Annotated in this window: 63 protein-coding genes, 2 tRNA genes and 5 pseudogenes; 23 read left to right on the top strand and 47 right to left on the bottom strand. The window is 69.8% G+C overall.

Annotated features, from left to right (window positions below; translation table 11 throughout):
• Window positions 1–272 precede the first annotated feature (272 nt).
• A complete protein-coding gene (locus tag ACQKQD_RS19255) occupies window positions 273–584 on the top strand; it encodes a hypothetical protein (RefSeq protein WP_427509283.1) in 312 nt (103 codons plus the stop codon).
• A 154-nt stretch (window positions 585–738) separates the two neighbouring features.
• Here ACQKQD_RS19255 and ACQKQD_RS19250 read toward each other — a convergent pair whose 3' ends face one another.
• Both ACQKQD_RS19250 and ACQKQD_RS19245 read right to left on the bottom strand, forming a co-directional pair.
• Entirely contained in the window at window positions 739–1,341 is a 603-nt protein-coding gene (locus ACQKQD_RS19250) for a hypothetical protein (protein ID WP_427509282.1), read from the bottom strand.
• 88 nt (window positions 1,342–1,429) lie between these two features.
• Window positions 1,430–2,005: a hypothetical protein gene (locus ACQKQD_RS19245; RefSeq protein ID WP_427509281.1), complete on the bottom strand. Its 576-nt coding sequence runs from the start codon at window positions 2,003–2,005 to the stop codon at window positions 1,430–1,432.
• Window positions 2,006–2,317: 312 nt separating this feature from the next.
• Between ACQKQD_RS19245 and ACQKQD_RS19240 the strand changes: the two genes are divergently transcribed.
• The 10 genes from ACQKQD_RS19240 (at window position 2,318) to ACQKQD_RS19195 (ending at window position 7,441) form a co-directional block, all read left to right on the top strand.
• Window positions 2,318–2,455 carry a hypothetical protein gene (locus ACQKQD_RS19240; RefSeq protein ID WP_427509280.1) on the top strand — a complete coding sequence of 46 codons (138 nt, stop codon included), beginning with the start codon at window positions 2,318–2,320 and terminating at the stop codon, window positions 2,453–2,455.
• A gap of 58 nt (window positions 2,456–2,513) precedes the next feature.
• The gene (locus ACQKQD_RS19235) at window positions 2,514–3,296 is read left to right on the top strand and encodes an exonuclease domain-containing protein (protein ID WP_427509279.1); all 783 of its coding nucleotides are present in this window, start codon (window positions 2,514–2,516) and stop codon (window positions 3,294–3,296) included.
• On the top strand, window positions 3,293–3,691 hold the full coding sequence (locus ACQKQD_RS19230) for a hypothetical protein (protein WP_427509278.1): 399 nt from the start codon (window positions 3,293–3,295) through the stop codon (window positions 3,689–3,691). The genes ACQKQD_RS19235 and ACQKQD_RS19230 overlap by 4 nt, the downstream gene beginning before the upstream one ends.
• Window positions 3,688–4,044 (top strand): hypothetical protein, encoded by a 357-nt coding sequence (locus ACQKQD_RS19225; RefSeq protein ID WP_427509277.1) that lies wholly within the window; start codon window positions 3,688–3,690, stop codon window positions 4,042–4,044. The genes ACQKQD_RS19230 and ACQKQD_RS19225 overlap by 4 nt, the downstream gene beginning before the upstream one ends.
• Before the next feature lie 72 nt (window positions 4,045–4,116).
• Window positions 4,117–4,455, top strand: a complete 339-nt coding sequence (locus ACQKQD_RS19220) for a hypothetical protein (protein WP_427509276.1) — start codon at window positions 4,117–4,119, stop codon at window positions 4,453–4,455.
• A gap of 75 nt (window positions 4,456–4,530) precedes the next feature.
• Window positions 4,531–5,553 carry a hypothetical protein gene (locus ACQKQD_RS19215; protein WP_427509275.1) on the top strand — a complete coding sequence of 341 codons (1,023 nt, stop codon included), beginning with the start codon at window positions 4,531–4,533 and terminating at the stop codon, window positions 5,551–5,553.
• Complete coding sequence (locus tag ACQKQD_RS19210; RefSeq protein ID WP_427509274.1) at window positions 5,553–5,798, top strand: hypothetical protein; 246 nt, start codon at window positions 5,553–5,555, stop codon at window positions 5,796–5,798. Before ACQKQD_RS19215 ends, ACQKQD_RS19210 begins: the two co-directional genes overlap by 1 nt.
• Before the next feature lie 250 nt (window positions 5,799–6,048).
• A complete protein-coding gene (locus ACQKQD_RS19205; RefSeq protein WP_427509273.1) occupies window positions 6,049–6,408 on the top strand; it encodes a hypothetical protein in 360 nt (119 codons plus the stop codon).
• Window positions 6,408–6,899, top strand: coding sequence for a hypothetical protein (locus ACQKQD_RS19200; RefSeq protein ID WP_427509272.1), 492 nt, complete (start codon window positions 6,408–6,410; stop codon window positions 6,897–6,899). The genes ACQKQD_RS19205 and ACQKQD_RS19200 overlap by 1 nt, the downstream gene beginning before the upstream one ends.
• Before the next feature lie 77 nt (window positions 6,900–6,976).
• On the top strand, window positions 6,977–7,441 hold the full coding sequence (locus ACQKQD_RS19195; protein WP_427509271.1) for a hypothetical protein: 465 nt from the start codon (window positions 6,977–6,979) through the stop codon (window positions 7,439–7,441).
• Window positions 7,442–7,493: 52 nt separating this feature from the next.
• On the opposite strand, the gene ACQKQD_RS19190 is transcribed toward ACQKQD_RS19195, so the two are convergent.
• The gene (locus ACQKQD_RS19190) at window positions 7,494–8,063 is read right to left on the bottom strand and encodes a metallophosphoesterase (RefSeq protein ID WP_427509270.1); all 570 of its coding nucleotides are present in this window, start codon (window positions 8,061–8,063) and stop codon (window positions 7,494–7,496) included.
• 356 nt (window positions 8,064–8,419) lie between these two features.
• Between ACQKQD_RS19190 and ACQKQD_RS19185 the strand changes: the two genes are divergently transcribed.
• Window positions 8,420–8,620: a hypothetical protein gene (locus ACQKQD_RS19185; RefSeq protein ID WP_427509269.1), complete on the top strand. Its 201-nt coding sequence runs from the start codon at window positions 8,420–8,422 to the stop codon at window positions 8,618–8,620.
• Here the strand turns inward: ACQKQD_RS19185 and ACQKQD_RS19180 are convergent.
• Window positions 8,583–10,118, bottom strand: coding sequence for a tyrosine-type recombinase/integrase (locus tag ACQKQD_RS19180; protein ID WP_427509268.1), 1,536 nt, complete (start codon window positions 10,116–10,118; stop codon window positions 8,583–8,585). The two genes, ACQKQD_RS19185 and ACQKQD_RS19180, sit on opposite strands and share 38 nt — an antisense overlap.
• A 132-nt stretch (window positions 10,119–10,250) precedes the next feature.
• On the opposite strand from ACQKQD_RS19180, the gene ACQKQD_RS19175 reads away from it, so the two are divergent.
• A tRNA-Lys gene (locus ACQKQD_RS19175) sits at window positions 10,251–10,329 on the top strand.
• A 374-nt stretch (window positions 10,330–10,703) separates the two neighbouring features.
• Here ACQKQD_RS19175 and ACQKQD_RS19170 read toward each other — a convergent pair.
• The 4 genes from ACQKQD_RS19170 to ACQKQD_RS19155 all read right to left on the bottom strand — a co-directional run bounded on the left by ACQKQD_RS19170 (window position 10,704) and on the right by ACQKQD_RS19155 (window position 16,321).
• Window positions 10,704–13,187, bottom strand: a complete 2,484-nt coding sequence (locus tag ACQKQD_RS19170; protein WP_427509267.1) for a Hint domain-containing protein — start codon at window positions 13,185–13,187, stop codon at window positions 10,704–10,706.
• A 721-nt stretch (window positions 13,188–13,908) separates the two neighbouring features.
• The gene (locus ACQKQD_RS19165) at window positions 13,909–14,955 is read right to left on the bottom strand and encodes a glycosyltransferase family 2 protein (protein ID WP_091676698.1); all 1,047 of its coding nucleotides are present in this window, start codon (window positions 14,953–14,955) and stop codon (window positions 13,909–13,911) included.
• A 317-nt stretch (window positions 14,956–15,272) separates the two neighbouring features.
• The gene (locus ACQKQD_RS19160; RefSeq protein WP_139307671.1) at window positions 15,273–15,509 is read right to left on the bottom strand and encodes a hypothetical protein; all 237 of its coding nucleotides are present in this window, start codon (window positions 15,507–15,509) and stop codon (window positions 15,273–15,275) included.
• Between the two features lie 581 nt (window positions 15,510–16,090).
• Complete coding sequence (locus tag ACQKQD_RS19155; protein ID WP_427509266.1) at window positions 16,091–16,321, bottom strand: hypothetical protein; 231 nt, start codon at window positions 16,319–16,321, stop codon at window positions 16,091–16,093.
• A gap of 511 nt (window positions 16,322–16,832) precedes the next feature.
• On the opposite strand from ACQKQD_RS19155, the gene ACQKQD_RS19150 reads away from it, so the two are divergent.
• Window positions 16,833–17,105 carry a hypothetical protein gene (locus ACQKQD_RS19150; RefSeq protein ID WP_020092139.1) on the top strand — a complete coding sequence of 91 codons (273 nt, stop codon included), beginning with the start codon at window positions 16,833–16,835 and terminating at the stop codon, window positions 17,103–17,105.
• A 173-nt stretch (window positions 17,106–17,278) separates the two neighbouring features.
• Here the strand turns inward: ACQKQD_RS19150 and ACQKQD_RS19145 are convergent, their stop codons facing one another.
• On the bottom strand, window positions 17,279–17,572 hold the full coding sequence (locus ACQKQD_RS19145) for a hypothetical protein (RefSeq protein WP_056527929.1): 294 nt from the start codon (window positions 17,570–17,572) through the stop codon (window positions 17,279–17,281).
• 231 nt (window positions 17,573–17,803) lie between these two features.
• Entirely contained in the window at window positions 17,804–20,479 is a 2,676-nt protein-coding gene (locus ACQKQD_RS19140; protein WP_427509265.1) for an excinuclease ABC subunit A, read from the bottom strand.
• Between the two features lie 363 nt (window positions 20,480–20,842).
• Here ACQKQD_RS19140 and ACQKQD_RS19135 point away from each other — a divergent pair, with 363 nt between their 5' ends.
• Window positions 20,843–21,586 carry a dienelactone hydrolase family protein gene (locus ACQKQD_RS19135; protein ID WP_427509264.1) on the top strand — a complete coding sequence of 248 codons (744 nt, stop codon included), beginning with the start codon at window positions 20,843–20,845 and terminating at the stop codon, window positions 21,584–21,586.
• Between the two features lie 14 nt (window positions 21,587–21,600).
• On the opposite strand, the gene ACQKQD_RS19130 is transcribed toward ACQKQD_RS19135, so the two are convergent.
• The gene (locus ACQKQD_RS19130; protein WP_091677196.1) at window positions 21,601–22,113 is read right to left on the bottom strand and encodes a CYTH domain-containing protein; all 513 of its coding nucleotides are present in this window, start codon (window positions 22,111–22,113) and stop codon (window positions 21,601–21,603) included.
• Between the two features lie 590 nt (window positions 22,114–22,703).
• Between ACQKQD_RS19130 and ACQKQD_RS19125 the strand changes: the two are divergent.
• The 3 genes and pseudogenes from ACQKQD_RS19125 to ACQKQD_RS19115 form a co-directional block, all read left to right on the top strand.
• A pseudogene (locus ACQKQD_RS19125) lies at window positions 22,704–23,164 on the top strand (glycine cleavage T C-terminal barrel domain-containing protein); the annotation flags it as partial.
• On the top strand, window positions 23,157–23,615 hold the full coding sequence (locus ACQKQD_RS19120; RefSeq protein ID WP_427509263.1) for a sarcosine oxidase subunit gamma: 459 nt from the start codon (window positions 23,157–23,159) through the stop codon (window positions 23,613–23,615). The pseudogene ACQKQD_RS19125 and the gene ACQKQD_RS19120, both read left to right, overlap by 8 nt.
• Window positions 23,616–23,739: 124 nt before the next feature.
• Window positions 23,740–25,092, top strand: a complete 1,353-nt coding sequence (locus ACQKQD_RS19115) for an L-serine ammonia-lyase (protein ID WP_091976410.1) — start codon at window positions 23,740–23,742, stop codon at window positions 25,090–25,092.
• A gap of 35 nt (window positions 25,093–25,127) precedes the next feature.
• Here the strand turns inward: ACQKQD_RS19115 and ACQKQD_RS19110 are convergent, their stop codons facing one another.
• The 7 genes and pseudogenes from ACQKQD_RS19110 to ACQKQD_RS19080 form a co-directional block, all read right to left on the bottom strand.
• Window positions 25,128–25,640 carry a prolyl-tRNA synthetase associated domain-containing protein gene (locus ACQKQD_RS19110; RefSeq protein WP_427509262.1) on the bottom strand — a complete coding sequence of 171 codons (513 nt, stop codon included), beginning with the start codon at window positions 25,638–25,640 and terminating at the stop codon, window positions 25,128–25,130.
• 8 nt (window positions 25,641–25,648) lie between these two features.
• Window positions 25,649–26,430 (bottom strand): annotated as a pseudogene (locus ACQKQD_RS19105) (electron transfer flavoprotein subunit beta).
• Window positions 26,427–27,649: pseudogene (locus ACQKQD_RS19100) on the bottom strand (electron transfer flavoprotein subunit alpha/FixB family protein). Before ACQKQD_RS19100 ends, ACQKQD_RS19105 begins: the two co-directional pseudogenes overlap by 4 nt.
• Window positions 27,646–29,544 carry a DUF3483 domain-containing protein gene (locus ACQKQD_RS19095; protein ID WP_427509261.1) on the bottom strand — a complete coding sequence of 633 codons (1,899 nt, stop codon included), beginning with the start codon at window positions 29,542–29,544 and terminating at the stop codon, window positions 27,646–27,648. Before ACQKQD_RS19095 ends, ACQKQD_RS19100 begins: the two are co-directional and overlap by 4 nt.
• Before the next feature lie 8 nt (window positions 29,545–29,552).
• A pseudogene (locus ACQKQD_RS19090) lies at window positions 29,553–30,571 on the bottom strand (FAD-dependent oxidoreductase); the annotation flags it as partial.
• 102 nt (window positions 30,572–30,673) lie between these two features.
• Window positions 30,674–32,539 carry a glycoside hydrolase family 15 protein gene (locus ACQKQD_RS19085; RefSeq protein WP_427509260.1) on the bottom strand — a complete coding sequence of 622 codons (1,866 nt, stop codon included), beginning with the start codon at window positions 32,537–32,539 and terminating at the stop codon, window positions 30,674–30,676.
• A gap of 126 nt (window positions 32,540–32,665) precedes the next feature.
• A complete protein-coding gene (locus tag ACQKQD_RS19080; RefSeq protein ID WP_427509259.1) occupies window positions 32,666–33,910 on the bottom strand; it encodes an acyl-CoA dehydrogenase family protein in 1,245 nt (414 codons plus the stop codon).
• Between the two features lie 124 nt (window positions 33,911–34,034).
• Here ACQKQD_RS19080 and ACQKQD_RS19075 point away from each other — a divergent pair, with 124 nt between their 5' ends.
• Window positions 34,035–34,790, top strand: coding sequence for a response regulator (locus ACQKQD_RS19075; RefSeq protein ID WP_427509258.1), 756 nt, complete (start codon window positions 34,035–34,037; stop codon window positions 34,788–34,790).
• On the top strand, window positions 34,787–36,196 hold the full coding sequence (locus tag ACQKQD_RS19070; RefSeq protein WP_020092152.1) for an ATP-binding protein: 1,410 nt from the start codon (window positions 34,787–34,789) through the stop codon (window positions 36,194–36,196). The genes ACQKQD_RS19075 and ACQKQD_RS19070 overlap by 4 nt, the downstream gene beginning before the upstream one ends.
• Window positions 36,197–36,220: 24 nt before the next feature.
• On the opposite strand, the gene ACQKQD_RS19065 is transcribed toward ACQKQD_RS19070, so the two are convergent.
• Window positions 36,221–38,377, bottom strand: coding sequence for a methyl-accepting chemotaxis protein (locus ACQKQD_RS19065; protein WP_020092153.1), 2,157 nt, complete (start codon window positions 38,375–38,377; stop codon window positions 36,221–36,223).
• Window positions 38,378–38,792: 415 nt separating this feature from the next.
• On the opposite strand from ACQKQD_RS19065, the gene rocF reads away from it, so the two are divergent.
• The 3 genes from rocF (at window position 38,793) to ACQKQD_RS19050 (ending at window position 40,812) form a co-directional block, all read left to right on the top strand.
• Window positions 38,793–39,761 (top strand): arginase, encoded by a 969-nt coding sequence (gene rocF / locus ACQKQD_RS19060; RefSeq protein ID WP_056527896.1) that lies wholly within the window; start codon window positions 38,793–38,795, stop codon window positions 39,759–39,761.
• Window positions 39,761–40,621 (top strand): urease accessory protein UreD, encoded by an 861-nt coding sequence (locus tag ACQKQD_RS19055; RefSeq protein WP_427509257.1) that lies wholly within the window; start codon window positions 39,761–39,763, stop codon window positions 40,619–40,621. Before rocF ends, ACQKQD_RS19055 begins: the two co-directional genes overlap by 1 nt.
• Before the next feature lie 117 nt (window positions 40,622–40,738).
• A tRNA-Cys gene (locus ACQKQD_RS19050) sits at window positions 40,739–40,812 on the top strand.
• Between the two features lie 32 nt (window positions 40,813–40,844).
• Here the strand turns inward: ACQKQD_RS19050 and ACQKQD_RS19045 are convergent.
• From ACQKQD_RS19045 to ACQKQD_RS18910, 28 genes and pseudogenes are all read right to left on the bottom strand, one after another.
• Window positions 40,845–41,918 (bottom strand): tyrosine-type recombinase/integrase, encoded by a 1,074-nt coding sequence (locus tag ACQKQD_RS19045; RefSeq protein ID WP_427509256.1) that lies wholly within the window; start codon window positions 41,916–41,918, stop codon window positions 40,845–40,847.
• Window positions 41,915–42,199 (bottom strand): helix-turn-helix transcriptional regulator, encoded by a 285-nt coding sequence (locus ACQKQD_RS19040; RefSeq protein WP_427509255.1) that lies wholly within the window; start codon window positions 42,197–42,199, stop codon window positions 41,915–41,917. The genes ACQKQD_RS19045 and ACQKQD_RS19040 overlap by 4 nt, the downstream gene beginning before the upstream one ends.
• Window positions 42,186–42,374, bottom strand: a complete 189-nt coding sequence (locus ACQKQD_RS19035) for a hypothetical protein (RefSeq protein ID WP_427509254.1) — start codon at window positions 42,372–42,374, stop codon at window positions 42,186–42,188. Before ACQKQD_RS19035 ends, ACQKQD_RS19040 begins: the two co-directional genes overlap by 14 nt.
• Window positions 42,371–43,111: a hypothetical protein gene (locus tag ACQKQD_RS19030; RefSeq protein WP_427509253.1), complete on the bottom strand. Its 741-nt coding sequence runs from the start codon at window positions 43,109–43,111 to the stop codon at window positions 42,371–42,373. Before ACQKQD_RS19030 ends, ACQKQD_RS19035 begins: the two co-directional genes overlap by 4 nt.
• Window positions 43,108–43,356, bottom strand: coding sequence for a hypothetical protein (locus ACQKQD_RS19025; protein ID WP_427509252.1), 249 nt, complete (start codon window positions 43,354–43,356; stop codon window positions 43,108–43,110). The genes ACQKQD_RS19030 and ACQKQD_RS19025 overlap by 4 nt, the downstream gene beginning before the upstream one ends.
• Window positions 43,357–43,534: 178 nt before the next feature.
• Window positions 43,535–44,293: a hypothetical protein gene (locus ACQKQD_RS19020; protein WP_427509251.1), complete on the bottom strand. Its 759-nt coding sequence runs from the start codon at window positions 44,291–44,293 to the stop codon at window positions 43,535–43,537.
• Between the two features lie 3 nt (window positions 44,294–44,296).
• The gene (locus ACQKQD_RS19015; RefSeq protein WP_427509250.1) at window positions 44,297–44,689 is read right to left on the bottom strand and encodes a hypothetical protein; all 393 of its coding nucleotides are present in this window, start codon (window positions 44,687–44,689) and stop codon (window positions 44,297–44,299) included.
• Entirely contained in the window at window positions 44,686–45,018 is a 333-nt protein-coding gene (locus ACQKQD_RS19010; protein WP_427509249.1) for a hypothetical protein, read from the bottom strand. Before ACQKQD_RS19010 ends, ACQKQD_RS19015 begins: the two co-directional genes overlap by 4 nt.
• A 4-nt stretch (window positions 45,019–45,022) precedes the next feature.
• Window positions 45,023–45,259 (bottom strand): hypothetical protein, encoded by a 237-nt coding sequence (locus ACQKQD_RS19005; protein ID WP_427509248.1) that lies wholly within the window; start codon window positions 45,257–45,259, stop codon window positions 45,023–45,025.
• A gap of 155 nt (window positions 45,260–45,414) precedes the next feature.
• The gene (locus ACQKQD_RS19000; protein ID WP_427509247.1) at window positions 45,415–45,621 is read right to left on the bottom strand and encodes a hypothetical protein; all 207 of its coding nucleotides are present in this window, start codon (window positions 45,619–45,621) and stop codon (window positions 45,415–45,417) included.
• Complete coding sequence (locus ACQKQD_RS18995) at window positions 45,605–45,802, bottom strand: hypothetical protein (protein WP_427509246.1); 198 nt, start codon at window positions 45,800–45,802, stop codon at window positions 45,605–45,607. The genes ACQKQD_RS19000 and ACQKQD_RS18995 overlap by 17 nt, the downstream gene beginning before the upstream one ends.
• 57 nt (window positions 45,803–45,859) lie before the next feature.
• The gene (locus ACQKQD_RS18990; RefSeq protein ID WP_427509245.1) at window positions 45,860–46,336 is read right to left on the bottom strand and encodes a hypothetical protein; all 477 of its coding nucleotides are present in this window, start codon (window positions 46,334–46,336) and stop codon (window positions 45,860–45,862) included.
• A gap of 129 nt (window positions 46,337–46,465) precedes the next feature.
• Window positions 46,466–46,837, bottom strand: coding sequence for a DUF4031 domain-containing protein (locus tag ACQKQD_RS18985; RefSeq protein ID WP_427509244.1), 372 nt, complete (start codon window positions 46,835–46,837; stop codon window positions 46,466–46,468).
• A gap of 7 nt (window positions 46,838–46,844) precedes the next feature.
• Window positions 46,845–47,276: a hypothetical protein gene (locus ACQKQD_RS18980; RefSeq protein WP_427509243.1), complete on the bottom strand. Its 432-nt coding sequence runs from the start codon at window positions 47,274–47,276 to the stop codon at window positions 46,845–46,847.
• Window positions 47,273–47,746 carry a dCMP deaminase family protein gene (locus tag ACQKQD_RS18975; protein ID WP_427509242.1) on the bottom strand — a complete coding sequence of 158 codons (474 nt, stop codon included), beginning with the start codon at window positions 47,744–47,746 and terminating at the stop codon, window positions 47,273–47,275. The genes ACQKQD_RS18980 and ACQKQD_RS18975 overlap by 4 nt, the downstream gene beginning before the upstream one ends.
• Complete coding sequence (locus ACQKQD_RS18970) at window positions 47,736–47,885, bottom strand: hypothetical protein (protein WP_427509241.1); 150 nt, start codon at window positions 47,883–47,885, stop codon at window positions 47,736–47,738. The genes ACQKQD_RS18975 and ACQKQD_RS18970 overlap by 11 nt, the downstream gene beginning before the upstream one ends.
• Window positions 47,885–48,301: a recombination protein NinB gene (locus tag ACQKQD_RS18965; protein ID WP_427509240.1), complete on the bottom strand. Its 417-nt coding sequence runs from the start codon at window positions 48,299–48,301 to the stop codon at window positions 47,885–47,887. Before ACQKQD_RS18965 ends, ACQKQD_RS18970 begins: the two co-directional genes overlap by 1 nt.
• Entirely contained in the window at window positions 48,298–48,981 is a 684-nt protein-coding gene (locus ACQKQD_RS18960) for a trna delta -isopentenylpyrophosphate transferase (protein WP_427509239.1), read from the bottom strand. The genes ACQKQD_RS18965 and ACQKQD_RS18960 overlap by 4 nt, the downstream gene beginning before the upstream one ends.
• On the bottom strand, window positions 48,965–49,387 hold the full coding sequence (locus tag ACQKQD_RS18955) for an HNH endonuclease signature motif containing protein (RefSeq protein WP_427509238.1): 423 nt from the start codon (window positions 49,385–49,387) through the stop codon (window positions 48,965–48,967). The genes ACQKQD_RS18960 and ACQKQD_RS18955 overlap by 17 nt, the downstream gene beginning before the upstream one ends.
• The gene (locus tag ACQKQD_RS18950) at window positions 49,384–49,533 is read right to left on the bottom strand and encodes a hypothetical protein (protein ID WP_427509237.1); all 150 of its coding nucleotides are present in this window, start codon (window positions 49,531–49,533) and stop codon (window positions 49,384–49,386) included. Before ACQKQD_RS18950 ends, ACQKQD_RS18955 begins: the two co-directional genes overlap by 4 nt.
• 77 nt (window positions 49,534–49,610) lie before the next feature.
• Complete coding sequence (locus tag ACQKQD_RS18945; RefSeq protein WP_427509236.1) at window positions 49,611–49,817, bottom strand: hypothetical protein; 207 nt, start codon at window positions 49,815–49,817, stop codon at window positions 49,611–49,613.
• Window positions 49,817–50,098 carry a hypothetical protein gene (locus ACQKQD_RS18940; protein ID WP_427509235.1) on the bottom strand — a complete coding sequence of 94 codons (282 nt, stop codon included), beginning with the start codon at window positions 50,096–50,098 and terminating at the stop codon, window positions 49,817–49,819. The genes ACQKQD_RS18945 and ACQKQD_RS18940 overlap by 1 nt, the downstream gene beginning before the upstream one ends.
• 166 nt (window positions 50,099–50,264) lie before the next feature.
• Window positions 50,265–50,507 (bottom strand): hypothetical protein, encoded by a 243-nt coding sequence (locus tag ACQKQD_RS18935; protein ID WP_427509234.1) that lies wholly within the window; start codon window positions 50,505–50,507, stop codon window positions 50,265–50,267.
• Between the two features lies 1 nt (window position 50,508).
• Entirely contained in the window at window positions 50,509–50,661 is a 153-nt protein-coding gene (locus ACQKQD_RS18930) for a hypothetical protein (protein WP_427509233.1), read from the bottom strand.
• A 2-nt stretch (window positions 50,662–50,663) separates the two neighbouring features.
• Window positions 50,664–50,969, bottom strand: a complete 306-nt coding sequence (locus ACQKQD_RS18925) for a hypothetical protein (RefSeq protein ID WP_427509232.1) — start codon at window positions 50,967–50,969, stop codon at window positions 50,664–50,666.
• A 12-nt stretch (window positions 50,970–50,981) separates the two neighbouring features.
• Window positions 50,982–51,368 (bottom strand): HNH endonuclease, encoded by a 387-nt coding sequence (locus ACQKQD_RS18920; RefSeq protein ID WP_427509231.1) that lies wholly within the window; start codon window positions 51,366–51,368, stop codon window positions 50,982–50,984.
• Entirely contained in the window at window positions 51,368–51,586 is a 219-nt protein-coding gene (locus tag ACQKQD_RS18915; RefSeq protein WP_427509230.1) for a hypothetical protein, read from the bottom strand. The genes ACQKQD_RS18920 and ACQKQD_RS18915 overlap by 1 nt, the downstream gene beginning before the upstream one ends.
• Window positions 51,586–52,016 (bottom strand): annotated as a pseudogene (locus ACQKQD_RS18910) (DUF7666 domain-containing protein); the annotation flags it as partial. The gene ACQKQD_RS18915 and the pseudogene ACQKQD_RS18910, both read right to left, overlap by 1 nt.

Raw genomic sequence — 52,016 nt, 5'->3', positions numbered from 1 at the left:
GCGAAATCTACCCGTCGCATTGTCACAGCCTCACCAGGCCTACCGAGGAAACGTGCTTCCCCCACTTTCCGTTACAGGATCGCCCCGCCTGCGTTACAGACCACCCGAGTAACGGGGCGCTCGGACATCGCACGAACACCTCCCTGCAGGGGGTCTCGATAGTTGCAGGGTACGTGCTTCCGCCCAGGGAAACGTTCACCAAGGCACGAATCGAGGGATTGCCAGGATTCGACGAGTAGCGATCTCATGTGTCCGAGAGACCGGAGGCCGCCATGAACGCACACAGCATCGTACAGCCGCTCGACGCCGGCCTGCAGCGGCTGGCAAGCGTCGCGTTCGAGCTTCATCAGGATCGCGCGTACGCCCGGCAGGAGGCTGCCTTCGACCAGCGAGAGCGGAACCTGTCCGCCGTCGGCCGGGTCGCCGCCCGGGTTCGAGACGATGCGGCCACCATCGCCGCCCTGCAGGCCGAGGTCGCCCGGCTGCGCGGCGAGACCAACTCCTGGCGCGTGCGGGCCCTCGGCGCCGAGGGCAAGCTGGCCCGCATGGCCGCCGCGATCCGCTCGATGCGCTCGGCGGCATGAGGTCGGCACGTGTGCGCACGACAGTGTGCGCAGAGATGCTGACGATGTGTGCACGGGGCAAGGCACAATAGGCCGGAGCAGGATTTCCGAACAAAAAGAGAGGGCCGCCCCGAATGCCGGGGCGGCCCTCTCTCGTTCGACGTGGCTGGGGCGGTCAGGCGGCCCGTAGCGTCGTCGTCTCCGGCTGGTCGTCGATGAGATCCTCCAGGATCGCGAGCGTCCGTTCCTGGGGTGTCTCCTCGCGGGCCGGGGCCGGCCCGACGTCCGCCTTCATGATTTCGCCGATGAACTGGACGCGGCCACCGATCTTCGCGAAACCGGGCTCGATGCGCGGCTCCCTGCAGAGCGGCAGGTCAGCGATGGCCCTGACGCCCAGGGCGTGTTCGCCAACCCGGCGCGGTCCGTGCTGCGTCAGACGCCGGAGTTCGGCATCGGAGAGGCTGGCGGCCCAGCGGACGACATCCTCGGGGATCTCGGCCATCGAGGGAGCCGGGTGCCGGCCGCCGCTGACCTTCGCCAGCGCGAAATCGAACACGCGCTGGCCGACGTCGACCGTGACGAGCGGCAGGGGGGCGCCGCCGTCGGCCGGGGGCGTCGCCGCGACCCGCTCCATGGCCTCCTCCACCTCGTCGAGGGGCGGCATCGGTAGGCTCGGGATCACCGACTTCACTACCGCCTTGCCGGCCTCCCAGACCACTTTCGTGGCCGCCGCCATCGCCGCGATGACCGCGGCCAGCATCTTGGCGAACTTCCTCATGTGACTTGTCCTTCCCGTTCGTACGTGGTCCCGCTCTCGATTGTCTCCGCACGTACGCATCCCACCAGGGCGCACGTGCGCGATTTTTTCAGGGGCCCCAGATTCGCGCCGCGGCGGCCCGGGCCTCGGGCGTGTCGCTACGGGCGATGGGCAGGCCGGCGTCGGTCATCTCCGCGTGCGAGGGTGCCCGGGCCCAGACCTGCCTGGCGGTCGCCCGCTCGATGATCGCCCAAAAGCCCGCCCACTCCACGCACGTCCCGGCTTCGTAGCCGTGGCCCTCGCGCATTCGCATCCGAGTCGTTTCGAGGCTGAGCCCGGCGGCGAGGGCGAGCCGCCGGTGGAGGCGGGCCTCGGCGCCGGCGGGGTCCATCTCATCGGCGGCTTCTTTTTCGCGCACGCGCGCGAGGGAACCGTCAGCGCCCACACGGTGGACGGCGTGCGACCCGCCCCACGGCCCGGAGCCCCGCGAGGACATTCCCACCGGCGTCGTCACGAGGAGCGTGCCGGCTTCGATGTCGAGTTCGTGGACCGCGATCAGGCCGAGGCCCTGTCCCTCGTAGCGGGCGGCCCGGAGCGGGGCGCCGTTGCAGACATGGCCCGTCGCGCGGTCGCCGACCTCGGCGGTCCAAAGCCAGCGGCTGGCGGGGGTGCGGACGGTGATCATCGAACAACTGTAGACCTGCGCCCCGGGCAATCCAAGTAGATCGCCGCGGATTTAGGGCTACACCCGCTTTCGGTCCGCTCACATAAAGACACGGAAACCGCGCATGTGTAGCACTGGCACATGCAGAAACTGCGTATTACTGTTCTACTACTTGCGGACAGCTTCCGACGCGAGCATATTGCCCTCGTCACGACTACGCGGGGCGGTCTAGTGCAGCGGCGACGGGGAACACGGCCATTATCGAGCATGACGGTGCGGGAGCGCCTCGTGCACGCCTGTGCCGCTGTCGGCGGTCAGCGGGCGTGGGCGCGGATGCATTCCGTCTCGCCCTCGTACGTCTCGGCCGTCCTGGCCGGCGATGCCGAGCCCGGCCCCAAGATCCTGGAGGTCCTCGGGCTGCGTCGTGACGAGCCGACCTACCGACCCGTCGAGGAGCCCACCGATGAATAGTGTCGCCGCCGTCGCGCCGCCCGGCGCGGCTTTCCACCCCGCGGACGAGCTCGCCTACGTGCGCGCCGAGATGGATCGACTGACCGGCCGCGAGATCGCCCTTACCAGGGCCCTCGTCGCCGACCGGGAGTCCCGGGTCGGTTCGCTCCACCACGCCGTCGTCCAGCGCGTGTTCGGCCGGGACGCCGTCGATATCGAGCGCCTGCCCGACCTACGCGAAACCTTCAGCCTGCTCTCCGGGCCGGTGCTGTGCATCGATTGCGAGACGACCGGGCTGCATCCGCTGGACGGAGACCGGATGGTTTCGCTCGCGATCCTGTCCGCCCAACTCGAAGTGAAGATCGCCTGGGCTCAGGACTGGAACAGCGAGCACGTCGCCGTCCGGTTCCTGGACCGTCATGCTTGGGTTGGCGCATTCAATCCGGAAGGCCGCCCGTCGACCCCCGAGGCCCTCGCGGTCCACGGCCTGTCGGACGAGCGCCTTGCCGGGTGCGTGCCGTTCGCCGAGCGCGCCCACGAGCTCGCGGACATCCTGACGGAGGCGGACTTCGACGGCTTCCAGCCCGTCATCGTCGCGCACAACGCCCCCTTCGACGTGGGCTTCCTCGACTTGGAGTTCGAGCGCGCCGGCCGCTCCGTGTCGTGGGGTCCCATCGTGGACACCCGGCTCATCTCCAAGATTCTATGGCCCGGGGAGAAGGGCAGCCTGGATGCCCTGTGCGAGCGCCTCGGCGTCGACCGTGGCGACCGCGACGAGCGGCACGAGAGCCTAAAGGACGCGAGGCTGCTCGCCCTGTGCCTCCCGGGCCTGACCAGCGAGATCGCTCGGAGGCTCGCATGAGCACCCGCACCGCATTCGGCGACGGCCTCGTGACGCTTGACGCCCGCGAGACCCGCGCCCGCCTCGCCGAGGCCATGGCGGCGGTGAAGGGCCATGCCGGTTTCGCCGCGGGTCCCAAGAGCAAGCCCCTGCAGGACGCCCTCGGCGCGGTCGAGCGGTCTCTCCTCATGGCATCCCGCGAGGCGATCCACGTCCTGGCCGACGCCCTGGCAGAGGCCGACCGGCCGCCCACCGCCGCCACGACCGCCGAGGCCCACGCCGCCATCGTGGCGGACCTCGATCAGGACGCCCCGCCGGCGCCGTCGCGATCCGGTCCCGCGCTGCCGCCGCTCGGCCGGCCGCGCATCACGGTCCCCCCGCCGCGTCCCCGTCCCCAGCACCCGAGGCAGTCATGACCCGCTTGATCGTCGACTTCCCTGAAGCGCCCGTCCCCGCCACTCTCCCCGCCGGCCACGTTTGGGACCTCTCCGGCCAGGACCGCCGCGGCCCCACCATAACCGCCCTGGCGAGCGTCGAGGTCGCCGCCGGGTTCGTCATCCCGCACCGCCTCCGGGCCAACGCCGACGACCTTCCGATGATGGACCTTGGCGCGCTCCGCATCCGCGGGCGGGCCGTCATCGTCGGGGAATGGGAGCCGGTCCCGGACGGCGAGATCTGCATCGGCACGCTCCTGCGCCCGACGCTCCTCGGCGCCCCCCAGATCGTCGAGCTCACGGATTACCTCCCCCAGGTCCGCACCGCGGCCTGAGAGGTCCGTCGCGCGTCAGGCGGTCAGTGGCGCTCAAAACAAGAATCCGTTCCATCCAGTCCAGAGGCAGACATGCGCAAGAACGAATATCCGACCACGAAGAAGGTAAAGGCGTTCACAAGGCCGGACGGTAGCTTCCGCCCGACCTGGGAATACCGCGGGATCGAAATCGACGGCCTCGGCCGGAAGGGCTTCCGGATCGGCATCCGTGGCCTCCCGACATGCGTGACGCTGGGCGAGGCCCGCGACCGGATCGACGCCTACCACCGCCGCCGCGCCGGTCAGGCCCGCCGTCGGGTGCTGGCCCTCCTGGAGACGCCGGTGCGTCCCGGCGTGCTCGATGAGATCCAGTCGCCCGACTACGCCGACCTCATGGAGTGCATGGCGGAGGACTGCGCGACCGCGGCCTGACCGGCCCCCGTCGACGCGCCAGGCGGTCAGTGGCGCCCCGACCATCTCAAGCATCCCTCAGAACAGGAGAGCGCCGTGGAGCGCCGAGCAGAAGAAATCGTCATGAACGCCCTGGGGCACGCCTATTTCAGGGGCAAGGCCGGCCAGGGGATGTACGCATCGGCCCTGACCGAGCTCGCGCGTGCACTCGACAAGGACGGGTTCGAGATCGTGCGGAAGCACGGCATGGACTGGAGAGAAATCCTCCGCCGGCGGGAAGCCGAACGGCTGCGCGCTTGGGAGCTCGGGGTCACCCCACCCATGGGGGGTGCGTTCCGTGTCAGCGAGGCACGCCGGACAGGGGACTGGAGCGAGGTCACGGACGCGGACTGGACCGCCTGGGTGAACGCCCTGCGAGATCGGAACGCCTTCGAATCCTCGGTGCTCGCCGCCATCGAGCGGGATCGCCAGCCCGACAAGGACGCCCCCGGCTACCTCGCGGCCGTCCGCCTCCTGAGGGGGCGCCTGCCGTCCATCAAGGAGATCGACGAGGCCCTCGGCGGCGCGTCCCCGGACGGGTCCCAGGGTAACGTCTGGGCGCTCCGCCAGCGCATCGTCGACGGGCGGGCGGCGGTCGAGCGGTTCTGGGATGGGCCCGAGGCGGCTTCGTTCGAGCCGGCGGCCGAGCCCAAGGTGAAGGTCGGGCGCGTCGTCGTCCTCGACGAGGCTGCCGAGCGCAAGCTGCAGGACCTCCTCGCCGGCAAGAGCGTCCCCACCGGCCGGCTCGTCGAGGTGACCTACCGGATGCCGAACGGAACGACGAAGACCGTGCGGCATGCCGAGTTCGGGAAGCTCGATAAGGTGTCGTACGACCCGACGCCGGTCGCAGGGGCGGAGATCGCCGGGGCCCGGGTACTGAGCGCCAGGGAGACGGTGAAGGTGCCGCCCGGAGAGAAGGTCGTGGAGGTGCCCGGGCTGATGCTCCGGGACAACGGCATCCTCGCCGTATTCTACGATGACGGTATCATCTCGTTCGCTGGCGACGCTGCCGACATGGTCGCCTTCCGCGACATGGCCGCCCGGGTCGTGGGCGTGCCCGTTTCGAGGGACGCCAGCTGATGCGCGCCCTCCTCACCATCATCGCGGGCGGCCCCATGCGGGCCGCCACCACCGCCGGGGCCCTCGTGGTCATCGCCGCGGTCGCCTCCTGGTCCGGCTGGGATCTCCTCCGGGCGACGTGGGTCATGTCGCTCTCCGCCTGCGCGTTCGTCACGCTGTACGCGATCCTCGCCGTCGCCGCGGCCGCCACCGGCGCCTGCGACGAGACCCCCGCATCCGCGCCGAAGGAGGCCGACCGTGGGTAGCCTCGTCCGTTCCGTGTCACGGGCCCAGGCGCGGGCGCGGGCATCTAAGACCGCCTCTACCCCGACCATGGTAATCGGCAAGCCCTACGAGCCGCCGACGATCAAGGCCGACAAGGGTCTCCTCGGCGGGTCGTGCAACCGCACGGACTGCCAGGCGCCCGGAGCGACGTGGGCGATGGACGCCAGCGGTCCGTACTACTGCCGGTCATGCGCCTGGCAGATCGGCAAGTGGGTGCGAGGAGGCGGTCGCATGAGTGACATGCGGGCGTCAGAGCCGGTCCCGGAGCCGCGTCACTGCGACGACTACATCGACGATCCGGCGCAGCCCGAGTGCCTGCGTCGGTTTCTGGACTACAACCGGCTCGCCCCGTCCTTGAAGTACCCGACGGGCGACACTGCCTTCGATGCAGAGGTCGAGGCCCGCCTCGGGCGCCCCATGTGGCGCGACCCCGTGCCGAAGCTGTTCGCTGACCACGCCGGCCGGCGCGTGCGGGTCGTCATGGCGTCCCGGTTCGGCGACGTCGGCATCACCCACCGCCTCGACGCCGAGCACGGCTACGATTCGCGCGTCGCGGTCGAGGACCTCTCCAACTTTTCAGAGGCCCCCTGATGCGTCCCGTCTCTCCCCTCCGCCTGCCCCCGAGGCTGCCCCCGGTCGCCCGGGGCGCCTGCGCCGTAGTGAACCAAGTCGAAGGCGCCCTCCCGCAGCCGGTCGCACCGGCGCCGTCGGAGGACGCCCCGCTGCAGGAGGTCCTCTCCACCGAGGCGGCCGCCCTGGCCGACGTCGCCGATCCCGCCGTGCTGGCAGCGGCGCGCCGGGAGGCCCGGGCGGCCGCTTTTGTCGAGGCCCTCGACGGCGTGCTCCGAGATAACCCCATCGACGAGACGGCCCTGTTGATCGAGGGCAAGCCCGCCAAGGAGCATGAGCTCCGCCGGGCGCTGGGCCTCCGGAGCGCCCGATTCGCTGGTAGCGCCGCCCGGCTGCGGGCCTACCTCCGCGACGACTGGCACCCCCGCCACGGCGAGCTCGTCGACCTGCACAGGCGGCTCAGCGAGGCGGAAGCGCGCCTGTTCGCCGAATCGCGGGCGATCTCGCAGTAGGGGCATGGTGCTATTCATCGCCCTCGATAACCTGGTCATCGGGACGGGCTGCGGCCCGCGGGACAGGGATCAGGGACATGGCATTCAGCAGGACGCCCTACGCGGACAGGATCGCCGCCGGCATGTCGGCGGCGGGTGGCGACAGGCTCTTCGCGCCGGGGGCCGCGTATCGCGCCGGCGGGTTCGACGAGATGGCGTGGCTGCGCGAGGTCAACACCGCGCTCCGCGTGTCCAAGCCGGGGCACGAGGTGCGGGTCGAGGTCAGCCTGGAGGGGGAGAGGCGCTGGACGCTCTGCCGCGTCTCGGACGGGCGGGTGACGCCGCTCACGAAAACGCTCAAGCCGGAGCACACCTCGATCCAGGCATTGGAGAGCATGGTTGACGTCAACATCGTCGCGATCCGGCGCGCCTACATGAACGAGCTCGACCGGCGGGCCGAGGAGAAGGCGATGCAGCCTAGGGATAAGGTGTCACCGCCCAAGCGCCGCGCCCGGCCGGTCGTCGAGACCGAGGAGGCAGCGGCCCCCGCCATGGGCCGCTGACGCAGCCACCCCGAAGCCGAGGGCCCCCGGATTGTCTCCGGGGGCCATTTTCTTATTGCCCGTCGTCCTCGGGGCGCTGCTCCTCGGGCTGCTCCGGGGTCGCCGCGAGCCGCTCCCTGATCTCGGCGAGGCCCACCGGCCGGTAGCCCCAGCAGTCCAGGCCGACATCGCAGGAGCGGGACGTCCCTGGGAGCGTGCCATGGGAGTGCCCGTAGAGATGGATGGCGCCCCGCCACGAGCCGTTCCACATCCGGAGCGCGTAGTGGCAGAGCACGATCCTCGTGCCGTCCACGTGCACCGTCCGCAGGTCCGCCGGCTCGCTGGCCCAGGGCAGCCCGATGTGGCGCGGGCCGTCGTGGTTGCCGATGATCAGATGCTTCTTGCCGTTGAGGCGCGCGAACACCTGCTGGCACCGCTCGGCACTGGAGTTCATGGCGAAGTCGCCGAGGAAGAACACGTCGTGGTTCGGCCTCACCCGGCTGTTCCAGGCGTGGATCAGGTCCTCGTCGTGCCGGGCGATGTCGTCCCAGGGGCGGCCGGACATCTTCAGGATGCCCCGGTGTCCGAAGTGGGCGTCCGCGCTGAACCAGGTCGTCGCGGCGTTGAAAGTTTGGCTCTTCATGATGGCAGCCTCCGTGGCGGGGGGCTGCGCGCGCGGCGTCACGCCCCCGGGTTGGGTCTCTGGCTCGGGTGGGGGGCGGCTATTCGGCGTTTCACAGGGGCCTCTCAGGCGGGTCGAATCAGCAGGATCGCAGCTCGGGGCGGGGGGTCAACCGGTCTGGCGGGGCGACCCTGGACTAGGGTGAAGGAAGCGTGAAACCGGGCGGGCGGCCCGGTTGCGCATAAGGGCGCCGGTCGGGCCGGAAACCGGCATACATTGAACGCAGGGCGCTCCTAAGCGGGATATCCTGAACATAAGGCCGTCCCGTTGAAACCGGTCCGCATGTTCCTATTTCGTTCTCAATGCGGAGATGGTTCATGGACGGTTACGACGAGCTCGTGTTCGCCTCGGCCGAGGAACGGGACGCCCTGTGCCGGGCGCTCGCCGAGGACCTCCTGGGGGCCTCGCGCGGTGGGCGGGGATTCGTGCGGGCCGAGCGCCCGGCGGACCTCGCCAAGGCGCTCGGCCGTGACCGGCGGGCTAGGCGGTCTTCCGTTTCGGCTTCCGCGGGGCGCTGACGCCGGGCTCCCGGCCCTTCTGCCGGGCGCGTGCAGCGAGGAAATCGGCACGGACCCTCTCCAGGTCGAACGTGGCCGCCGCGGCGTGCTCCTCCACGAGGCTCCACCAGGCGCGGATGACGGGCAGCTTCAGGTCGAGACGGTCGTCGTCGACGTAGTGGCGCTCCGAGACAGACCCCGGTGCGACGCCCTCGGCGTGGTCGATGATCAGGTCGAGGACGCCGTCTGGCAGGCGGAGCGTCCGGGCACCGTGGGAACGGAGCGCCCGGCGCAGGTCGTGCGGGCTGGCGTCCACGGGCATGGAGGCCATCAGGTGCGTCACGGTGCTGGCCGACAGGTGCCCGATCGCCTCCCCCTTCCGGCGCGGACGCATCCCCGGGAACAGCCATGCGCCGCCCGATGACGCCTCGATCTGCTCGCGGACGGCCGCCCACACCGGCGGGGGGAGGGGTACGGAGTGGTGGGCCTGGGCGCTGTCCTGTTCGCCCGTCTTCCGTCGCACCGGCGGCAGGCGCCAGACGCCCCAGCCAGGCTCCGTGGGAATCGGCGCGAACTCCGCGATCTTCGCCGTCGCGATGGCGTAGCGGCGCTGGACGGTCGCGACGAGGAGCAGCAGGACCGCCGGGAACGGTGGCCCGAGCAGGTCCGTCCGGGCCAGGGCGACGAGCAGCCCGACCCGCTCCATCGTCGGGAAGCGGACGCGCTGGCGTCGCACGGGCTCGATCAAGGTGCCGTCCTTGGCCTCCTTGGGCTTGGGCTTCTTCGGACGCTGCAGTTCGTCCAGGACCCCCTTGGCGACGCCGCTGTCCAGCCGCGGCCCCGGGCTGGCGAGCCAGTCGAAGAAGTGCCGCAGCCGGACGAAGATCGCCTCGGCCTGCCGGTGGTGCGTCTTGTTCTTGGCCGCGAGCAGCGTCGCCAGGACGTCGGGCGTGACCGTCGAGACCGGCTTGCGGAGCAGCCCGAGCAGGATCGGGTGCCGGAGGTTCTTCCGCGCGTCCGGGAGCGTCGACGCCTTCCACTCCCCCTGGTGGGCGGCGAGGTAGGCGTCGACGGCCTGGTCGTATGTCCATGTCCGCGGCTTCGGCGGCGGCGCGGCCGGGGCGAGGACGGTGTCGGGGAAGGCCTCGCGGCGGTCGACGATGCCGACGTCGACGAGGTGCCAGGACAGCCACGTCGGGCTCGGCCACCCGTTCCCGGACCGGAGGAGCTCCGTCGCGTCGGTGGCTACCTGGCGGGCCTGGGCGATGGTGAGGCGCTCGACCGGCCCGAGGTCGAGGCGGACCGTCCTCCCGAACCGTTCCGCCTTCCAGCCCCACGAGATGGTGCGCGGCGAGACCCGGAGCATCAGGCCGGGGCCGCGCGTGTCCCGGACGTCGACCGCGGCCGCGCCGGGGCGCTGCTCCTCGCGGGCGCGCTCTATGAACTTCAGCGTGATCTCCACCTTCCCGGTCGGGGGCCAGGGCAGCCGGGCCTTGGGCGGGGAGGGGCGGCGGGCCATTTTGGGCGGGATTCCTTGGGCGGCTTTGGGCGGTGTCTTGAAAATCACCGGAAACGTAGCCGCCGTCCAGGCTTAGGCGGAAACGGGGTTAACCCCCTGGAAGTGAAGGGCGGTTTGGTTCCGATCCGGGCGGGGCGCCGCCGCCCATGGGCGCTTGGGAAGCTGACTCTTAATCAGCGGGTCCTAGGTTCGAACCCTAGTGCGCCCACCAAGACTTAGCCTACTGCGGGCTCATAGGATCTCAATCCCGTGGAGCGCGCGGTGAGAAGGCGGACCGGCCGACAATCTTCATCGCAGCGTTGAAGCGCTCTCCGTCCGCCAAACTTCGACGGGCGAGCCAGGTCCGCGGAAGCTCGCTTCACGGCCGAGGGCTTCGGTTCGTCACGCCATCGCAACGCTTCGAGCATTGAACTCTGACGGTCGACTTCGAAGATGAGCGCGCAAATGGAGGGGACTGGTTCACGATCGTGACCGTCGCACGATGCGCCTCGCCCACATCCACTCGGTCGCGGGCAAGCCGCCGAAAAAGCCCCGCGCGGCGGTGCCGGCGGGGCTGAGGGTCGGCGCTGGATGTCCCGATCGACGCTAAGCTGCCAACAGCGCAATCCAAGATCCTGCCGCATCCATCCGCTTGGCGCACATCAAGAGGCCATCGGCCGAGCGACGCACTTCGACACGATGATGCACGTGCGGAGCGAAGCGTACATGCACACCGAGGTCGAAGCCGCATCGCCCGTCGCCGTAGCCGGCCGCAGCAAGGTCCGACCGGAACTCGGCCGCCACCGCGAACGCGACGACGGCACCGTCCACCAACACGTCCAGGCACAGCGGGGTGTCCGGATGCGCCTCGTCGCGCGCCCAGCCCCCGACGTGCAGCAGGCCATCGCCCGTCACGCCGCATCGGTCCAGCCACGCTCGCACCGGGCCCGGCTCTGCAACACCGTCCAACGAGACAGCGCGGAGGGCTAAGCGCCCGCGCAGCGCGGCCAAGTCGGGGCCGAGTTCGGCGCGCGGAGCGTAGGGCATGCGCCCGGTGCCGACGTCGAGGGCCTGCACGCCATCGAAGCCCCCGCGCACGCCCGGCGCCGCCAGGAAGCTCTCCGCCGGAGCATTCTCCGCGAGCAGCAGGTCGTGGGTGTCCAACTCGACGTGCCAGTATGTGAGATCCGCCACCGCCTCGCCACGCGTGATGCTCGAGCCGTTGACCAGATGTCCCGCGGCCGCGAGCAGCCCGTCCAGCCACAGGCAGTGATCTGGAGAGACAAGCAGGTCGCGGGCGGGCACGCTCTCGCTCAGTGCGTCGGCCCGGATGCGGACGGGGCGCTCGGCCGGGGGAACCATCGATCCCCGGTACGTGCGGGTGCCGATCCAACGGATCGGGCGCGGCGTACCGGCAACCGTGATGGCGAGATCGCCCACCGCGAGCTGCTCCACCGGCACGTCCGAGATGACCCGATCGCGCAGGACACGGATCCGCGTCCCGGTCACGTAGCAGGGTGCAGGGTTGGCCGGCTGAGATGGGTTCGTGGGATTCGTGGGGTTCGGGGCCGTAGCGGCGCGCACGATCGTGCCGCCCTGGCCGTCCGACACCGCCGCGAAGCTGGTCGTGCGGGGGGCCGACAGCACGAAGTTCTCGCTCACCTGGCCGCCACCGGAGCGGGTGCCGGTGATGGTGATCGAGCTGTTCGCACTGTTGTAGCTGACGCTGGAGTTGGTCAGCCCGGCGAGCGCGATCTCGTTGCCCGAACCGAAATTGGAGATGGTGTTGGCGAAGGTGCCACCATTGGTCGGCTGAGCGGCCACGTTGAGCCCGAGGCGCGCTGTCGCCGTCCCCGACATCGTGCCGAAGGTGATCGTCCCCGTGCCGGCCGAGGTCGGACCGCCGAGCTGAAGGGTGCTCGACACCGCGCCGCCGTTCGAACCGATCGCGGTGCCGCCGGAGTAGGTGCTGACCCCTGTCAGCGTCTGCGTGCCACCGGTGACCGCCACGCCGCCGGTACCGGAGATCGCGCCGCTGTAGCTGGTCGAACCGTTGGTGATGGTCAGGGCCTGCGCACCGAGCGTCGTCCCGCCGGTGCCCGAGAGCGTGGTGATCGAGGCACCGGCCGTCGTCCCCGAGATGTCGAACGTGCCGGCGTTGGTTACGGGCCCGAGATTGTTGGGAGCGTTGCCGAGGACGCGCAATGTCGTGGCGCCGCCGGCGATCCCGAGGCCGCCGTTCAGCGTTCCCGTGCTGGGGGTCAGGCTGTTGGTGCCGCCCGTGACGTTGATAGCGACGGCCCGGACGGTTGTGCTGCCGCCGGTGAAGCCGCCCGAGATCGTGCCGGTGTTGGTGATGGCGATGTTCGCGCCGGACAGACCGGCTCCCCCCTGGCCCGCGACGCCCGCCGTCCCGCCGTTCGCGGCTCCGCCCAGGCCGCCGTTTCCGCCCGTGATCTGGCCGGTGTTGGTGCCCGTGCTCCCGTAGAGGAAAAGTCCGATGCCGCCCTCACCGCCGGAACCGCCGGAAGCGCCGGGACCGCCGGCGGCACCGCCGGCACCGCCGTTCCCGCCGGTGATCTGAGCGCTCGCGATGAAGGATCCGGGGCCGGGCTCAACGAAGCCGTAACCACCGCTGCCGCCGCCGCCACCTCCACCCGTCCCGTTGCCGGCACCGCCCGTTCCACCGGTGCCGCCGGTCCGGGAAAAGGTAAAGCCTACGCCATTCCCCGTGTTGGAGAGGTACTGGCCGTGGCTGCCGCCGCCGCCGCCGCCGCCGCCGTCGCCGGGATGCGGACCGGCAAGGCCAGCCCCGCCAGCCCCCCCGAAAAAGCTGGAGCCCGTGTTGGTCGAGTAGGCGCCACCCGTTCCCGACGTGTTGGTGACAGTTCCACCAGCCGCCGCGCCCCCGTTGCCGCCGGCGCCTCCGACCGAGCCTGCGGCACCGCCCGCACCTCCGCCGCTCCCCTGGGCAGAAGCGCCGCCGTTTCCACCGGCCGCGCCGGTGCCGTTCGCCACCTCGTCCGCGCCGGGCTGACCGCCCGTGCCGTTGACCGGATCTGCGCCGCTCCCGCCCTGACCGCCCGACATCGCCGCGTTCCCAACCATCCGCATCGACCCGTCATCCGCAATCTTGCGCGGGCGGGTGCTTGCCGTCAGCGTGGCGCCTGTAGGCCCTCGGAGTCGAGGATGCAGCGTCGCCTAATCGGTGATCGCCGGGCTCGAGACAGCGCTTTTTGATCCGTTGTGCTCTCTCCGCGACAGGAGGTCAGACTGATCTGACACGGAAACTGATTTGATGGCCTTTCATGCTCCTCTGCTGGGAAGACATGCTCCTCTGCTGGGAAGAATAGTTATCAACAAGTCGACGGGTTGGTTCGCACGCCACTCATGCGCCCCAGCGCAGGGGTCAATCCGGATGTGGTCCGTCCGCAGTGCGACATATCTCAGAACGGATTCGGCGAAGTCCCGCGCGACGAATGCCGGCGGGGCTGAGGTCGGCTCAGGGATGAGAGCATAGTCTGCGCGCGGGCGGCGCGGCTCCTGTCAGCCGGGGGGCGCGGGCGGATCCTTCGGCGCGGTGCGACTGCCGATGATAATCCTGACCATCGGCGTCAAGAGCGCCTGTGCCGGGAGTCAGGCTTGAGCGCGGCCGGATCGGCCGGGCAGGCAATGCGCCACCGCCGCGACAGCTCAGTGTGCGCTGGTCCGGCATCCGCCGCGGCAACCTTGACGCCTGGGTTGCGACGTCGAAGACCCATGCACAGCCGATATCGACAGGACGCTCGAAGGCCGAAACCTTAGCTCAGTTTCACTCATGGAGAGCCTTGCGCCCCGGCCTGATGATGGCGCCACGGGCGTAACTGAGGATAGATTTTGCGGTTCTGGCGAGCAGCGTTCTACCATTCAACCTGACACGAAGTATCAGTTTTGATACACGATTAGGTAAGAAGATCATGGAGATCGCCGCGCTCAAGGTCATCAATCTCCTCGCCCAGCCGTACCATTTCGGAAAATATTCCGCCAGCTCGACTACCTGTTTCAACGTGAGCTTCTCCCCAGAGACAATATTGATGTATATCTGGTCTCTCAAGTATATATAATTTCTGCGACTCCCAATAATGTCATGGTCAATTTTTCTGACGGAAAGTATATGCTTCAAATGTTCCAAACGATTGTAAAATCGTTCTTGACTGTATTGAAGCCGCTCGACTGAAGGCAACCGCCCGGTCGAGGACATATTTTTGTCGTGAACCCTATAGTAGCCAAGCGCCTCATTGAACGTATAGATTTCGCCCATGAACGGAGCCGCGATAAGGATTACACCGTCCACCGTATCATAGGATGCCTCCCGAAGAAGATCGCACACGTCTCTTCGAAAAATATTCCCCGAGGTCGGAGGCGAAACATATGCTCCTGTTTCAGATATGTCCTGGATGTAGGAATTCTTGGTTTTTTGAGCGCTCAGATCGGGGAAAATTCTACCTTGTTCATCCCCTTTTCCATCGATTATTGACAACGGAAACTGGAGCTTAGAGTATTTTTCATCTAATGCCCCGACAATTTTTCGCAAAGCCCCTGAAGAAATCTTATCATCAGCATCCAAGAACAGAACGTGCCTCGCCGTCGTATTATCTAAGCCGAGTACGCAGGCGCTTACAGGACCGCCGTTTTCCTTACGTAGACATTTTACCCCAGTGCCCCGAATCAAAGTCCACGAATTATCTGTCGATCCATCGTCCACGACGACCAGTTCACAGTCACCAGGGAGTTGTAAACTCACACTTTCGATCGCTTCGACTATATATCTCTCGTAATTATAACAGTTGACAATGATCGCGAGCTTCTTAGTACCCATCTGTCGGCTCCCAGTTCAGCCACTGAAACCCCGGGGGCCCAGCCGCGAATCATTCGCATCTGAATCTATCTTCGACTGCAAATACGGCAAATATCACCCATACGGATATGGGGAATTTCAATGAATATTTGTTGGCGGCCAATTTAGATCAAGCAAAGTATTTTTCGGCCCAAGCTCTCCGTTTTCGCCTCAATCCAACGTCGTAGCGTGGAAAAATTATTTCATTATTTCCCAATTGCGATCGAATGTTTGGCTCTACATGACAAAAGATCTAATTCGAGCCATAATAACTTCCAACTTCGGAAATAATGCTATGCTCATGTGACAATGGAGCTTCGAAATACCCGACTGAGCGGTCCGCGACGATTGTGTGGCCGAGAAAAATTCGACTCCTGATCGAGCGCCACCCTCCTCTCAACGTTGTAGAGGGTGTGGTTGTAGACATCGACCACATCTCGGGATCCCGAGATGTGGTCGAGCAAAGCATCGACACTGTGAGGCAGCACGCCCCGCTCGTTCATGCCGGTGGACACCGTCCGCCGCAGATCGTTCAACTGCCACTCCGTGACGCCAGACCGCTTGTTTGTCGCGACCTTCGCCTTCGAGCATCCCGAGAACCTGGCGGCGCGCCCACCGAACAGGAGCGGCCAGCCAGCACTGGGCTGGACCTTTGCGAGCAGGTCGAGGCGCGGGACAGTGGCACGTCGAGCTGCAGACTATTCTTGGTCCGCTGGCCCGGTAGTCGCCAGATGCCGCTCGCCAGATCGAGCTCGGCCGCGTCATGCCCGCCACCTCCTCGCGGCGCTGACCGGTCCGCGTTCGCGAGCGGACGATGCGGCCGAAGTCGTCATCCCGACAAGCCTTCAACGCAGCCTTGATCTCGTCGGGCGAGAGCAACCCGGCAGCGCTTCTCCTCTGAGCCGTCTCGATCGTGCCGACTACGGGGTTGGGCTCGGCCCTGCCGTTCCCGATCAGCCACGCATAGATGGCCGAGAGCGTGGCCCGCGCCCTTTTCGCCGCGTCCGGCTCGTTCCTCTTCAAGATCACCCCGAGGCGCTCGGCGACTGTCGCCCGGCTCACAGCGTGAAGCGGCTCGCGCAGCTTCCAGATGGCTGCTCAGTGTTCGACCCGGACGTCACGACGGCCCACGCCTTGGCGCGTCGCTCCTCGGCGCGCGGATCCAACCTGACTTGGCCAGCACCGGCCGCTCGCTCGCCGCTCGCCAGGCATCGGTCGACGAGAGCAGCAAGACCCGGCCGAGGGTGTCCCGCTCGGTCTGACCGATCGCGTTGCGGCATTGGACGATCCGCTGCCGCGAGCCGCCCGCGCCGACGCGCAGGCCGAAGCCAGGGAAGTCGTAGAACACGACCAGGCGTTCTTTCCCGGCCGAGAGTTCGAGGCGGCAGCGGTCTGTTCGGCGAGGCGACTTCCGGCAAGCACGCAGAGCGACTTCAGCGGTGCCCCGCGTTGGACAATCGGCGGGTCCATCGATTTCGGGAACGCGCTCAAGCTGTCGGCGACGCCGGCAAGCAGAACATGCGCGTCTCGGCGCCCGAAGCGTCGTCCTCTTACGCAGCGGGTCCGAGGTTCGAACCCCAGCGCGCCCACCGAGCCTTCGAGGACCATGGCCGAACGGCTCGGCAGCGTACTCCGCCAACCTTTCTTGCCTTCGGCGCGTCCTACGAAGGTGCGGCGCGTTTTCCGATCTCGACGTGGGGGCGCCGTCCCGGTTAGCTGGTGTGGCACGGATCGGAGGGTCAGGAGGGAGCTGTGACAGGAGTTCGGCTGCGCGTGTCCGCCCCAAGGTGTCGTGCCCGCGCCGGTCGCGCCGGCGTAACGCCCTGCATGTCCGGCGGAGAGCGGGATCGGGAGGGCACATGACGTCCACCGCTCTCGCCGTGATGATGGCCGGCGTGCTGGGGGCCTTCTGCACGATCGTGTTCGCGGTCGACTGGGTACCGGGCTCCGTCGTTGGATTGCCGAACCTGCCGAGCCGGCGGGTGATCGGCCTGTGGGTCTACAACGGCGTTCTCTGCCTCGCCCTGGCCGCTTGGTTGGTGTGCACGTATTTCTGCACCGTCGACGGCTACGACGACATTCCCGCGGTGCGCGACAGCTACTGCAGGCCGCACGCGACCGTGGGCGCGTGACCGGCGCTACTCCGGGCTCGGCGGGGTGCCGTGGCCCGCACGGGGGCCACCCTGAAAGTCGGGTCCGCGGCGGCGCGGTACGGGTCGGGGCATGATCATCCACTCGCCGCGCGGCACGCCGACGGTGCTGGATCGGCCGGTGACGTCCGGCCGGAATGCCCGGCGCGGATCTGCTAGCTGAGCTTGTCGTCGGGCTCCGTGGGCTCCACGCTCGTGCCCAGCGCCCCCCCCGCGGGCGGATCGGTCCGACCGCGCTGGTCCCGGCCCGAGACTCCGTCCGTCTCGCCCGCCCGCTGCCCATGCGGGTGCAGCGCGTGACGGTCGGCGCGGGCCATCTCCTTGTGGGTCGGGATGGACCGCCACGGCGCGGAAGCGGTCCCCAGGCGAAGCGTTGAAGGGGACCGCGTGAGGAACACCGCGAGCAGGACCCACGGAATGACGAACACGGCGAACGCGGTGAGGCCCATGGCGATCCTCCGGAGAATTCAGCAGTAACGGTTGAAACTCCGGCGACTCAGTACTGATCCCGCAAATCTCACTTTAATCGATACTGCACCGCAGCGCGTTCTCCGGCGCTCAAGACGCGGAACACGATCGACCGGCCAGACCGTCGGACCACTGCCGGCAACCCGGCGCGTGACGTGTGCGCGCGGCACGCCTTCGTCCTCCGAGCCCTGTGCCGGCCGCGGTGGGTGACCTCAGCCCGGCGGCCGCGTGCGGACCGTCGCGAGTTCCTCGCGCAGATAGGGCGCCGTGCGGCCGGCCGCGGCCGCGGCGACGATCTCGGGCCGGCCGGCGGCCACGACGGTGCCGCCCTGGTCGCCGCCGCCAGGGCCCATGTCGATCACGTGGTCGGCCCGGGCGACGACGCGCATGTCGTGCTCGACCATGACGACGGTGTTGCCCGCGTCGACCAGACCGTTGAGCTGGACCATGAGGCGGTCGACGTCGGTCGGGTGCAGGCCGGTCGTCGGCTCGTCGAGGACGTAGAGCGTGCCGCCGCGCTGCCCGCGCTGCAGCTCGGTGGCGAGCTTGATGCGCTGGGCCTCTCCACCGGAGAGTTCGGTCGCCGGCTGGCCGAGCCGCAGGTAGCCGAGGCCGAGATCGCGCAGCACGGTGAGCGGCCGCAGCACGGACGGCTCGTCCGCGAAGGCCGCGCAGGCCCGGTCGACGGTCAGCGCGAGCACGTCCGCGATGCTCAGCCCGTTCCACGTCACCGCCAGCGTCTCCGGCGCGTAGCGCGTGCCGTGGCAGGTCGGGCAGGGAGCGTAGACGCTCGGCATGAAGAGCAGCTCGACGCTGACGAAGCCCTCGCCCTCGCAGGCCGGGCAGCGCCCCTTGGCCACATTGAAGGAGAAGCGGCCCGCATCGTAGCGGCGCCGCCGAGCCTCCGGGGTCGCGGCGAACAGCTTGCGGACGGCGTCGAACAGGCCCGTGTAGGTGGCGAGGTTCGAGCGCGGCGTGCGCCCGATGGGCTTCTGGTCGACCTGCACCAGGCGCCCGATCCCGTCCATGCCGCCGGCGATGCGGCCCTCCGACGGGCCGGGCACCTCGTCCAGGGGATCGTCCGGCTCGTCCTCGGTCTTCACCGGTCGGCCGAGACGCTCGCCGACCAGCTCGAGCAGGGCCTGACTGACCAAGCTCGACTTCCCGGAGCCCGAGACGCCGGTCACGGCGGTGAGACACCCGATCGGGAAGGGGACCGAGACGCCCTTCAGGTTGTTGCGAACGATGCCTTCGAGGCGCAGCCACCCCGCGGGCTCCCGCGACGGCCGCGGGGGCGCCTCCACCAGCCCGAACAGGTAGAGCCGCGTCCGGGACGCCGCGACATCACGCAGGCCCTCCGGCGGCCCGCTGTAGAGGATCGTGCCGCCGTTCTCGCCCGCTTCTGGCCCGACGTCGACCAGCCAGTCGGCGCGGCGCATGGTGCCGATGTCGTGCTCGACGACGAAGAGCGAATTGCCCGCGGCGAGCAGCCCGGCCAGCGCGTCGTGCATGGCGTCCCCGTCGGCGGGGTGCAGACCGGCCGTGGGCTCGTCGAGCACGTAGACGACGCCGAACAGCTGCGAGCGCAGCTGGGTCGCGAGGCGGAGGCGCTGCAGCTCACCCGACGACAGGGTCGTGGTGACACGGTCCAGCGAGAGGTAGCCCAGGCCCAGATCCGCGAGCGTCCCGATGCGCGCGATGAGGTCCGAGGCCAGGCGCTGGGCGGCGAGGCGCTTCTCGATCGACAGGTTCGGCGTGACGCGCACGTCCGGCGCGCCCGCATGGGCCGAGCCACCGGACGCGGCACGCTCGGCGCGGTCCTTCCGGCCCACCGCGCGGTCGAGGGTGGCGGGTGCGGCGTCGGCCTCGGGCTGCCGGTCCTCGGCCGCCGGCCTCAGGGCCTCGGCGAGCGCCGAGAGCGGCATGCGCGAGAGCGCGCCGATATCCAGCCCGGCGAACATGACCGAGAGCGCCTCGGGCTTCAGCCGCTTGCCGTGGCAGGCCGGGCAATCCTCGCTCACGAGGTAGCGCGCGGCGCGGCGGCGCATCAGCGCGCTCTGCGAGTTGGTGAAGGTGCCGAGCACGTGGCGGCGGGCGCTGGTGAAGGTGCCCATGTAGCTCGGCTCCAGGCCGCGGCGGCGGGCGAGCCGCGTCTGCTCCGGGGTGAGGCCGGCATAGACCGGCTCCTGCGGCTGCTCGTCCGTGAACAGGATCCAGTCCCGGAGCCTCCGGGGCAGCGCTTTCCAGGGCGTGTCGACGTCGACGCCCCGGCTGACGAGGATGTCCCGCAGGTTCTGGCCGCCCCAGGCCTGCGGCCAGGCCGCGACGGCCCGCTCGCGGATCGTCAGGGACGGGTCCGGCACCATCGAGGCTTCCGTGGCCTGGTAGACCCGCCCGAGGCCGCCGCAGGACGGGCAGGCGCCCTGCGGCGTGTTGGGCGAGAAATCTTCGGCGTAGAGCATCGGCTGGCCGGGCGGGTAGGTGCCGGCGCGCGAGTACATCAGGCGCACGAGGCTCGACAGGGTCGTGACGCTGCCGACCGAGGAACGCGCGCTCGGGGTGCCGCGCTGCTGCTGGAGCGCGACAGCGGGCGGGAGGCCCTCGATCGCGTCGACGTCGGGGACGCCGACCTGGTCGATCATCCGCCGCGCGTAGGGCGCGACCGATTCGAAGTAGCGGCGCTGCGCCTCCGCGTAGAGGGTGCCGAAGGCCAGCGAGGACTTGCCGGATCCGGAGACGCCCGTGAACACGACGAGCGCGTCGCGCGGCATCTCCACGTCGATGTCGCGCAGGTTGTGCTCCCGCGCGCCCCGGACCGTGACGTAGCCCGTCCGCCCCGCGCCCGCCCGCGCGATCGTCGTCTCGCGCCGGGGTTTCGCTTGGTCCATGAGCAGCCTTCTTGGAGGAGGCCGGCGCCCCCGCGGATCGTGAAATCGGGAGACCGGAGACCGGCGCGGGCGACGGGGCCGTCACCGCGCGGGCCGCCGTGGCGACCCGTATACCGTCCGGCCCGTAAACCGAAGCCGGACCGCGCCGGGAACGCGTCAGACAGCTGGCTTCGCGGCGGAGCGACCGGGACAGCTCGGTCGCAGGCGTGGACCGTCGCCGCAGCACCACCGGACCGGATCAGGTCACGGGCCTTCTCCTCGCTCCTGGCGACCGGCGGCCCGACACGTGGGGTGCGGTCGACGGCCTGGCGGTTTTCCGAAGGCGGGCGCAGAACGTGTGGGAGCCCCGTCGAGGAACCGAGCATGGTCAACGAGCACGTCGCGATCCGGACCGAGGACGGCGTATGCGGGACGCACGTCGTCGCGCCGGACGGCGCGGGGCCCTGGCCGGCCGTGATCCTGTACATGGATGCCGGCGGTATCCGACCGGCCCTCGTCGACATGGCGCGGCGGCTCGCGACCGGCGGCTATCTCGTTCTGTTACCGGACCTCTTCTACCGCTACGGGCCCTATGGCCCCTTCGTTCCTGCGGACGTGTTCAAAGGCGATTTCCGAGCGATCCTCGGCCCGCTGATGGCGACGACGGACAATCTCAAGGCCGCGACCGATACAGCGGCGCTCCTCGCCTATCTCGACACGCGCGACGACGTCGCGGGGCGCGCGGTCGGGGCGGTAGGCTTCTGCATGGGCGGCCGCATGGCCATCACGGCGGCCGGCACGTATCCGGACCGGTTCGCCGCCGTCGCCAGCTTCCACGGCGGCAATCTCGCGACCGAGGAACCCGCGAGCCCGCATCGTCTGGCACCCGCGCTGAGGGCCGAGATGTATATCGCGGCCGCCGAGAACGACGGAAGCTACCCGTCCGCGATGGCCGAGAGGCTGGAGACGGCGCTGTCGCGAGCCGGTGTCCGGTATGCGGCGGAGACCTATCCCGCCGCGCACGGCTGGATGATGCCGGACTTCCCCGTCCACGATCGCGCGGCCGCGGAGCGCGGCTGGGCAGCGATGGGCGCCCTGTTCGACCGCGCCCTGCGCAGCACGGGCTGAGCGCAGCCGCGTCGCTAAGCGGCCACCGGCAGCCGCAGCACGTCGTCCATCGTGATCGGCCGGCCGGCCTCGCAGCAGAGATGGAGCAGTGTGGACTGGCGGAACCGCAGGTCGCCAGTCACCTCCTCGCCGAGCCAAGCGGGCTTGCTGAAGGACTGATCGGCCCGCGCGAGCTCGACCTCGGCCAGGACCATCCCGGCCAGCGAACCCTGGAAGACGTCGACCTCCCAGGTCAGTCCGTCGTGCGGCACGCAGTAGCGGATCTTCTCGATCACGTTGCCGGTGCACACCTGATCGACCATGGCGGCGCCGTCGGCATGCGGGATCTCGTACTCGAACTCCGCGCGAGCGATGCCTTCGCGCGCGCCCTTGACCGTCAGCCAGGCACGCTCGCCGTCGAGCCGCACCCGGACCTTCCCGCGCGCGAAATGACCGACCAAGCCGTCCTTCAGGTGCCGAATGGATGTGGCCGCGTCGCGCCAGCCCGCGCCTGCCACGAGGAACTTCCGCTCGATCTCTAACCGCATCCACGCGTCCATTGCTTCGGCCGGACGCCTCGTAGCCCATCGGGGCCGCCGAGTCAGGCGTACTGGGTCATCCGGTGCGGACGCACGGGAACGGGACTCGGCCTCGACGGAGATGTGACGCTCACCGTTGCGGCAGAACGATCGTCAGCCTCTCGGATCGCCGTCGATCCGGCGACGTCGTGCCCGGGCGCGAACCGTGCGGTCCGCGTGACCGAGTCGATGATCGCGGGAGCGTGAAGAACAAGCCGCGGCGCCGCGAACGATGCGCCTGCAAAGGAACGCGGCCGTTCCTGCACAATATGTTCTCACCGCTGTATAAATCGGTACCAATGCTGCAGCGCATTGTGAATTCATGCCGGTAAACTTCCGGAGGTGTCGTCTTCCCGCCAGAATGCGTCGCAGAAAGGCAAGCCCGTGAGGGGCCCGCCGGTAGCTTTTCATTGTCATTGATAAAAGTCTCGCTCAGCTCAGGGTAATAGTCGACGACTGGAAAATGCAACAGATCGCAGAGATCGTAACCACATGGGTCGTATTACCTAGCGGGCGTGAGCAAGATCTTCGGCTGGAGCTGCGCGAGGGCCTCGCGACCCGGGACCGAGACGATGCACGTGCTCCGGGCCGAGAAGGGCTACATCATCGTCGGTCAGGAGACGGACGGGACCGTCACCCCGGATGCTGTCGGGCTGGCCGGCATGATCGCCAAGGCGAAGACGGATTTCGTCGGTAAGCGCTCGCTCGCCCGGCCCGACGGGGTCGCCTCCGGCCGCAAGCAGCTGATCGGGCTCGTCACCGACGACCCGCGATGCGTCCTCGACGAGGGCGCCCAGGTCGTCGCCGACCCGAACCAGCCGATCCCGATGCGGATGCTCGGCCACGTCACCTCGAGCTACTGGAGCGCGAATTGCGACCGCTCCATCGCGCTGGCCCTCGTGACGGGCGGGCGCGACCTACTCGGCCGGACCCTCCACGTCACGACCCCGGACGGCTTCACCACCGCGACCGTGGCCGAGCCGGTGTTCTTCGATCCGAAGGGGAGCGCATCCATGCTTGAGGCACGCTACCGCACCGCCCGGGCGCTCCCGCTCGGCCGCACCGAGGCGCCGGCCGGCGCCGGACTCCTGATCCGGCCGGCCGAAGCCGAGGCGCGCTTCTCCCTGCGCCTGCGCGGTCCCCGCACGTCGGCGGCCGGTTTCCCCCTCGACCGCCCGATCAACACCCTGTCGGGCGACGAGACCCGGTGGATCGCCCGCCTCGGCCCCGACGAGTGGCTGATCGGCGCGCCCGAGACCGATGCCGACATCCTGGCCGCCGCCGTGAGCACCGACCTCGCCGGCCGGACGCACGCCCTCGTGGACGTGTCGCACCGCAATGTCGGGATCGACGTCCGCGGGGACGCGGCCGCGATCGCCCTCAACGCCGGCTGCCCCCTCGACCTCGGCGACGCCGCCTTCCCGGCGGGCAGCGCCACCCCACGCTCCTCGGCAAAGCCGAGATCGTGCTGATCCGTCGCCCCGGCCCGGTCCCGACATACCGGGTTGAGTGCTGGCGGTCCTTCGCGACCTACGTGTATGGCTTGCTGCAGGAAGCCGCCTTCGGGGCCGGCCCGCTGGAGAGAGCCGCCGCGCGATGATCAGCGCCTTCGATCTGTTCAAGATCGGGATCGGCCCGTCGAGTTCCCACACGATCGGGCCCATGGTGGCCGCGCGCCGCTTCCGCGACCGCGTCTCCGGCCGGGCCGGCGTCGCGCGGGTGTCCGCGGAGATCTTCGGCTCCCTCGCCTGGACCGGGCGCGGCCACGGCACCGACGTGGCGATCTTCCTCGGCCTGCTCGGCCACGAGCCCGCGACCGTCGATCCGGACGCCGTGACGGGCTACACGCGAACCCTGGCCGAGACCGGCGCCATCGGCCTGCCGGGCGTCGCCTTCGACACGACGAAGGACCTTGTCTTCAACTTCGCCGAGGTCCTGCCCCGCCACACCAACGGCATGCGCTTCCGCGCCCTGGACGCCGATGGCGCCGTGCTGGACGAGGTGGTCTGCTACTCGGTCGGCGGCGGCTTCGTCGAGGAGGAGGGGGCGGGGGAGACCGGCGGCCTCGGCGCCGTCGCGGTGCCCCACCCGTTCGAGAGCGGTGCCGACCTGCTGCGGATCTGCGCCGAGACCGGCCTCACCATCCCGCAGGTCCAGATGGCCAACGAGCGCGCCCTGCGCACCGAGGCGGAGATCGAGGCCGGGCTCGACGCCGTCCGCGACGCCATGCTGGCCTGCATCAGTCGTGGCCTGCGCATGGACGGCGAGCTGCCCGGCGGCCTCAGGGTCCGGCGGCGCGCGAAGCGCCTGCACGAGACCCTCGAGGCGAACCGCCTCACGAACAGCCGGCCGGCCCACGAGATCATGGACTGGATCAGCCTGTTCGCCCTGGCGGTGAACGAGGAGAACGCGTCCGGCGGCCGGATCGTCACGGCGCCGACCAACGGCGCGGCCGGGATCGTGCCGGCGGTGCTGCGCTACATCGTCGACTTCTATCCCGGCTGGAGCGAGGCGCGCGGCCGCGACTACCTCCTCGCCGCCGCGGCGATCGGCGGTCTGATCAAGCGCCGGGCCTCGATCTCGGGCGCCGAGGTCGGCTGCCAGGGCGAGGTCGGCTCCGCGGCCGCCATGGCGGCGGCCGGGCTCGCGTCCGTCCTCGGGGGCGACGCGCGGCAGGTCGCCAACGCCGCCGAGATCGCCATGGAGCACCATCTGGGCATGACCTGCGACCCGATCGGGGGGCTCGTCCAGATCCCCTGCATCGAGCGCAACGCCTTCGGTGCCAACAAGGCGGTGGCGGCCGCATCCCTCGCCCTCCACGGCGACGGGGTGCATTTCGTCAGCCTCGATCAGGTCATCGAGACGATGCGCCAGACCGGCCACGACATGCAGGCCAAGTACAAGGAAACCTCCCTCGGCGGCCTCGCGGTCAACGTGGCCGCCTGCTGAGCGCGACGTCCCGTGCGGCCTCGCAGGGGATCGTGTCAGGCCGCCTGCGACGCCCCCGGCAGCGCGAACGGCTCCGGCGCGTGACCCTCTGCGCGGAGCGCGGCCAGCAGGTCGTCGGGCGCGAGGTTGAGGGTGCGCGTGCTCACCAGGGGATGGACGTTGATCCGCGCCTCCGCGAGCAGGCTGTCCTGGACGAAGATCCGCACGCTGCCCGGCGCGGCGTTGAGGGCGGCGAGCGGCGACACCGCGCCGCTCGCGACGCCGAGCTGCTCGCCGAGCGCCTCGGCACTGGCGAAGGACAGGCCGCCCCGCGCGCCGAGGACGGCCCGGAACGCCTTCAGGTCCACCTGGGCGTCGTGACGGAGCGTGACGAGGAAGTACGTCTTCTTGCCGTCGCGAAGGAACAGGTTTTTGGTGTGCGCGCCGACGATGTCGCCGCAGGCCGCCATCATCGCCTCGACGGTCAGGACCGGCGCGTGCTCGTAGAGCTTGTAGGCGACCCCGAGCGCGCGCAGCCGGGCCAGGAGATCGTCGGAGGTCATAGCCATCGGGTTCCTCATCGGGATTCGCGGGCCGGCGGACCGAGGACGCCGATCCGGCGCAGGTGAGTCAGAATCTCCCGGGCGGCCTCGTCGGGCTCGGCCCGGACGAGGAGGCGCCCGCCGCCGGACGCGGCCTCTCCGGTCGCCGCCCTCAGCCGCTCCCCCGCCGAGCCGCCGGACGGCGCACCTTTCACGATTTTCGGCCGGCGGCGATAGGGGCGCTCCTCGAAGACCGGGACGGGGGGGCCGCCGCGGCCGGCTCGCCCTCGACGGTCTCGATCACGCCGCGCCGCGCCTTCCCGTAGGCGAAGGGGAGCGGCGCGGGCGCGTCGGGATGGATCGTGGCCAGGACCGGACCGCGCAGGCGCACGCGGCGGCGGGCACCGCGGCCGAGGGTCTGGTCGAGGGACAATTCGCCCGCGTCGCCGGGCGCGAGGGCGACGATATCGGGGATCAGGAGGCCGTCGAGGGCCTGCGCGACCGCGTAGGGAACCATCCCGGTCTCGTCGCCCCCCTGGCCGCGACGGCCCGCAAGGATCAGGCCGGGCGCCATACCCGCGAGGCGCGTGGAGAGGGCCTGTCCCGGATCTGCCCCCGCCGGCACGCGGACGTGGACGATCCGGGACAGGCCGTGGCCCAGGGCGTCCGCGACGGCGGCCGTGTCCGGCCCGGCGTGGAGGCCCACGGTCTCGCCGAGGCCCGTCGCGAGGCGGATCGCCTGGACCTCCAGCCGCGGCAGGACCGTCGCGCCAGAGACCGGATGCCGTCCCGCGGAGAGGAGCACGACGCTGGTCACGGGCTGCCCACCGGGCACGCGGCTTCCTCGGCCAGGAGCCGCAGCAGGGCGGGCATGACCGCCTGCGCGTCCTGCACGATGGCGAGGCCCGCCCGCTCGATCATCGCCGCGTGCAGGTCGGTGTTGACTGCCACGACGTGCTCGCAGCCCGCGACACCCTGCAGGTGCTGCGGCGCGCCCGAGATACCGAGGGCGAGGTAGCAGGTCGCCGCCAGGATGGTGCCGGAGGCGCCGACCTGGGTCCGGCGCGGCATCTGCCCGGAATCGCACAGGACCCGCCTCGCGCCCGGGGTCGCGCGGAGGGCCGCGACGAGCTGCCGGAACGCGTCGAGATCGGTGACGCCGCTGCCCGCCGCGGTTACGAACGCGGCGAGGGCGAGCGGCACCGTGGCGGGGTCTGCCGGGACGTTCTGCGCCGAGAGGATCGCCGTCCGGGCGGGCGCGAGCCCCGCCGTCGCGACCGCCAGCGGCCGCGCTTCCCGGGGTGGGCCAGCATACTCGGCCACCGCGTCGGGGGCGACGGTGGCGAGGAGACCCGGCGCGGCCCGCTGCTCAACGCTGCGGCCGCGCGCCGGGCGGATCAGCCCGGAGTCGGAGACAACCTCGGCCTGGGTGAGCAGCGGCGCGCCGAGCCGGACCGCGACCCTTCGGGCCAGGTCGCCGCCGTCGAGGGTTTCCGGGAACAGGACGTGCCGCGGATCGAGCGCCGTCAGGGCCGCGGCGATCCGGGCGGCGCGACCGGTCGGATCGTAGGCCCGGTCACCGTCTCCGTGCGCGAGGAGACGGTGCGCGCCGGCTGCACCGCATCCGGCGCAGTCGCCGTCGGCGAGTAGCACGACCGCGCCGTCGCGTCCCGCGAGAATCCGCGCGGCGCCGAGGAGCTGCCGGTCGTGGGTCGAGAGCCGGCCGCCGGCACAGTCGGGCACCGCGACCACGAGGAAGGCGGGATTCTCCACCGTCACGACGGTGGGGGCCGCTTGGGCCGGGCGAGCCGCCTGGACCGCCACCGGCACCGCGGAGCGGTCCTGCTGGCTCACGTCGAAGCGCGGGCGGGCGTAGCCGGCGACGCGCCGGACTGTCGCTCGGCGCGCGGGTCGCGGCGCGGACGGACGCCTGTCCGGCGCGCGCTGCGGTCGAAGCGCGGCCGGTCTCCGGCGTCGCGAGGCGCGACGCGCTGGGCGGCCCGGTCGGCACGCGGGTCGCGTCGGAAGCGGGTCATCGTCCCGCCTCGACGGCCTCGAGGAGCAATTCCGCGACGTCGCGGATCTCGGCCCTGCGGTCGATCACGCCCTCCAGCATTGCCGTGCAGGACGGGCAGGCGACCGCGACGGTTCCGGCGCCGGTCTCGGCCGCCTGGGCCATCCGCAGGTCGGGGATGCGCCGCTCGCCGGGAATGTCGCTCACCGGGGCGCCGCCGCCGCCGCCGCAGCACATGGCGCGGCGCCCGGAGCGGGCCATCTCGATCCGGGTCAGCCCGATCGCGTCGAGCAGGGCGCGGGGCGCCTCCGTCTCCCCGTTGTAGCGGGCGAGGTAGCAGGGGTCGTGATAGGTCACGGCCCGGTCCGGCAGGCGCCCCGGGTTCAGGCGCCCGTCCCGGACCAGCTCCAGGAGCAACGCGGTGTGGTGCACCACCGGGTAGCGGGCGCCGAAGGCCGGGTACTCGTTGCGCAGGGCGTGAAGGGCGTGCGGATCCGCGGTGACGATGCGCCGGAAGCGGTGGCGGGCCAGCGTCGCGGCGTTCGTGCGGGCGAGATCCTGAAAGGTCGCCTCGTCCCCGAGCCGCAGGGCGAGGTCGCCGGTGTAGCGCTCCTCCGGGCCGAGGACGGCGAAGGCCACGCCCGCCTCCCGCAGGAGCCGCACGAGGGCCCGGAGCGTGCGGCCGTAGCGGAGATCGTAGGCGCCCTCGCCGAGCCAGAGCAGCACGTCGGTGCTCTCCCGGTCGGCGATCAGCGGCAGGTCGAGGCCCGCGGCGAAGTCGGTGCGGGCCCGGAGCGGCCGGCCGCCGGAATCGCCGGCCTGGCGCAACTCCGTCACCGGGGCGACCGCCATCTCGGGGAGGGCGCCGCGCTCCAGGGTCTCGTGGCGGCGGAGCGCCACCACCGCGTCGACGTGCTCGATCATCATCGGGCATTCCTCGACGCAGGCGCGGCAGGTGGTGCAGGACCAGAGCGTGTCGGGACGGATCCGGGCGTCCGGCCCGATCAGGCGGCCGAGGGGACCGCGCGCGCCCGCGGCCTCGCGGCCGCCCGGGTAGGGCGCACCGGCGTAGGCAGGCTCAGCCGCCGACAGGCCCGCGACGAGATCTTGAATGAGCCGCTTCGAATTGAGTGGCTGGCCGGCCGCGAAGGCCGGGCAGGCCGTCTCGCAGCGCCCGCAGCTGACGCAGGCGTCGTAGGAGACGAGCCGGTTCCAGGTGAAGTCCGCCGGCATCGCGGCGCCGAGACGCGGGGCTTCTAGGTCGAGGGGCTGGAGCGCGGTGTCGGGTTGTCCTTCGAAGCGGCCGGGCCGCGGATGGGCGACGAGGTGGAGGGCGCCCGCCGCGGCGTGGCGCATCGGGCCGTGCCGCACCTCGAAGGCGAGGCCGAGCCCGCCAGCCGCCGCGAGCGCCAGGGCGAGCGGGGCGAGGAGGCCACCGCCGCCGGAGGCCAGCGCGAGGGCCGTCACCGCGCCGCCGAGGGCGTAGGCGACGAGGAGGACGGGCAGGATCTGGAACCGCCCGGACGAGAGGCGCGGCGTCCTGCGCGGGTAGCGGCGCGCGCCGACGAGCAGCGACCCGGCGGCCGTGACGCCGAAGGCCAGGGCGACGAGAATCCAGTAGGGCGCGGGCCCGCCGAGCGGCGGCAGGACCGCCAGAGCCGTCAGGATAGAGGCGGCGAGCAGGCCGCCCGCCACCACCGCGTGCATCCGCGACGCGTAGGCGTCCCGCGCCACGACGTGGTGCACGTCCACGAGGTAGCGCCGGGGCAGCTTGGCGAGGCCGTCGAGCCACGCTACCGAGGCCGACGCTCCGGCCCGCCAGAGGGCCGCCCGGCGCGCGACCTGAACGAGGGCCAGCGCCGCCATCGCCCAGACGAGTCCGGGAAACACGGTGGCCAGAGAGACGGGACCGGCCATGGCTCAGCTCAGATGTCCTTGCACAGCCGCAGGGCGTCGTAGAGCGCCGCGTGGATGTTGCGCCCGGCCACGGCGTCGCCGATCCGGTGGAGGGCGTAGCACCAGGACAGGTCGAAGGGCTGCGGCTCGCCGCGGAGCAGGGCCCCCTGGTCGGTCTGGCCGCCATTCACCGAGTTGGCCTTGAGGCCGTGGTAGAGCCCGTCCACCGGGAGCGTCCCGTGCTCGACCACGATGCGGTCGACGAGGCGCTCCTCCTCGGCGTCGGTCATGGTGTTGCGCAGGGCCGCCACGAAGCGGTTGCCCTCGGGATAGATCTCGATCAGCTCCATGTTCGGCGTCATCACGACGCCGAGCCGGTAGAGTTCGCGCAGGTAAATCGGCTGGTTCGTGGTGCCGACCTCCTCGGCCACCATCCGGTCGTGGGTGGCGATCTCCACGAGACAGCCGCGCTTGGCAACAGCTCGGCGACCGAGGCCGCGTTGTGCTGGCCCATCTCGTCGTAGAGCAGGACCGAGCCGGTCGGCTCGACCGCACCGGAGAGCACCTCGGCGGTGGTCACGGCGTGCGCCTCCGCCCCCTTGGCGTGGCCGCGGAACGGGCTGCCGCCGGTCGCGACGATCACCACGTCGGGCTTCTCGGCGCGGATCGCCTCCTCGGTGGCGGCCGTGTTCAGGCGCAGGTCGACGCCGAGCTTGGTGACCTGGGCGACGAGCCACCGGGTGATGCCCGACATCGCCTCGCGCCAGCCGGCCTTCGCCGCCAGGTTGATCTGCCCGCCGGGCTGGGCGCCCTTCTCGAACAGCACGACCGCGTGGCCGCGCTCGGCGCAGACGCGGGCCGCCTCGAGTCCGGCGGGCCCCGCGCCGACGACCACGACGCGGCGGCGGACATCCGCCTTTCGGATCTCGTGGGGCATCGTGGCCTCGCGGCCCGTGGCGGCGTTCTGGATGCACAGGGCGTCGCCGCCTTCGTAGATGCGGTCGATGCAGGAGCCCGCGCCGACGCACTGGCGGATGCCGTCGGCGCGAAGCCGAAGCCGTAGGCGAAGAGCGGCACGGTCAGCTCGGGATGGTTCGCGCCGCAGCCGCGACGTGGCGTGGACCGGCCCGTGCCGGGGGCCGGGGCGCCGCTACTCGGCGGCCGACCGCGTGACGGTCTCCGCCCCGTCGTCCACGCCGAAGCGCGCGATGCTGTCCTCCAGCCGCAGCGCGGCGTTGATCAGGGCCATGTGGGAGAAGCCCTGCGGCGTGTTCCCGCGCTGCGCCCCGGTGGCCGGGTCGATCTCCTCGGCGAGCAGCCCGACATCGTTGCACCGGGCGATCAGGCGCTCGAAGGCGGCCCTGGCCTCGCTGGTCCGCCCGTCGAGGGCGAGGCAGCCGACCCGCCAGAACGCGCAGGCCGTGAACGTGGCCTCGTCGCCGTCCAGCCCGTCCTCCATGCGGTAGCGGTAGATCAGGTCGCCGACGCCCAGTTCGCGCTCGACCGCCGCCAGGGTCTCGCGCATGCGCGGCTCCCGCGGGTCGAGGGCCCCGAACAGGGCGACGCGCAGGACCGCGGCGTCGAGGTGGTGCGAATCGTAGGCGCCGACATAGGCCCGCTTCTCGGCGTTCCAGCCCTTCTCCAGGTATTCCGACCGGACCTCGGCGGCGATCCGCTCCCACTCGGCGATCTTCGCCTCCGGCACGCCCGCGATGTTGCAGGCGATCCGGGCCGCGTCCCGCAGGGCGACCCAGATCATCGCCTTGGTGTGGACCTGCTGGCGCGGCCCGGTGCGCAGCTCCCAGATGCCGTTATCCGCGTCGTGGCGGTGACGGATGGCCCGGGCAGTGAGGTTGTCCAGCACCTCCGGCAGCCGGTCGTTGACCTTCTCGGGCGGGTCGTAATCGACCGCCTCGAGGAAGACGCACAGCGCCCGGATCAGCTCGCCGTAGATGTCGTGCTGGTCCTGGCACTCGGCGATGTTGCCGATCACCACCGGCCCCACGCCGTTCCAGCCGGCGAGGTGGCTCAATGCCTCCTCCGGCGGCATGTCGCCGGCGATGCCGTACATGAGCCGAGTCTCCCGCCCGAAGGTGCCGTCGCGCTCGCGCAGGAAGCGCAGGAACTCGGACGCCTCGCGGACGTAGCCCAGCATCACGAAGGCGGTGACCGTGAAGGCGGCGTCCCGCATCCAGGTGAAGCGGTAATCGTAGTTGCGGTTGCCCGGGACCGCCTCGGGCAGGCCGGCCGTGGCCGCCGCGACGATCCCGCCCGAGGGCGAGTAGGTCAGCAGCTTCAGGCACAGGGCGGACCGCATCACCGCGTCCCGGTAGGCGCCGCGATAGGTGCTCCGGGCGCACCAACGGCGCCAGTAATCGGCGGTCGACTCCAGCCGCCTTTGGGCGCCGGCGAAATCCTCGATGCAGGCCTCGTCCTGATCCTCGCCGTGGGTCAGGACCAGGTAGGCGGTCTCGCCCTCCGCGAGGTCGAAGCGGACCTCGGCCGCGTCGCCCGCGAGGGTCGGGCACGCGTGCGCGTTGACCCGCACGCGCCAGTCACCGGCCTCGAACAGGACCGACCCGCCCTCGACCAGCGGCGTGCACGGGCGACGGGCGTAGTCGAAGGTCGGGCGGACCCGGAACACGCCCGAGACCCGGCCCTGCTCGCAGGTCAGCAGCCGGATCAGGCGGCTCTCGCTCTCGCCGTCCGGCCCCTCGTCGGGCTCCGGGCTCGGCGGGTTGACGGGCATCAGGTCGACGAGGCGCGCCCGGCCGGTCTCCGTGGTGAAGGTCGTCTCCAGGATGTTGGTGTCCGGCAGGTAGCGGCGCGCGCTCCCGGTCGGGCCGTCGAGGGCGAGGCTGCACGATCCGCCCTTCTCGTCGTCGAGGAGCTTCACGAACAGCGCCGGCGAATCGTGGCGCGGCCAGCACAGCCAGTCGATGGAGCCGTCCCGGGCGATCAGCGCGCAGGAATGGGTGTCACCGATGAGGGCGTAATCGCTGATGGGCTTCGACACGGGGCTTCCGGATGGCGGCACCCGGTCCGCCGGGCAGGACAGAGTCCTGAGGTAGCCGGGCGGCGCCGGGCGGGGAGTCCCGATCGACGATTCGCCGCACGGCCGCGCGCGATCGCTCCCGGTCGGTCAGGCCCCGGGCCGCGGCAGCATACGGTCGCTGATGATCCGCCGCTGGATCTCGCTCGTGCCCTCGAAGATCGTCGTCAGCCGCGCGTCGCGCCAGTAGCGCTCGACCCGGCGCTCGGTGGTGTAGCCGTTGCCACCGTGGAGCTGCATCGCTTGGTTGGTGACCCGCACCGCCATCTCGGTGGCCAAGAGCTTCACCATCGCCGACTCGCTCTCGGCGGCATCGCCCTGGTCGAGGAGGTGGGCGACCTGATGCCAGAAGGCCCGCGCCTGCGCGACCTTGGCGGCCATGTCGGCCAGCGCGAAGCGCAGCGCCTGGAAGTCGCCGATCGGGTGTCCGAACTGGACGCGCTCCTGCAGGTAGCTCTGGCAATCCTCGACCGCCGCGCGTGCGACGCCGACGGCCCGGGCCGCCGTGTGCACCCGGGCGATGTTGAGGCCGCGCTGGACGGCGGCGAACCCTCCGGAATCCGCGTCCGCCCCCTGGTCGCCGTAGAGCCCGGTGAGCCGGTCGCTCTCGGGCACGCACACGTCCTCCAGGCTCAGCTCGAAGGTCTGGAAGCCGTGATAGCCGATCTTGTCGATCACCCGGCCGGTCACGCCGGGCGGGAAGCTGTCGCGCTCCTTGAGCACGAGGAACGGCTCGAGGCCGGCCGAGCGCGACTCGCCCGGCTCCGGGTCGCGGGTCCGGGCCAGGACCTCGATGAAGTCGGCGCCCTTGGCGAACCCCGCCCAGCGCTTGGTCCCGGTGATCCGCCATCGGTCGCCGTCGCGCACCGCGCGGGTCTGCACGCCGGCGAGGTCGGACCCGGCATCGGGTTCCGACAGCGAGATCGAGCCGATCCACTGCCCCCGGGCCGAGCGCCGGATCAGCTCCGCCCGGCGGTCCGGGTCGAGGGTCTGGGTGCCGAGGCCCTGACCGCGGGCCAGGATGCTGCCCACCGAGAGCCAGGCCCGGGCCAGCTCCTCCGAGACGAGGCAGTACTCGAACACGCCGAGCCCGAGGCCGCCGTGCTCCGCCGGGATCGTGATCCCGAACCAGCCCTTCTCGGCCATGGCGTCGATGAGCGACCGCGGCATCTCGGCCTTGTGACGGTCGAGCTCGTCGGCGAGCGGCAGGACGGTGTCGCGGGCGAAGGCCCGGGCCTCGTCCTGCAGCGCCGCTCGCGCCTCGGTGCGCCAGGGCGAGGCGAGTTCCGGCGGCTTCGGCGCGATCAGGTCCTTCCGATCCTCGGTTCCGGTCATCGTTCCCCCCTGTGATGTGACGCCGTGCGGCAACTCAGTTCAGGTCCGTGCGGGAAACACGCGCTTACAAAATGGTTCCGTGCCCCATCTTCGAATAATCGGCGGACGGGGTCATAATAGCTTGATGATGCAGGCCGAACCGCAGATCGATTCCTTCGCGATGAGCGCACCCGCAACACCCCACATCCTCGTCGTCGAGGACGATCGGGAGATCTCGGCGCTGATCGCGCGCTACCTGCGCGGCAACGATTGCCGCGTCACGCTGGCCGGCGACGGCGCCGACATGGACCGGGTCCTGGCGGAAGCGCGGATCGACCTCATCGTGCTCGACCTGATGCTTCCCGGCGAGGACGGCCTGAGCCTGTGCAGGCGCCTGCGCGGTACCTCGCAGATCCCGATCCTGATCCTGACCGCGAAATCCGAGGACGTGGACCGGATCCTCGGCCTCGAACTCGGCGCCGACGACTACCTCGCCAAGCCGTTCAACCCGCGGGAGCTGCTCGCCCGCATCCGCGCCATCCTGCGCCGGGTCGCCGCCGAGGCGCCGGACGCCGACGAGCGGCGGCGGCTGCACTTCTCGGGCTGGACCCTCGACGTCTCCCTGCGGCAGGTCCTGTCGCCAGAGGGTGCGCGGATCTCGATCACCGGCGCGGAGTTCGACCTCCTCCACGCCCTGTGCCTCCGGCCGGGGCGGGTGCTGTCGCGGGACCAGCTCCTCGACCTCACCCAGGGCCGGGCCGCGGGCCCATTCGAGCGGAGCATCGACGTGCTGATCTCCCGGATCCGCCAGAAGATCGAGCGCGACACCCGCAACCCCGAGTTCATCCGCACGATCCGCTCCGGGGGCTACCTGTTCACGCCGGAGGTCACGCGGTCATGAGCGGGCTGGAGCGGCTCCGCGCGCGGCTGCGTCCGAAGACCATCGCGGGCCAGATCGCGCTGCTCGTGGTCGCCGGCATCGCGGTGGCGCACGTGGTCGCCACCGCGGCGTTCCTGATGCTGCACGAGTCGCAGAATCCCGACACGCTGCCGGGCGTGGCCGCGAGCCGCCTCGGAGTCCTCGTGAGGCTCATGGACGCCGCCGACCCGGCGGCGCGACCGGCGCTGCTGGCGAGCGGCCGCAGCCTGCCGCTGATCCAAGTCGAGCCCTGGGACGGGACGGTGCCGCCGGGGGCGAAGCCGGCCCCCGACCTGCCGGTGATCCGCAAGCTGCGCTACGGCGCCGGCCGGCCGGTGACGATCACCGATCTCGCCGCGGCCGACCCGGCGCGCGACAAGTCGGACGGCCGCCTCCATATCGGCATCGTCACGCCGGCGGGTGTGCGGGTCCAGGCGACGCTGCCGAACGATCCTCTGCGGGGCCCCCGCCAGGGAGCGCTGATCTTCACCGTGGTGTTCCTGGCGCTGACGCTGGCGCTGCTCTGCGTCTGGGCCACGCGCGCCCTCACGGCGCCGCTGAAGCGGCTCGCGGGCGCGGCGGAAGCCTTCGGCGCCCGCGACGACCACGTGGCGCTGCCGGAGGCGGGGCCGCGCGAGGTGCTCGCCGTGTCCCGGGCGCTGGACCGGATGCGGTCGCGCGTCCGTCGCCTGATCGACGACCGGACGCAGATGCTGGCGGCGATCAGCCACGACCTGCGCACGCCGATCACCCGGCTGCGCCTGCGCGCCGAGTTCATCGAGGACGAGAACGCCCGGGCCTCGACCCTGCGCGACCTCGACCAGATGAACGGCCTCGTCGAGGCGGCGCTCTCCTTCGTGCGCGACGGCCAGATCCGCGACGCGAACAGCCACAGCCTCGTGGATCTCGCCTCGGTGGTGCAGACGGTCTGCGACGACTTCTCGGATTTCGGCGCCCCGGTCAGCGTCAGCCGCAGCCGGCACGTCCTGGTCCAGGGCCGGCCCGAGGAACTCCAGCGGGCGGTGACGAACCTCGTGGACAACGCCGTGAAGTACGGCGGCCGGGCCGACGTGCAGATGGAGGCCTCCGAGCGCGGCGTCCGGGTCTGCATCCTGGACAACGGCCCGGGGATCCCGGAGGCGGAGCGTGAGGCGATGCTCCAGCCCTTCGTGCGCGGCGACCGGGCGCGCAATCTCAACGAGGCCAGCGGCTTCGGACTCGGCCTCTCGATCGTGCAGGCCATCGTCGAGGCCCATAACGGGCGCCTGCGGCTGGAGAACCGCCCCGAGGGCGGCCTCTGCGCGGCGATCGAGCTGCCCCTGGCCGCCCAGGCCTTCGCGGGGCGCGCGGCGCAGAAGCCCGCGCCGCTCCCGGCCGAGGCGGCCTGAGGCCGCCTCGGGTCCCGTTCGCTTCTACGCCGCCCGCACGTTGCGGAGGAACTGCGCCACCTCGGCGCGGAGCTGCTCCGAGCGCGTCGCCAGCGAGTCGGACGCCTGCGCGACCGAGTCCGCGGCCTCGCCGGCATCGCCGGCGACCCGCGCGACCTCGGCGATCTCCAGGGTCATCGTGCCGGTGCCGGCCGACGCCTGCCCCATGCTGCGCACGATGTCCTGCGTGGTGACGCCCTGCTGGTCCACCGCGGCGGCGATGCTGGTCGACACTTGGTTCATCGCCTCGATCTGGGCGGTAATGCCCTGGATCGCCCCGGCCGCGTCGCCCGTGACCGTCTGGATCGAGGCGACCTGACGGCTGATCTCCTCGGTGGCGCGGGTGGTCTGGGCGGCGAGCTCCTTGACCTCGGCGGCGACCACCGCGAAGCCGCGGCCCGCCTCGCCGGCGCGGGCGGCCTCGATCGTGGCGTTGAGCGCCAGCAGGTTCGTCTGCCCGGCGATGGTCGAGACCATGCCGACCACGTCGCCGATGCGCGTCGCGGCGGCGGCGAGGTCGGTCATGGTCTGCTCGGCCCGGCGGGCCTCGCCGACGGCGGTGGCGGACATGCCGGCGGCCTGCTCGACCTGCCGGCCGATCTCCTGGACGGTCGCGCCGAGTTCCTCGGCCGCGGCCGCCACGGTGTTGACGTTGTCGGAGGTCTGCTGCGCGGCCCCGGCGACGCTGGTCGAGCGCTCGGAGGTGCTGGAGACCGCGGCGCGCATCGTGTCCGAGGCGCCCTGAAGCTCCGTGACGGCGCCGGTCAGGCCCTCGACGATGCCGCCGACCGAGTGCTCGAAGCCGTCGGCCAGCTGCTTGAGCATGGCGCGCCGGCTCTGCTCCTCGCGCAGGCGCGCGGCCTCGGTGGTCTGGAGCTGCTGGGCGGCCTCCTCCAGCGACATGTCGCGGATCGTGACCACGGCGCGGGCGATGTCGCCGATCTCGTCGCGCCGCGCGCTGCCCGGCACGTCGGTCAGCGCCTGGCGATCGGCGAGGGCCTTGAGGGCGCGGGTGAGGGCACCGAGCGGCGCCACGATCGAGCGGGCGAGCAGCAGGCCGAGCAGGGCCGTTCCGGCGAGCACGAACAGGCCGGTCAGGATCAGCGTGCGCGACAGGGCCTGGACCGCGTCGATCGCCTCCGCCTGGGTCTGCTCCGCCACCACCGTCCAGGGCGCGCCCAGGACGGTCACCGGCGAGGCGGCCGCCATGTGGGTGCCGTTCTCCGCCGCGAAGTCGACGGGACCGCCGGCCTTGACCCGGTCGGCGGCGAGGCCGATCCCGGCGAGGCCCGCGCCGGCACGGACGCCGGGGTTCAGCGGCGGGTTGCTGCGCAAGAGGCCGTCCGCGCCGACCGCCAGGATCTGGCCCGTGTCGCCGAGACCGGTCCGCTTCGACAGCGTCTGGTCGAACAGGGCCGGCGTGACCCGCATGACGATGAAGCCGATCCGCTCGGCCGCCTGCGCGGTGCCCATGGCGACGTTGGCCCGCTTGGTCATGGCGCGGCCGAGGAAGGCGGCCGGGACCCCGTCCACCGGGTAGGCGGCGAAATCCTCGTACAGGACCGCGCCCGGGTCGGCGGATTTCAGGCGCTCGACGAGGCGCGCGAGCGCCGTCCCCGCCAAGCCGTCCTCCGTGACCGCTTTGCCGAAATCGGCGCCCTTCGTCGTGGTGTAGTCGATCCGGCCGTTGTCATCGATGAACATTAGGTCGGCGTAGCCCGGCTGGGCGACGAGCTTGCGCGCCACCTCCTGAACCTTGACGTGCCGGCGGGCATACATCGACGACATGCCGCTGCCGTCGAGGGCGACCCGCGCCTCGGCGGTCTGCGGCGCGCGGAACGCCGCGATGACGCTCTCGGTGTCGGGCTTCGCCGGGTCGAGGTTCTCGAGCAGGTCGGGGAAGTTCGAGACGATCTGCGGGTGGGCCGCCACCGCCAGGAAGTCGGCCTGCGCCCGATCCGCCACCAGCTCGATCGCGTCCCGGCGCGCCGCCGCGGCGAGTTCGAGGCGCTCGTGGGCCGCGGTCATCAGACCCGCCCGCGCCGAGTACCAGCTGAATCCGCCCATGGCGGTGGCGCTCAGGAGCGCCAGGCCGACGGTCGTCGCGGGAAGGCGCGTGCTCAGCCGCGATAGCGAGATCATGATGCCCCTGTATTCTTTGGAAGATTGGTTTGACGTGAACCAATCGCCCAATCCTTATAAAAATCTCGTAAACACCGATACACCGCTCAAAACTTGAGCACACGCGGAACATACAACTTAAAGAACAGTCTGAGCACCATGATTCCAAGTTGTGAATGGTCGAGCGCCCGTTCCGGCAAGATTTCGCTGCGCGGGTCGTCACGGACGCCCGCGCGGCGTTGAGGGATGCGCGGCATCCGGCCAAGTTTCGGCCAGCCCGTTTTGGCCAGCCCGTCGTCCCGCGGCCGCCCCGGACACACCGTCACGGATCTTGCTGACCGATCCCGTCTCGCGGTCGGCGTCATCGGCCGTTTATGAGTCCGGGTGGTAGAGCGGCCGCGGAGAACGGTCGCTTCGTGACGGCGATGGAGGTGGGATGAGCGGCGAAGACCAGCCGGACCGGGCGCGCAGCATCGCGCTGATCGGGGCCCCGATCGAGGTCGGGACCAGCGAGGCCGGCGCCCTCATGGGCCCGGCGGCCCTGCGCACGGCCGGGCTGGTGCGGGCGCTCGCCGAACTCGGCCACGCGATCGCGGATCGCGGCGATGTCGCTCCGGACGGGCCCGCCGGAACGCGCGGGCTGGACGGTGTCGCCGCCTGGACGCGGGCCCTGTCCCGCGCCGTGGAGGATGCCCTCGACGCGGGGGCGCTGCCGCTGACCGCCGGCGGCGATCACAGCCTGTCCCTGGGCTCCGTCGACGGGGTGATGCGGCACTGCGCGCGGCGCGGCCAGCCCGTCTTCGTCCTCTGGCTCGACGCCCACGCCGACTTCAACACGCCGGCGACCTCGCCCTCCGGCAACGTCCACGGCATGCCGCTCGCCGCCCTGTGCGGCGAGCCGGGCTTCCCACCGCTGTTCGCCGAGCCGGCGCCGGCGCCCCTGCCGCCCGCCGACGTCCACCTGTTCGGCCTCCGGTCGATCGATGCCGGCGAGCGCGCCCTCGTGACGGCGCGCCGGGTCGGCGTCACCGACATGCGCACGATCGACGAGTTCGGCGTCGTGGCGCCCCTGCGGCGGGTGCTCGACCGCGTCGCCGCGCGGGGCGCGCACCTCCATGTCAGCCTCGACATCGACTTCCTCGATCCGTCGATCGCCCCGGCCGTGGGCACCACCGTTCCGGGCGGTGCCACCTTCCGGGAGGCCCATCTGATCATGGAGATGCTCCACGATTCCGGTCTGGTCCGCTCCCTCGACGTGGTGGAGCTCAACCCCTTCCTCGACGAGCGCGGCCGCAGTGCCCGGGTGCTGGTCGAGCTGGTGGCCAGCCTGTTCGGCCGGCGCATCCTCGACCGGCCGACCCTGCCGATCGAGGCCGTGCCGGCAGAGCCGGCCGGGCGCGCCTGATGCACGGCCCTCTCGCGCCCTCATCCGCGCCCGAGATGACCGCGCCCGCGCGCCAGCGCTCGGACGGGCGCGTCCAGCTGCGTGTCGGACTGGCCCGTCCGGGCGGCGGGACGCGCATCCTGGATCTGGCAGAAGCCGGGCCGTCGCGGCTGCGCTTCCCCCGGGGGACCGGCGCGCCGGAGGCAGTCCTCGTCAACACGGCGGGCGGCGTCGCCTGCGGCGACACCTTCGCCATCGACCTCACGCTCGAACCGGGGGCCGAGCTGGTTCTGACCACGACGGCGGCCGAGAAGATCTATCGCTCTGACGGCCCCGTGAGCCGCATCGTCAACACGCTGCATCTGGGGGAGGGGGCCGGCCTCGCCTGGTTGCCGCAGGAGACGATCCTGTTCGATCGGGCCCGGGTGCGGCGGCGCTTCGTGGCCGATCTCGCCGAGGGGGCCGCGCTGCTCGCCGTGGAAGTCGTGGCGTTCGGCCGCGCCGCCCGGGGCGAGCGGATCGGCGACGGGCTGTTCGCGGATTCCTGGCGGATCCGCCGGGGCGGGCGCCTCGCCTACGCCGACGACCTCCTCCTGGAGGGGCCGATCAGCGACCACCTCGCTCGCCCGGCCATCGGCGGCGGCGCCCGCGCCTGCGCGACGATCCTCGACCTCTCCGCCGGGGCGGAGGCGCGCCTCGAGGAGGCGCGGACCCGGCTGGCCGAGGCCGCGTCGCCCGGGACGACGGCGGCGGCGAGCGCCTGGAACGGCCATCTGGCGGTCCGCGCGCTGGGCGACGCGGTCGGGCCCCTGCGCGGGCTCGTCGCCCGCTTCCTCGCGGGCTACCGCGGCCTGCCGATGCCGCGGGTCTGGCAGAGCTGACGGGGTCCGCGCGATCCGGGCCTCGGGGCCGTTGCCTGCGACCGCCGACCTCTGCTAGAGACGCGCACCCGGAGCTGTCCGCCAAGCTCCGGACGGGACGGCAGCGCCGTTCGGGAAGGCCTCGTGGCGGAGTGGTTACGCAGAGGACTGCAAATCCTTGCACCCCGGTTCGATTCCGGGCGAGGCCTCCATCTTACCTCTACCCCCTTTGAAATCATAACGTTTATTCGTCCTCCGCTCCCAAATCTGGGGGCGGGGTTGGGCGCAGTCGGCTCGACAGCTTGGAATTGGCACTGTCGTTCAGAGTGCGATTTGAGGCTGCCCGCGTGTAGCGCTCGACCTCTGCCAGCGACCGATGGCCCGTGATGCTGGCGATCTCGTGAGGGGTGCAAAGCGCCTCGGCGAGCCGCCGGGCCGCAGCTTTTCTCAGCCCGTGGGTCACGCATTCGTCGGGTAGCCCGGCGGCACCGATGGCATCGGCCATCTTGTTGCCGAGCCCCTTCGTCGAGAATGCGTTGCCGTGCGCCGTGTAGAGGATTGATGCCGGGCCCCGGGGCCATGCCGCCAGGATCGCTAGCAGGTCCTCATGCAGCCGCAGATCAAGCTTTGTGCCGGTCTTGTCCTGCGTGACGCGGATCCGGTGGCCGTCGAGGCTCACGTCCGCCCATGACATGCGCGCCACATCCGACACGCGCTGGCCGGTGTAGATGAGCAGGGCGAACGCCGTTCGCTGCTGCGACCCGATGGGCCAGTGCGCCTCGAACGCCTCAATCTCCTCCTCAGACCACGTGTGATGCTCCCCTTCCTGCAACTTCTTGATATGCAGGGTCGGATCGTCCTTCCGGTATCCGAGATCGATCGCGCAGCGGATCAGGATGCGGAGCTTTTTCAAGGCATCGTTGGCTGCGGACGGCCGGTCCGCACGTTTGGCCATGATGAGCTTGACGTTGGCGCGGCTCATGTCGCGCACCTTGCGATGGCCGATCTTTTCGATGCGGATCAGTCGGTCAATGGCAAGGCGGTAGGCGCGCTTGGTCGGCGCTTTCAGGGCCTTGAACTCGGGGCTCTCGTAGTAGTCGGCCACTAGCCGATCCATCGTCCCCGGCTCGCCGCGGTGCTTCTCAGGCTCGGCCTCCGGCTGGGCGTCTCGCGCGGCCTCATAGGCGCTGATGAAGTCTCGGGTCCCCGGCGAGCCCGGTAACGGCACCCGCTTTCCCCGCCCGCGACGGAAATAGTACCGGACGGTCCCGTGCCGGTCCATGAAGTGATCGATGTAGGGTAGTCGGATCTTGCTCACCGGAAATCCGCCCAGGAGTCGCCGCTCTCGTCGACCTCAGCGTCGCGCTCCGGTAGCGCGTCGAAGTAGGCATCCAGCTTCAGGCGGTCCCATAGGACGCGGGAGCCGACCACCTTCGGGGACGGCATGCGGCGGTCGCGGACCATGGCGTCGAAGGTCGGGGCCGACACGCCGACGTAGCGGGCCGCCTCCATCCGGGAGAGCCCTTTCGGCGGGAACGGCAGGCCCCCGCGCGGCATCACCTCGGCAGGCTCGGACGAACGCACGCTACGCGCCTTCACGGTCTCGTCCTCCTGTGTTCTCTGATCGGGTCTCGGGGAGAGGGGCGGCCTTGTGGGGGCCAAGGATGCAGACGATCTCGTAGGCATAGGCCGCGAGAACGTGCAGGCTGATGGCGATCCAGATCAGCGCAAAGCCAGCGATGACCGCCATGAAAACTAAGACTGGGTTCGTCATCGCCCCTCCTCCTGCGTCAGGAGAGCGAGCTTCGCGGCTTCGGCGATGCGATGAGCGCACCGCCCGCCCCAGCGGTTGTCGGGGCACTGCCGGCCGACTAGGACTGTGTCGGTCCCGCAGGGGTTGCCGGTGGCCGTGCAGCGGGGCTCGTCGCCAGCGGCGTAGCCCGAGCCGACGATCCGGCCTTGTGAGGCATTCAGCAGGCGCTGCAGCCGTCGCAGATCGCCGCCGACAGCCATCATTGCGGCTTCGCGCCAGCGAGCGACGACCGCCTCTTGCACGTCCCGCATCGCCTTGGCGCCCTTCTCAGCCTGGAGGAGACGGGAGCGGAGTTGGGCGATCTCGGCTTCGGCGGCGGTCGCGCGGGTACACTCGTTGGCAGCGACGCCGATCCAGTGCCCCACGCGGCGAGCCAGGGGCGTCTCCTCAACGCCCTCTAGGGCTCGCTCAACGGCGGCGATCTCCTCACGCGCCTCATCCCGCTCCTTCCGTGCAGCTATGAGGTCTGCTTGGAGCTGGGCGAGCGGCCCGGCCAGAAGGGCGTCAGCAGCGCCGTACCACTTCCAGGCGTTAGCTCGCGCATCCTGCCCGGGCGAGGAGTACCCAACGCGCTGCCACTCAGCGAGGCCTTCGACCAATGAGGGCCTGAGAGCCGTTCGCATCGCCATCGTGTAGGCGATTTGCTCCTTCAGCTTGGTCTCCTCGGCCGTCGGGCCGGTATCGGGGGCGGGGGTCATGACCGACGCACCTTCTCCGCGGCGAGGGCTTTGACGCACTTCGGACAGGTGGCCGTACCGTCGCGATGTAGGATCCAGCCAGACTTGCGGGCCGCATTGCGAGAAGCGGCTCCAGTCTCAAAGTCGCAAATCTCCCACGGAAACTCGTTCCATGCGTGCTCAGGGTTTTCGTACTTGCAGTAGAGGTGCAGGTCGTAGGCGCCTGGGCAGTACTCGGGATGGTCTTTAAGGACGATCTTGCTCATCGATCCGCCTCCGTGGTGGACGGAGCGTCGGAGGGGGCGGCCGCACGAAGCTCGCGGATGACGTCCATCGCGAGATCAAGGGACGCGGAGTCGGCCTCTAGCCGGCTCCGACGAGCGGCCGTCATGACGACGGGTCGGATGCTCGCGAGGTAGAGCGCTCCATAGTAGAGCCAGGACATCACCGCACCTCCCCGCCAGCCTGAAGGGTGCGGAGGGCGAGTTCGATGCGAGAAGCCGCCTTGAGAAGCGTCGCCCTAACTTCTGGCGCCATGGTCGTGCTTTTGCACCGACGCCGGTAGTCCGCAGCGACCAACCCAGGCTGGGTATCAAAGCTGTCCAACCAGTCCTGCGCCTCCTCCACCGTCATCTGAGGATCGACTGGGGTCTGGTCGGGAGAGGACTTGGGCGTTGGCGAAGCTACGGCGAGGTATTCGCGGATCCAGCCGATGCAGGAGTCCACGGCGTGACCGAGCACCTGGGCCTGCGTCCACGGATCCTCGATGCCGCCCGCGTTCTTGGCGGCTGAGAGCCAGCGCATCACGGAGCGAAGTTCTCGATGGTCGGCCTCTGATCCTGTAGAGGCGACGAGCTTGCCGGAGCGGAGTACGGCGGCCCCAGCGTTAAGGATCGCTACCAACTCGGCGGCCTGCTCCTCGGTGGCCGCCATAAACAGCGGCTCTAGATCGTCCCGGTAGACGTTGCGCGGGACACGCCGCCCCTGGCGGAAGGCGCTCTTGGGCAAGATGGTGGCGATCGGCTCAGCCGCCGGCATCCGCGCCATGTACTGGGCGATCCAGGCGTCGCGCTTGTCCAGCGACGACGAGACGCTTTCGCCCGTCTCCCGGAGCCGTTCGAAATGTGCGGCTCCTTGCCCGTAGGCGTCGCGCAGGGCCTTCGCGAGATCGTCGCCGCCGAGGGGGGATGGGAGGTCAGACATGACTCATGCCTCCGATGTGGTGAGGGCGGCCTTGGTGAAGCCCCCGACGCCGCCGCACGCGGGGCAGTTCGGGATCGGCTCCGGCTCACACGCGCACACGGCGCAATCGCGGATGAGCATCAACGCTGGCAAGGCCACGATGCGACCTTCGGTAGCTCGATAAGCCTTGATCGCCGCCCGCGCGCGCAACCGGAAGGCATCAAGGATCGAAGCGTTCTTCGGGTCATCCCAGCGCGCCCGCGGGCCAGCGAGGCAATCGGCTGCCGCCGTCTGGCCGGCCGCGCGCAGCCGCGCCTCCTGGGCATCGTTCAAGTCCTCGTCGGCTTCGAAGATCGCGCGCGCGACGATCTCAATCAAATCGTCGCCGCCGAGGGGGGATGTGAGGGGCGCGCTCATCGGGAGGCCTCCCGCTGTGTGAGGACGGCACGATCCAGTCGCTCGATCTCGGCGAGGATCAGCGCGCCAGCCTTCAGGAGGTCACGGCGGCGGTCGGTCGGCTTCCACCAGTTCGCATTCCACGGCCAAAATGTGGGGCAGTAATTGTTCTTCCTGTCATCTGGATTTCGCCCAGCGCCGTAGGCGTAAGCCGCGGCTGCGCGAGCGATCTCCCCCTCGTCGTGCCGATCATCGTGTTGATGAGTCCAGCCCTCTGCCTCGACCTGCCGGCGGCGCTCCGCCAGCACGTCGACGGCAGCTTGAGTGAGGTTCAGCGTGGTCTCAGACATAGCGTCAGGCTTCCTCTGTTCGGGTCGCGTGAGGGGTGATCGGCTCGGCCTTGAAGCCGCCGCACGTGTTGACCGCGACGACGACCATGGCGGCGATGCCGCGCCAGCCCGGATCGCTGCCGTCGATCCAGCAGACGTCTTCGCCGTTGGCGTCCACGATCAGCCCCTTGCGATGCGGATGCTCTTGCCAAGGCAGAGGCGCGTCGGGGGCAAAGGCTTGAAACTGCTCCTGAGGGGTCACGGCGTTCTCCTACTTGCTGGAAGTTCGAATGAGGCAGCGCAGCCAAGTCCGCCTTGATCCGGCTGAGCGGACGGGCTTGTTGAGGCGCCAGGTCACCGCAGTGAGCGCGGTGCCGCCGAACATGGCGACGGTGAGCCAGGATGCGTCCGAGGCGGTCACTGCATCTTGGCCTTCATGGCCGCGACCTGAGCCTTGGCCCTTTCGAAAGCCTGCCGGGCCACATCGACGAGCCGATCAGGATCCTCGCCGCGAGCGATTATGTCGGCACGCAGCTCCTCTGGGCTCATCGCCAAGATCCGCTCGACGTGCATGTCGATCACGTCAGGATCGTCTTCCGGCAGCCGGTCAGTTGAGCGTGCCAACCTCGCCTCCGTAGCTGTCGAGTTCGGTCGTCGTGCCGTCCGCCGGGTGCAGGTTCGTGCTGTCGCAATGCGGGCAGTGAAGGCCATGGGCCCGCATGCGGACCTTCCCCCATCGGAAGGTCTGGCTGCACGTCAGGCAGCACCACTGCTGCTGCATGGGATCGGGCTCGTCTTCGCTCATGCGAACCATCCTCCGGTGTAGGCGAGCAGACAGGCGGCCAGGGCGAGGGAGGGGAGACTATTCATGGGCGCATGACCTTTCGGTCACCGCACTCTCGTGAACCGAACCACTTCGTGTTTCGGCCCTGCGGGCTTCGATTGCTTGCGCGGGCGCCACGAACACCACGCTGAGCGGATGAACTACGACGGGGTTGTCAAGGTCGTCGAACATCACGTGGACGTACTGGCGGGACGTGCCCGGGTAGACGATCTCGCCCTCGCGGCCTTCCCAGTCCTTGCCCTCGTTCCTGAGGGTGACGCGCTGACCGATGCGGGGATCGACCTTGTAGGCCTGGCGGATGTAGCCGTAGCCGTCGTCGGCGGGTGCGTCGCTCGACAGCCGCACGCTCGCAGCCCGCAGGTACTCGCTGAACGGCATGCTCAGGTCGGCATCGAGGTAGGCGCGATAGCGTGCGGCAGCCGACGATCGGGCAGACACTGGGCGCGTGTAGGACTGGCCCCACATGCGGAAGGTCACGTCGTAGAGACGGATCATCGCGAGGCCTCCTGCTCAGAGCTATCGGGGAGAGCGGCAGCAACAGCGCGACGGATGTCGAGCCAGAGGCTGATGAGCTTGACGCCGAGGCGGCCAGCGAAGGGGATGAGGAGCCCGAGGGCGAGGCACTCACCCATGGCTGGCCTCTCGCCTCGCGCGGCACTCGGCAACCTGCTTGAGCCGGTTCGCCCCGACAGCAGCTATCCTCGGATCGTCAGATGCGGCCTGCCGCTTGGCCTGCCATTCGAGGGGACCAAACCGGTCAGTCTCGATCGCGCCGGCAGAGACGGCCAACGCACGCTTGCTCGTGGCTATGTCGAAATGCACCCATGAGGCCAGTCGATGCTTGCCCCACGACAGCGTGGGATGCCCCTGGATCCACTTCCGCTGCACGCCGATGCGATCGACCATGGCGAGCAGTTCTTCGAGCGTGTCAGCCCACAGGTGGCACATGATCATGCGCCCGAAGGGGTGCACGGCGGGATCGACGTAGCAGGCCATCGGCGCCTCACTGGATGAAGGCGACGCAGCCAACGACGCAGGTCGCCGACAGGTGGCCGTTGTAGGAAGATCGCCGCCAGTGGACGAAGCCGCCGCAACCGGGACACGTGACCTTGCCGCTCTGGCCCTCTGAAGGGATGGCGGCCATCACGGACAGCGTGCGCGCGGCGGCTTCGGTGAACCGCTGCTCCTGCGCCTCGATATCCTCGAGGGTAGGCGTCACCTTCGCCTCGCAAACGAAGGCCGGATCTGCACCGTCCAGACATGGGATGGCGTTGAGCCAGCCGGTCTGCACCCGCGGGCCACACCGCTTCACCAGATCGACGCCGACGGCGCACGGCCGTGGGCCGAGGGCGCCATTCCAGTGCTTGCAGGTCGCCAGCTTCTTGGCCTTGCGAGCCGCATCGCGCTCCTCGCGCGTCGGGATCACCCGGTTCATGCCGCCACTCCCATCGCAGCGGCCTCGCGGCGCACGGCTTCCTCAAGCGCCTCGGTGGCAATGGCAGCCTCAGCGAACATCGTGGCAGCGGCTGAGAACTCGTCTGCCGGCATGGACGTGGTGCCGGCGCCGTAGACGACAGAGCGAATGCCGGCCTGGATCAGCGTGCGGGCACAGGCAGCGCACGGATGATGCGTGACGTAGGCGGTGCAGCCCTCGGTCCGGATGCCTTCTCTTGCGGCGAAGGCCACGAGATTGGCTTCCGCATGGCTGGCAAAGAGGTACTTCGCCGGCCGCTCGCGACGCTCGGGCAGATCGTCAACGCCAGCCGGCGGCCCGTTATAGGCCGTCAGGAGCACAGTCCGACCATTCGGGGCGACGAGGACGGCGCCGACCTGCGTGCTGTCCTTCGATTGCGTGGCGGCGTGCTGGGCGAACTCCATGAGGTAGGAAATCCAATCAGACATCATCACCTCCATCCTCAAGCCTGCGAGACGCCTCCCTCTCCTTGTCTTCCTCTCGAAGGTCCTGAACTGCGAACCACATGAGGAGGCCGAAGACGATCAGGCCAAAGGTGACGAAGCCAGCGAGGAAGCCGAGCCAGAACATCAGGCGGCCCTCGCAGTATCTGCTTGGATCAGCGTGGGATCGCTCCAAACGATGCTGTTTTCGGCGCCCCAGGCCGTCATGAACTCCAACAGGTCCGACATCTCGGATTTGCTGAGCTTGGACGACGACGTGCCGAGGGCGACGACGCCCTTGCCATCCAGGGCCGGAGCGAGCCGAAGCTCCTTGCCCAGCGCTGTCAGGAACAGGATCTTCCAGGCATCCGGCTCGTATCGCTGGCCGAAGTGCTCATGCTGCCGAGCGATGTCGGTGAGCATCGCCCAGAGCTTTGCGTTCTGATCCAGCGAGCGTTGGGGCTCGCGGAACTCGACGCGCGTCTTCTCCGGCGCAACGTCGATCCAGTGGTGTGCGCGAGCGCGGACGGCCGGTGTGGAAAGGATCAGAAAGGCCTTGCTCATCGCGAAGCCTCCGCAGCCGGCACGGGCTCAGCGTCCCGGCGTTCCTCGGCCAGCGTCAGAACGCGCTCGCGATCCGTCTCATCCAGGGCATCCAGATCCCGCTTGACGGCATCCAGGGCGAGCCAGCGAGTGACGGCCTTGTCACCAGCGACTTTCCAGAGCGCCGTCAGCATCTCGGAGGAGATCTCCTGCGAGCGGTTGCGCTGTATCGGCTTGCCGTTGGTGTGCAGGTCGTGGACGTTGCGGAGGTCGGGTTGACGCTGAGCCGGCGCGGCCGGCTGCCTGAAGTCGTCGCTCTCTTCCTCGCTGTAGGTGAGCCCGTGAAGGCCGGTCAGCTTCAGGATGAGGCGGTCACGGCCTCGCTTGAGAGCCATGGCGTAGACATAGGCGGCCTGCTTCCCGCTGACGCGGTAGTTCACGCCGATCAGCGCCTCGCCAATGTCCCAGTCCACGCGCTCGCCCATCCGAGCGGTGCAGAGGATGACAGCCTCATCCCGCTCAGCGCGCAGTATGGTAGGCGCGTCGAAGCTGATGTTTGCACGGGCGGCCACGCGCTCTAGCGCCCTGTGGTAGACGACCCAGGTGCCGTGGCAGTCCCAAATGACGCCCTTCTGATCGTGCGGATCCTCGCCGTAGGTGCGAAGGATCTCAGCGATGCGAGGATCAAGCTGCCGAGGCATTGCGAGCCCTCCAGGCGCGGATGTGATTGCGCATGCACTCGCGGCACGCGCGCCAGCCATTGCGGCGGTTCATCGTGTTTTCGGGCGTGAACTCGTGGCCGCGGATGCAGTGGGTCCGCATCGAATTGCGGTCCATCAGCGGACTGCGACGCAGGTTCTCTGCGCGCGTGACCGGTTCTAGGTGATCCGGGTTGCAGCAGATCCGCGTGCGGCAGAGGTGATCCAGATCCTTGCCGTCCGGCACAGGGCCGACGAGAAGCTGATAGGCAACTTGATGAGCCTTCTGCATCCGGCCTTCGAAGAACATCGACCCATAAGTTCCCGCCGAGATCGCACCGGTCCACAACCAGCAGCCTGAATTCGGCTCGGGCACGAACTTGTCGAAGAGGCGATCAAGATCATTCACGATGACGCCTCCTCAGAAGCTGTCTTGAGCGGCGAAAAATCGGGGCAGCGACCGTCGAAATTGATCCGATCGCAAAGGTTGTACGGAGGGTCCGGCGAGTACCGCGGATGCACGAAGCCGTAGCCCGGCTTGGTCGGGTGCTTCATGCAGCGGTATCGCCAGGGCTTGGTCTCAACGCGGGACGCGGGGTGAACCCACTCACACGCGTCGCAAAACACGTGGGTCATGGAGCGCAGACCCCGAGCAGGCCACGAGTGACCGCGGCGAACAGGAGGGCCAGCACAGCGCCGCAGAACCACCAGCCGAGGGCGTGGCGCTTCAGCTTACTCTCCGGCTTCGCGACTAGGCTGCCGAAGAAGCCTAAGGCTGATGCCAGCGCGAATGAGATCGACGTGCCGTAGCCGACGACAGCGATGATGCCGTTGCCCATCACGCCGCCTCCGCACGCTGTTCGATGCCGAGGTACGCAAGAGCTGCCTCAAGCGTGTCGAAGCGCTGTTCCCGGCCCGTCAGGGGCGAAGGAGCGCGGTCGTAGAGGATCGGGACCAGATCGACGGCCGTGCCCTCTGCCGGGCAAATGCAGGCCACTGCACGAGGCAGGTAGTCGACGTGGAAGATGCGGATCGTGCGGGAGCCGTAGACGGTCTCAGTGCGCCAGGGGCTCATGGCATCGACCTCGCCGCTGGCGTCGTGGGCCAGAAGTGCTCGCACTCGAACAAGCCCTTGCCCGCCGTGGCTTCCGAAAGAGGGATGTCTGCCCAGCGGAAAGCCGACCAAGACTGCCGGCATTCGCTCGGCTGCGTGCCGCTGGCCGGGCTCCGGTAGCAGCGGGACTTCAGCGGGCAGTCCTCGGTCCCGCACATCGTGATGTCAGGCATCACAGGCTCCCGACGCTGACGACGGCGGGAAGCGAGCGGACGGGCAGAACCTCATCCTCAAGGGCATCCAGCGTCTTGAGGTAGGCCTCGACGGCGTTGCGCGTGGCCGCCAGGGTCATCCGGCGCACCGCTGGCGTGTAGCCACCGACGTTGTGTCGATAGGCGTCGGCCATCCGAGCCACGTTGCCGGTGTGAGCGTGAAGGCTATCCCTCTCGCGGTAGAGATCGGTGATGTCGATCATGTCAGCCTCCAACTGCGATACGAATGGCAATGCCGACCACACGAAGAGAGCCGGCGATGATGAGGGCGATGCAGGCGATGATCGCGGCATCGTCTAAGTCGAAGCCCGGCTCGTCTTCGGGCTCGTAGAGATCCGGGGCGACGACTTCGGCCATGACTAGGCGGCCTGCTTCGCCATCTGGCGGAGACGACGGGCGCACTCGCGGTCGCGGCGCTTGCCGTCGTCGCGGGGCAGCGAGACCGCTTCGGGATATGTCTTGGCGTAATCGCGATTTGCTTTGCGCTGCAGCTTTGCCGCCTGCACGGTGGTCCGGCGCCCCAAGGCGCGATAAGTTTCGGTCAACCGACCGCCCTTGCGGCGCTGGCGCTTCGGGGCGGGCTTCTTGGTGACGGCCTTGCCTTCGACGGGCTCAACGTTCAGGCGAGCAAGCGCACGGGCAATGGTACGAATGAGAGACGACACGACGTCCTCCGGTTATCGGTTGAAGGGAGGGTTGCAGGTCTTGTTGAGAGGCGTCGTAGCTGGCTTCCTCGGCTGACCCTTCGGCAAGCCGCGCCCAACCATCCGACGCCGTGGCGCGTGAATGTTGTTGTGGCTGTCGAACCGACCGCGAGCTTCCGAACGGTCCGCCGCATCAAGAGCTGTCTTAAACTTGTGGCAGAGCTTGCAGAGCGCCGCGCAGTTCTCCAGCGTAGGATCGCCACCCATCCAATCGGGGATTACATGGTCGTACTCGACAGGCTTGCCTTGGCCGACCTCGACCGTGCAGCGAAGACCATTCGGCAGAATGCCTTCGCAGACAAAATTCGCGCGCTTGATTGCCTCGCGCTTCACGGCCGGCTTGAACTCGCGGCGAGCCATCAGATCGTCCCCGCCAGAGAGACAGACTGAGCCTTGCGCTGGATGCCCTGATTGAAGGCCTCTGCCGCAGACAAGAAGGCTCGGCGAAGATCGTCGAGAGAGGCGTCGTCAGAGCCAGCGTCAGAGGCTGGCTCGTCGAAGAACACGGCTACCGGCAGCTTCAGGCAGTCAGCGATAGCCTGAAGGCGGGTGTCGTTGTCGGAGATGGAGCGGGGCATCAGTTCGCCTCCACCGGTTCGCCGTCATCCGACAGGCGGTAGAAGACACCGGCCTTGATGCCGTTCTCGCCGACCTTTGACGCGAAGATCTTCCGGATCGCGCCGCTGAGCGGATCGCGATTGATGATGACGATGGCGCCGGTCTCATCGGCAGACGCAGATCCATGCTCGCCCAGGGCACAGGCAACGCTGTGTTTGCCGGTGGCGGACGCGGCACCCTGGTACCCGGTGGCGGACGCGGCACCCCGGTACCCGGTGGCGGACGCGGCACCCTGGTCCCCGGTGGCGGACGCGGCACCCTGGTCCCCGGTGGCGGACGCGGCACCCTGGTACCCGGTGGCGGACGCGGCACCCTGGTACCCGGTGGCGGACGCGGCACCCCGGTACCCGGTGGCGGACGCGGCACCCTGGTCCCCGGTGGCGGACGCCG

It is taken from the genome of Methylobacterium sp. NPDC080182 (genome assembly GCF_050281105.1).
GTDB lineage: Bacteria > Pseudomonadota > Alphaproteobacteria > Rhizobiales > Beijerinckiaceae > Methylobacterium.
Note: the sequence above shows the minus strand (reverse complement) of the source record. Positions and strands in the feature narration are given on the sequence as shown.

Bases quoted from the DNA above. Each gene is read 5' to 3' on its own strand.
- ACQKQD_RS18920 (WP_427509231.1), bottom strand. From the start codon at position 51,368: ATGGCTCGCCGCGAGTTCAAGCCGGCCGTGAAGCGCGAGGCAATCAAG.
- ACQKQD_RS19140 (WP_427509265.1), bottom strand. From the start codon at position 20,479: ATGGACCAAGCGAAACCCCGGCGCGAGACGACGATCGCGCGGGCGGGC.
- ACQKQD_RS19020 (WP_427509251.1), bottom strand. From the start codon at position 44,293: ATGTCTGACCTCCCATCCCCCCTCGGCGGCGACGATCTCGCGAAGGCC.
- ACQKQD_RS19185 (WP_427509269.1), top strand. From the start codon at position 8,420: ATGGACGGTTACGACGAGCTCGTGTTCGCCTCGGCCGAGGAACGGGAC.
- ACQKQD_RS18930 (WP_427509233.1), bottom strand. From the start codon at position 50,661: ATGGCCGAAGTCGTCGCCCCGGATCTCTACGAGCCCGAAGACGAGCCG.
- ACQKQD_RS18990 (WP_427509245.1), bottom strand. From the start codon at position 46,336: ATGATCCGTCTCTACGACGTGACCTTCCGCATGTGGGGCCAGTCCTAC.
- ACQKQD_RS19035 (WP_427509254.1), bottom strand. From the start codon at position 42,374: ATGACGAACCCAGTCTTAGTTTTCATGGCGGTCATCGCTGGCTTTGCG.
- ACQKQD_RS18935 (WP_427509234.1), bottom strand. From the start codon at position 50,507: ATGATCGACATCACCGATCTCTACCGCGAGAGGGATAGCCTTCACGCT.
- ACQKQD_RS18985 (WP_427509244.1), bottom strand. From the start codon at position 46,837: ATGGCCTGCTACGTCGATCCCGCCGTGCACCCCTTCGGGCGCATGATC.
- ACQKQD_RS19150 (WP_020092139.1), top strand. From the start codon at position 16,833: ATGACGTCCACCGCTCTCGCCGTGATGATGGCCGGCGTGCTGGGGGCC.
- ACQKQD_RS19010 (WP_427509249.1), bottom strand. From the start codon at position 45,018: ATGTCTGAGACCACGCTGAACCTCACTCAAGCTGCCGTCGACGTGCTG.
- ACQKQD_RS19225 (WP_427509277.1), top strand. From the start codon at position 3,688: ATGACCCGCTTGATCGTCGACTTCCCTGAAGCGCCCGTCCCCGCCACT.
- ACQKQD_RS19055 (WP_427509257.1), top strand. From the start codon at position 39,761: ATGCACGGCCCTCTCGCGCCCTCATCCGCGCCCGAGATGACCGCGCCC.
- ACQKQD_RS19015 (WP_427509250.1), bottom strand. From the start codon at position 44,689: ATGAGCGCGCCCCTCACATCCCCCCTCGGCGGCGACGATTTGATTGAG.
- ACQKQD_RS18965 (WP_427509240.1), bottom strand. From the start codon at position 48,301: ATGAGCAAGGCCTTTCTGATCCTTTCCACACCGGCCGTCCGCGCTCGC.
- ACQKQD_RS18950 (WP_427509237.1), bottom strand. From the start codon at position 49,533: ATGAAGCACCCGACCAAGCCGGGCTACGGCTTCGTGCATCCGCGGTAC.
- ACQKQD_RS19240 (WP_427509280.1), top strand. From the start codon at position 2,318: ATGCATTCCGTCTCGCCCTCGTACGTCTCGGCCGTCCTGGCCGGCGAT.
- ACQKQD_RS19130 (WP_091677196.1), bottom strand. From the start codon at position 22,113: ATGCGGTTAGAGATCGAGCGGAAGTTCCTCGTGGCAGGCGCGGGCTGG.
- ACQKQD_RS19120 (WP_427509263.1), top strand. From the start codon at position 23,157: ATGCTTGAGGCACGCTACCGCACCGCCCGGGCGCTCCCGCTCGGCCGC.
- ACQKQD_RS19115 (WP_091976410.1), top strand. From the start codon at position 23,740: ATGATCAGCGCCTTCGATCTGTTCAAGATCGGGATCGGCCCGTCGAGT.
- ACQKQD_RS18980 (WP_427509243.1), bottom strand. From the start codon at position 47,276: ATGAACCGGGTGATCCCGACGCGCGAGGAGCGCGATGCGGCTCGCAAG.
- ACQKQD_RS19220 (WP_427509276.1), top strand. From the start codon at position 4,117: ATGCGCAAGAACGAATATCCGACCACGAAGAAGGTAAAGGCGTTCACA.
- ACQKQD_RS18945 (WP_427509236.1), bottom strand. From the start codon at position 49,817: ATGGGCAACGGCATCATCGCTGTCGTCGGCTACGGCACGTCGATCTCA.
- ACQKQD_RS19245 (WP_427509281.1), bottom strand. From the start codon at position 2,005: ATGATCACCGTCCGCACCCCCGCCAGCCGCTGGCTTTGGACCGCCGAG.
- ACQKQD_RS19065 (WP_020092153.1), bottom strand. From the start codon at position 38,377: ATGATCTCGCTATCGCGGCTGAGCACGCGCCTTCCCGCGACGACCGTC.
- ACQKQD_RS18995 (WP_427509246.1), bottom strand. From the start codon at position 45,802: ATGAGCGAAGACGAGCCCGATCCCATGCAGCAGCAGTGGTGCTGCCTG.
- ACQKQD_RS19030 (WP_427509253.1), bottom strand. From the start codon at position 43,111: ATGACCCCCGCCCCCGATACCGGCCCGACGGCCGAGGAGACCAAGCTG.
- ACQKQD_RS19170 (WP_427509267.1), bottom strand. From the start codon at position 13,187: ATGTCGGGCGGTCAGGGCGGGAGCGGCGCAGATCCGGTCAACGGCACG.
- ACQKQD_RS18915 (WP_427509230.1), bottom strand. From the start codon at position 51,586: ATGCCCCGCTCCATCTCCGACAACGACACCCGCCTTCAGGCTATCGCT.
- ACQKQD_RS19165 (WP_091676698.1), bottom strand. From the start codon at position 14,955: ATGGGTACTAAGAAGCTCGCGATCATTGTCAACTGTTATAATTACGAG.
- ACQKQD_RS19205 (WP_427509273.1), top strand. From the start codon at position 6,049: ATGAGTGACATGCGGGCGTCAGAGCCGGTCCCGGAGCCGCGTCACTGC.
- ACQKQD_RS19200 (WP_427509272.1), top strand. From the start codon at position 6,408: ATGCGTCCCGTCTCTCCCCTCCGCCTGCCCCCGAGGCTGCCCCCGGTC.
- ACQKQD_RS19145 (WP_056527929.1), bottom strand. From the start codon at position 17,572: ATGGGCCTCACCGCGTTCGCCGTGTTCGTCATTCCGTGGGTCCTGCTC.
- ACQKQD_RS19070 (WP_020092152.1), top strand. From the start codon at position 34,787: ATGAGCGGGCTGGAGCGGCTCCGCGCGCGGCTGCGTCCGAAGACCATC.
- ACQKQD_RS18960 (WP_427509239.1), bottom strand. From the start codon at position 48,981: ATGCCTCGGCAGCTTGATCCTCGCATCGCTGAGATCCTTCGCACCTAC.
- ACQKQD_RS19025 (WP_427509252.1), bottom strand. From the start codon at position 43,356: ATGAGCAAGATCGTCCTTAAAGACCATCCCGAGTACTGCCCAGGCGCC.
- ACQKQD_RS19250 (WP_427509282.1), bottom strand. From the start codon at position 1,341: ATGAGGAAGTTCGCCAAGATGCTGGCCGCGGTCATCGCGGCGATGGCG.
- ACQKQD_RS19075 (WP_427509258.1), top strand. From the start codon at position 34,035: ATGATGCAGGCCGAACCGCAGATCGATTCCTTCGCGATGAGCGCACCC.
- ACQKQD_RS19195 (WP_427509271.1), top strand. From the start codon at position 6,977: ATGGCATTCAGCAGGACGCCCTACGCGGACAGGATCGCCGCCGGCATG.
- ACQKQD_RS19110 (WP_427509262.1), bottom strand. From the start codon at position 25,640: ATGGCTATGACCTCCGACGATCTCCTGGCCCGGCTGCGCGCGCTCGGG.
- ACQKQD_RS19230 (WP_427509278.1), top strand. From the start codon at position 3,293: ATGAGCACCCGCACCGCATTCGGCGACGGCCTCGTGACGCTTGACGCC.
- rocF (WP_056527896.1), top strand. From the start codon at position 38,793: ATGAGCGGCGAAGACCAGCCGGACCGGGCGCGCAGCATCGCGCTGATC.
- ACQKQD_RS18970 (WP_427509241.1), bottom strand. From the start codon at position 47,885: ATGTTCTGGCTCGGCTTCCTCGCTGGCTTCGTCACCTTTGGCCTGATC.
- ACQKQD_RS19210 (WP_427509274.1), top strand. From the start codon at position 5,553: ATGCGCGCCCTCCTCACCATCATCGCGGGCGGCCCCATGCGGGCCGCC.
- ACQKQD_RS19080 (WP_427509259.1), bottom strand. From the start codon at position 33,910: ATGACCGGAACCGAGGATCGGAAGGACCTGATCGCGCCGAAGCCGCCG.
- ACQKQD_RS19190 (WP_427509270.1), bottom strand. From the start codon at position 8,063: ATGAAGAGCCAAACTTTCAACGCCGCGACGACCTGGTTCAGCGCGGAC.
- ACQKQD_RS19135 (WP_427509264.1), top strand. From the start codon at position 20,843: ATGGTCAACGAGCACGTCGCGATCCGGACCGAGGACGGCGTATGCGGG.
- ACQKQD_RS19095 (WP_427509261.1), bottom strand. From the start codon at position 29,544: ATGGCCGGTCCCGTCTCTCTGGCCACCGTGTTTCCCGGACTCGTCTGG.
- ACQKQD_RS18975 (WP_427509242.1), bottom strand. From the start codon at position 47,746: ATGATGTCTGATTGGATTTCCTACCTCATGGAGTTCGCCCAGCACGCC.
- ACQKQD_RS19255 (WP_427509283.1), top strand. From the start codon at position 273: ATGAACGCACACAGCATCGTACAGCCGCTCGACGCCGGCCTGCAGCGG.
- ACQKQD_RS19180 (WP_427509268.1), bottom strand. From the start codon at position 10,118: ATGGCCCGCCGCCCCTCCCCGCCCAAGGCCCGGCTGCCCTGGCCCCCG.